Source organism: Methylobacillus methanolivorans, from assembly GCF_044751345.1.
Classification (GTDB): domain Bacteria; phylum Pseudomonadota; class Gammaproteobacteria; order Burkholderiales; family Methylophilaceae; genus Methylobacillus; species Methylobacillus methanolivorans.
This window is the reverse complement of record NZ_JBIWXY010000001.1, coordinates 1036688-1093351: the sequence shown is the minus strand read 5'-3', so window position 1 is coordinate 1093351 and position 56664 is coordinate 1036688. Positions and strand designations below refer to the sequence as shown.

General features: G+C 54.5%; 55 protein-coding genes and 3 tRNA genes (2 of these 58 only partly in view). 30 read left to right on the top strand and 28 right to left on the bottom strand.

Translation table 11 applies throughout. The annotated features are described in order from the left end of the window. The 3 genes in view from ACIKP9_RS05025 to nagZ are tightly spaced (at most 27 nt apart) and all read left to right on the top strand, a layout consistent with a single transcriptional unit that may run on beyond the window. Positions 1–256, top strand: partial view of a molecular chaperone HscC gene (locus tag ACIKP9_RS05025; protein ID WP_400880099.1) — the 3' end only. The gene continues 1460 nt to the left of window position 1, outside the view; 256 of the gene's 1716 nt are visible here — the last part of the coding sequence; its start codon lies off the left edge, out of view; it ends in the stop codon at positions 254–256. Next, complete coding sequence (locus tag ACIKP9_RS05020; RefSeq protein ID WP_400880097.1) at positions 253–1779, top strand: hypothetical protein; 1527 nt, start codon at positions 253–255, stop codon at positions 1777–1779. Before ACIKP9_RS05025 ends, ACIKP9_RS05020 begins: the two co-directional genes overlap by 4 nt. 27 nt (positions 1780–1806) lie before the next feature. Next, entirely contained in the window at positions 1807–2856 is a 1050-nt protein-coding gene (gene nagZ, locus ACIKP9_RS05015; RefSeq protein ID WP_400880094.1) for a beta-N-acetylhexosaminidase, read from the top strand. Positions 2857–2918: 62 nt separating this feature from the next. Here the strand turns inward: nagZ and ACIKP9_RS05010 are convergent, their stop codons facing one another. Then, positions 2919–3437, bottom strand: coding sequence for an FxDxF family PEP-CTERM protein (locus ACIKP9_RS05010; RefSeq protein ID WP_400880091.1), 519 nt, complete (start codon positions 3435–3437; stop codon positions 2919–2921). A gap of 348 nt (positions 3438–3785) precedes the next feature. Between ACIKP9_RS05010 and ACIKP9_RS05005 the strand changes: the two genes are divergently transcribed. After that, positions 3786–4472, top strand: a complete 687-nt coding sequence (locus tag ACIKP9_RS05005) for a Bax inhibitor-1/YccA family protein (protein WP_400880089.1) — start codon at positions 3786–3788, stop codon at positions 4470–4472. Between the two features lie 79 nt (positions 4473–4551). Then, positions 4552–5625 carry a rhomboid family intramembrane serine protease gene (locus tag ACIKP9_RS05000; RefSeq protein ID WP_400880086.1) on the top strand — a complete coding sequence of 358 codons (1074 nt, stop codon included), beginning with the start codon at positions 4552–4554 and terminating at the stop codon, positions 5623–5625. A gap of 7 nt (positions 5626–5632) precedes the next feature. Here ACIKP9_RS05000 and ACIKP9_RS04995 read toward each other — a convergent pair whose 3' ends face one another. The 5 genes from ACIKP9_RS04995 to cysZ all read right to left on the bottom strand — a co-directional run bounded on the left by ACIKP9_RS04995 (position 5633) and on the right by cysZ (position 8789). After that, positions 5633–5851, bottom strand: a complete 219-nt coding sequence (locus tag ACIKP9_RS04995) for a hypothetical protein (protein ID WP_230347603.1) — start codon at positions 5849–5851, stop codon at positions 5633–5635. A gap of 52 nt (positions 5852–5903) precedes the next feature. Next, positions 5904–6404 (bottom strand): tRNA adenosine(34) deaminase TadA, encoded by a 501-nt coding sequence (tadA, locus tag ACIKP9_RS04990; protein ID WP_400880084.1) that lies wholly within the window; start codon positions 6402–6404, stop codon positions 5904–5906. 99 nt (positions 6405–6503) lie between these two features. Further along, complete coding sequence (locus ACIKP9_RS04985; RefSeq protein ID WP_400880081.1) at positions 6504–6959, bottom strand: phosphate-starvation-inducible PsiE family protein; 456 nt, start codon at positions 6957–6959, stop codon at positions 6504–6506. 118 nt (positions 6960–7077) lie between these two features. Continuing rightward, complete coding sequence (locus tag ACIKP9_RS04980) at positions 7078–7983, bottom strand: LysR family transcriptional regulator (protein ID WP_400880079.1); 906 nt, start codon at positions 7981–7983, stop codon at positions 7078–7080. Beyond that, on the bottom strand, positions 7980–8789 hold the full coding sequence (cysZ, locus tag ACIKP9_RS04975) for a sulfate transporter CysZ (protein ID WP_400880076.1): 810 nt from the start codon (positions 8787–8789) through the stop codon (positions 7980–7982). Before cysZ ends, ACIKP9_RS04980 begins: the two co-directional genes overlap by 4 nt. A gap of 90 nt (positions 8790–8879) precedes the next feature. Here cysZ and ACIKP9_RS04970 point away from each other — a divergent pair, with 90 nt between their 5' ends. The 6 genes from ACIKP9_RS04970 (at position 8880) to ACIKP9_RS04945 (ending at position 13010) form a co-directional block, all read left to right on the top strand. Next, entirely contained in the window at positions 8880–9593 is a 714-nt protein-coding gene (locus ACIKP9_RS04970; RefSeq protein WP_400880074.1) for a pirin family protein, read from the top strand. 26 nt (positions 9594–9619) lie between these two features. Beyond that, complete coding sequence (locus ACIKP9_RS04965) at positions 9620–10186, top strand: flavodoxin family protein (protein WP_400880071.1); 567 nt, start codon at positions 9620–9622, stop codon at positions 10184–10186. A 38-nt stretch (positions 10187–10224) separates the two neighbouring features. Then, positions 10225–10812: a YceI family protein gene (locus ACIKP9_RS04960; RefSeq protein WP_400880069.1), complete on the top strand. Its 588-nt coding sequence runs from the start codon at positions 10225–10227 to the stop codon at positions 10810–10812. Positions 10813–10895: 83 nt separating this feature from the next. Further along, positions 10896–11972, top strand: a complete 1077-nt coding sequence (locus tag ACIKP9_RS04955) for an alkene reductase (protein ID WP_400880066.1) — start codon at positions 10896–10898, stop codon at positions 11970–11972. 4 nt (positions 11973–11976) lie between these two features. Further along, positions 11977–12579, top strand: coding sequence for a nitroreductase family protein (locus tag ACIKP9_RS04950; protein WP_400880063.1), 603 nt, complete (start codon positions 11977–11979; stop codon positions 12577–12579). Between the two features lie 59 nt (positions 12580–12638). Continuing rightward, positions 12639–13010 (top strand): thioredoxin family protein, encoded by a 372-nt coding sequence (locus ACIKP9_RS04945; RefSeq protein WP_400880060.1) that lies wholly within the window; start codon positions 12639–12641, stop codon positions 13008–13010. 103 nt (positions 13011–13113) lie between these two features. On the opposite strand, the gene ACIKP9_RS04940 is transcribed toward ACIKP9_RS04945, so the two are convergent. The 9 genes from ACIKP9_RS04940 to purB form a co-directional block, all read right to left on the bottom strand. Beyond that, positions 13114–13455, bottom strand: a complete 342-nt coding sequence (locus ACIKP9_RS04940; protein WP_400880057.1) for a hypothetical protein — start codon at positions 13453–13455, stop codon at positions 13114–13116. Positions 13456–13484: 29 nt separating this feature from the next. After that, positions 13485–14522, bottom strand: a complete 1038-nt coding sequence (locus tag ACIKP9_RS04935) for a peptidoglycan DD-metalloendopeptidase family protein (RefSeq protein WP_400880055.1) — start codon at positions 14520–14522, stop codon at positions 13485–13487. Further along, the gene (locus ACIKP9_RS04930) at positions 14522–15193 is read right to left on the bottom strand and encodes a protein-L-isoaspartate(D-aspartate) O-methyltransferase (RefSeq protein WP_400880052.1); all 672 of its coding nucleotides are present in this window, start codon (positions 15191–15193) and stop codon (positions 14522–14524) included. The genes ACIKP9_RS04935 and ACIKP9_RS04930 overlap by 1 nt, the downstream gene beginning before the upstream one ends. A gap of 2 nt (positions 15194–15195) precedes the next feature. After that, on the bottom strand, positions 15196–15939 hold the full coding sequence (gene surE / locus ACIKP9_RS04925; RefSeq protein ID WP_230347588.1) for a 5'/3'-nucleotidase SurE: 744 nt from the start codon (positions 15937–15939) through the stop codon (positions 15196–15198). 78 nt (positions 15940–16017) lie between these two features. Beyond that, a complete protein-coding gene (gene wrbA / locus ACIKP9_RS04920; protein WP_400880049.1) occupies positions 16018–16617 on the bottom strand; it encodes an NAD(P)H:quinone oxidoreductase in 600 nt (199 codons plus the stop codon). 4 nt (positions 16618–16621) lie between these two features. Further along, complete coding sequence (locus ACIKP9_RS04915; RefSeq protein ID WP_400880046.1) at positions 16622–17071, bottom strand: cysteine peptidase family C39 domain-containing protein; 450 nt, start codon at positions 17069–17071, stop codon at positions 16622–16624. Positions 17072–17119: 48 nt separating this feature from the next. Next, positions 17120–20290: a translocation/assembly module TamB domain-containing protein gene (locus tag ACIKP9_RS04910; RefSeq protein ID WP_400880043.1), complete on the bottom strand. Its 3171-nt coding sequence runs from the start codon at positions 20288–20290 to the stop codon at positions 17120–17122. After that, positions 20290–22122 (bottom strand): autotransporter assembly complex protein TamA, encoded by a 1833-nt coding sequence (locus ACIKP9_RS04905; RefSeq protein ID WP_400880040.1) that lies wholly within the window; start codon positions 22120–22122, stop codon positions 20290–20292. Before ACIKP9_RS04905 ends, ACIKP9_RS04910 begins: the two co-directional genes overlap by 1 nt. After that, the gene (purB, locus tag ACIKP9_RS04900; protein ID WP_400881862.1) at positions 22106–23476 is read right to left on the bottom strand and encodes an adenylosuccinate lyase; all 1371 of its coding nucleotides are present in this window, start codon (positions 23474–23476) and stop codon (positions 22106–22108) included. Before purB ends, ACIKP9_RS04905 begins: the two co-directional genes overlap by 17 nt. Positions 23477–24021: 545 nt before the next feature. On the opposite strand from purB, the gene acnB reads away from it, so the two are divergent. Further along, positions 24022–26589 (top strand): bifunctional aconitate hydratase 2/2-methylisocitrate dehydratase, encoded by a 2568-nt coding sequence (gene acnB, locus ACIKP9_RS04895; protein ID WP_400880037.1) that lies wholly within the window; start codon positions 24022–24024, stop codon positions 26587–26589. Positions 26590–26652: 63 nt separating this feature from the next. Here the strand turns inward: acnB and ACIKP9_RS04890 are convergent, their stop codons facing one another. Then, complete coding sequence (locus ACIKP9_RS04890; RefSeq protein ID WP_400880035.1) at positions 26653–27012, bottom strand: VOC family protein; 360 nt, start codon at positions 27010–27012, stop codon at positions 26653–26655. A 107-nt stretch (positions 27013–27119) separates the two neighbouring features. Between ACIKP9_RS04890 and ACIKP9_RS04885 the strand changes: the two genes are divergently transcribed. Continuing rightward, the gene (locus ACIKP9_RS04885) at positions 27120–27641 is read left to right on the top strand and encodes a DUF3016 domain-containing protein (RefSeq protein WP_400880032.1); all 522 of its coding nucleotides are present in this window, start codon (positions 27120–27122) and stop codon (positions 27639–27641) included. Here the strand turns inward: ACIKP9_RS04885 and ACIKP9_RS04880 are convergent. After that, the gene (locus ACIKP9_RS04880) at positions 27638–28960 is read right to left on the bottom strand and encodes a sigma-54 interaction domain-containing protein (RefSeq protein WP_400880029.1); all 1323 of its coding nucleotides are present in this window, start codon (positions 28958–28960) and stop codon (positions 27638–27640) included. The two genes, ACIKP9_RS04885 and ACIKP9_RS04880, sit on opposite strands and share 4 nt — an antisense overlap. Positions 28961–29129: 169 nt before the next feature. Here ACIKP9_RS04880 and ACIKP9_RS04875 point away from each other — a divergent pair, with 169 nt between their 5' ends. The 6 genes from ACIKP9_RS04875 to ACIKP9_RS04850 are packed head-to-tail and all read left to right on the top strand — an operon-like array spanning position 29130 to position 33396. Further along, a complete protein-coding gene (locus ACIKP9_RS04875) occupies positions 29130–29816 on the top strand; it encodes an MBL fold metallo-hydrolase (protein ID WP_400880026.1) in 687 nt (228 codons plus the stop codon). A 43-nt stretch (positions 29817–29859) separates the two neighbouring features. After that, positions 29860–31533, top strand: coding sequence for a TIGR01244 family sulfur transferase (locus tag ACIKP9_RS04870; RefSeq protein ID WP_400880023.1), 1674 nt, complete (start codon positions 29860–29862; stop codon positions 31531–31533). A 30-nt stretch (positions 31534–31563) separates the two neighbouring features. Continuing rightward, positions 31564–31761 (top strand): YgaP family membrane protein, encoded by a 198-nt coding sequence (locus ACIKP9_RS04865; protein WP_400880020.1) that lies wholly within the window; start codon positions 31564–31566, stop codon positions 31759–31761. Then, positions 31761–32183, top strand: a complete 423-nt coding sequence (locus ACIKP9_RS04860) for a YeeE/YedE family protein (RefSeq protein ID WP_400880017.1) — start codon at positions 31761–31763, stop codon at positions 32181–32183. The genes ACIKP9_RS04865 and ACIKP9_RS04860 overlap by 1 nt, the downstream gene beginning before the upstream one ends. A gap of 10 nt (positions 32184–32193) precedes the next feature. After that, positions 32194–32610 carry a DUF6691 family protein gene (locus ACIKP9_RS04855; RefSeq protein ID WP_400880014.1) on the top strand — a complete coding sequence of 139 codons (417 nt, stop codon included), beginning with the start codon at positions 32194–32196 and terminating at the stop codon, positions 32608–32610. Positions 32611–32613: 3 nt separating this feature from the next. Beyond that, the gene (locus ACIKP9_RS04850) at positions 32614–33396 is read left to right on the top strand and encodes a sulfite exporter TauE/SafE family protein (RefSeq protein ID WP_400880011.1); all 783 of its coding nucleotides are present in this window, start codon (positions 32614–32616) and stop codon (positions 33394–33396) included. 39 nt (positions 33397–33435) lie between these two features. On the opposite strand, the gene ACIKP9_RS04845 is transcribed toward ACIKP9_RS04850, so the two are convergent. Together ACIKP9_RS04845 and ACIKP9_RS04840 are read right to left on the bottom strand one after the other, a co-directional pair. Continuing rightward, entirely contained in the window at positions 33436–33975 is a 540-nt protein-coding gene (locus tag ACIKP9_RS04845; RefSeq protein ID WP_400880008.1) for a TIGR00645 family protein, read from the bottom strand. A 44-nt stretch (positions 33976–34019) separates the two neighbouring features. Then, positions 34020–34865, bottom strand: a complete 846-nt coding sequence (locus ACIKP9_RS04840; protein WP_400880005.1) for a 23S rRNA (adenine(2030)-N(6))-methyltransferase RlmJ — start codon at positions 34863–34865, stop codon at positions 34020–34022. 215 nt (positions 34866–35080) lie between these two features. On the opposite strand from ACIKP9_RS04840, the gene ACIKP9_RS04835 reads away from it, so the two are divergent. The 7 genes from ACIKP9_RS04835 to ACIKP9_RS04805 all read left to right on the top strand — a co-directional run bounded on the left by ACIKP9_RS04835 (position 35081) and on the right by ACIKP9_RS04805 (position 39054). Beyond that, positions 35081–36025 (top strand): cation diffusion facilitator family transporter, encoded by a 945-nt coding sequence (locus ACIKP9_RS04835; RefSeq protein ID WP_400880003.1) that lies wholly within the window; start codon positions 35081–35083, stop codon positions 36023–36025. 32 nt (positions 36026–36057) lie between these two features. After that, entirely contained in the window at positions 36058–36243 is a 186-nt protein-coding gene (locus ACIKP9_RS04830) for a tautomerase family protein (RefSeq protein WP_400880000.1), read from the top strand. 56 nt (positions 36244–36299) lie between these two features. Beyond that, the gene (gene uvrC, locus ACIKP9_RS04825) at positions 36300–38099 is read left to right on the top strand and encodes an excinuclease ABC subunit UvrC (RefSeq protein ID WP_400879997.1); all 1800 of its coding nucleotides are present in this window, start codon (positions 36300–36302) and stop codon (positions 38097–38099) included. Further along, complete coding sequence (gene pgsA, locus ACIKP9_RS04820; RefSeq protein ID WP_400879995.1) at positions 38099–38665, top strand: CDP-diacylglycerol--glycerol-3-phosphate 3-phosphatidyltransferase; 567 nt, start codon at positions 38099–38101, stop codon at positions 38663–38665. Before uvrC ends, pgsA begins: the two co-directional genes overlap by 1 nt. Before the next feature lie 60 nt (positions 38666–38725). Beyond that, positions 38726–38801 (top strand) — tRNA-Gly (locus tag ACIKP9_RS04815). 77 nt (positions 38802–38878) lie between these two features. Next, positions 38879–38952 (top strand) — tRNA-Cys (locus ACIKP9_RS04810). 26 nt (positions 38953–38978) lie between these two features. After that, positions 38979–39054, top strand: a tRNA-Gly gene (locus ACIKP9_RS04805). A 138-nt stretch (positions 39055–39192) separates the two neighbouring features. Here ACIKP9_RS04805 and ACIKP9_RS04800 read toward each other — a convergent pair. Both ACIKP9_RS04800 and ACIKP9_RS04795 read right to left on the bottom strand, forming a co-directional pair. Further along, positions 39193–41139, bottom strand: coding sequence for a putative bifunctional diguanylate cyclase/phosphodiesterase (locus ACIKP9_RS04800; RefSeq protein ID WP_400879992.1), 1947 nt, complete (start codon positions 41137–41139; stop codon positions 39193–39195). Between the two features lie 301 nt (positions 41140–41440). Then, the gene (locus ACIKP9_RS04795; RefSeq protein WP_400879990.1) at positions 41441–41674 is read right to left on the bottom strand and encodes a hypothetical protein; all 234 of its coding nucleotides are present in this window, start codon (positions 41672–41674) and stop codon (positions 41441–41443) included. 226 nt (positions 41675–41900) lie between these two features. On the opposite strand from ACIKP9_RS04795, the gene ACIKP9_RS04790 reads away from it, so the two are divergent. Beyond that, complete coding sequence (locus ACIKP9_RS04790; RefSeq protein ID WP_400879987.1) at positions 41901–42254, top strand: BON domain-containing protein; 354 nt, start codon at positions 41901–41903, stop codon at positions 42252–42254. Between the two features lie 180 nt (positions 42255–42434). On the opposite strand, the gene ACIKP9_RS04785 is transcribed toward ACIKP9_RS04790, so the two are convergent. The 4 genes from ACIKP9_RS04785 to ACIKP9_RS04770 all read right to left on the bottom strand — a co-directional run bounded on the left by ACIKP9_RS04785 (position 42435) and on the right by ACIKP9_RS04770 (position 49533). Continuing rightward, positions 42435–43910: an efflux transporter outer membrane subunit gene (locus ACIKP9_RS04785; protein ID WP_400879984.1), complete on the bottom strand. Its 1476-nt coding sequence runs from the start codon at positions 43908–43910 to the stop codon at positions 42435–42437. Positions 43911–43920: 10 nt separating this feature from the next. Further along, entirely contained in the window at positions 43921–47109 is a 3189-nt protein-coding gene (locus tag ACIKP9_RS04780) for an efflux RND transporter permease subunit (RefSeq protein WP_400879982.1), read from the bottom strand. A 289-nt stretch (positions 47110–47398) separates the two neighbouring features. Then, positions 47399–48637 (bottom strand): efflux RND transporter periplasmic adaptor subunit, encoded by a 1239-nt coding sequence (locus ACIKP9_RS04775; protein ID WP_400879979.1) that lies wholly within the window; start codon positions 48635–48637, stop codon positions 47399–47401. 83 nt (positions 48638–48720) lie between these two features. Continuing rightward, complete coding sequence (locus ACIKP9_RS04770; protein WP_400879976.1) at positions 48721–49533, bottom strand: alpha/beta hydrolase; 813 nt, start codon at positions 49531–49533, stop codon at positions 48721–48723. Positions 49534–49803: 270 nt separating this feature from the next. Here ACIKP9_RS04770 and ACIKP9_RS04765 point away from each other — a divergent pair, with 270 nt between their 5' ends. Next, positions 49804–50817 carry a LysR family transcriptional regulator gene (locus ACIKP9_RS04765; RefSeq protein WP_400879973.1) on the top strand — a complete coding sequence of 338 codons (1014 nt, stop codon included), beginning with the start codon at positions 49804–49806 and terminating at the stop codon, positions 50815–50817. A gap of 3 nt (positions 50818–50820) precedes the next feature. On the opposite strand, the gene ACIKP9_RS04760 is transcribed toward ACIKP9_RS04765, so the two are convergent. Then, positions 50821–51528: a Crp/Fnr family transcriptional regulator gene (locus tag ACIKP9_RS04760; RefSeq protein ID WP_400879971.1), complete on the bottom strand. Its 708-nt coding sequence runs from the start codon at positions 51526–51528 to the stop codon at positions 50821–50823. A 229-nt stretch (positions 51529–51757) separates the two neighbouring features. Between ACIKP9_RS04760 and ACIKP9_RS04755 the strand changes: the two genes are divergently transcribed. After that, complete coding sequence (locus ACIKP9_RS04755) at positions 51758–52402, top strand: DUF642 domain-containing protein (RefSeq protein ID WP_400879968.1); 645 nt, start codon at positions 51758–51760, stop codon at positions 52400–52402. 52 nt (positions 52403–52454) lie between these two features. Here the strand turns inward: ACIKP9_RS04755 and ACIKP9_RS04750 are convergent, their stop codons facing one another. Continuing rightward, the gene (locus ACIKP9_RS04750; protein WP_400879965.1) at positions 52455–53453 is read right to left on the bottom strand and encodes an LLM class flavin-dependent oxidoreductase; all 999 of its coding nucleotides are present in this window, start codon (positions 53451–53453) and stop codon (positions 52455–52457) included. A gap of 267 nt (positions 53454–53720) precedes the next feature. Here ACIKP9_RS04750 and ACIKP9_RS04745 point away from each other — a divergent pair, with 267 nt between their 5' ends. Beyond that, positions 53721–55277, top strand: a complete 1557-nt coding sequence (locus tag ACIKP9_RS04745; protein WP_400881860.1) for a protein adenylyltransferase SelO — start codon at positions 53721–53723, stop codon at positions 55275–55277. 70 nt (positions 55278–55347) lie between these two features. Here the strand turns inward: ACIKP9_RS04745 and ACIKP9_RS04740 are convergent, their stop codons facing one another. Next, positions 55348–56664, bottom strand: the 3' portion of a protein-coding gene (locus tag ACIKP9_RS04740; protein WP_400879962.1) for a sodium:solute symporter family protein. 135 nt of this gene lie beyond the right edge of the window; only the last 1317 of its 1452 coding nucleotides appear in the window; its start codon lies beyond the right edge, outside the window; its stop codon occupies positions 55348–55350.

Sequence of the window (56664 nt, the reverse complement as noted above, 5' to 3'; positions counted from 1 at the left end):
GCAGGAAATTGCACATAGCCTGGAGAAGCTGGCAAACCTGAAGATATCCCCGCGCGAGCAGGCTGAGAACAAGGCATTACTGGCTCGTCTCGGGCGCCTGTATCAACAGATGCTTGGGCAGGAGCGGCAGATTGTCTCTGATTGGACGCGTGTTTTTGAGAATGCGCTGGAGACGCAGGAGCCTCGCGCCATTCAGCAGGTGCGTGAGCAACTGAGCGGCTATGCCGACCAACTGGAAGGCAGGCCTGTGCTATGACGGCAGGCACCTGGGAAATACTGGGGATTGAGCAGACCTCAGACCAGCATGCCATCAAACGTGCTTATGCTGCCAAGCTCAAGCAACACAAGCCGGAGGATGACCCTGTTGCTTTCCAGCGCCTGCGCATGGCTTTTGAGGAGGCGCGCAGTATGGCGCAATACCTGCATGAGGTTGAGCCGTCAGCGCAAATGTCGCAATCACTAGCATCTGCTGAGATGGCTAGCAATCTGCCTGATACGCCATCATCAGTCGTACCACAGATCAACATCTATCTGGAGCAGGAGACGCTCCAGCCGCAGCCAGATTCTCGTACTGAGCTATCTGCCGAGCCCGTCCTGCATGACGTTGTCCAGCCTTTATACGAAGAAGCGCGTACGCATGCCAGCTATATATGGGAGTGCGTGCAGGCCAAACATGCTGAACAGGAAATGGCATCTTGGCTGACACGTTATCTTGAGCAGGATTGGTTTATACACATGGATGCGCGTCAGTTCCTTGAGCATGCCTTGCTGAATATTGCCATCGAAGGTGATCAGCCTTCCATACGCTCCGATGTCATGCGTTTCGTTGGCAGTTTCTTTGATTGGAACGCCAATTCGCTCCACCGCCGTGATGAGGCATGGCTTATCAGGTGTTTCTGGTATCGCTACGAATTTTCGCTGGCCTGGGAGACGATACACGCCGTCAACCCGGACAACCCCATGTTGAAACGTGTGGTGAAGATGCTCAAGCAAGCGCCTAGGACTTGGCTGTTTCGCATGGAGGCATTGCTGCGTCCCAAGCAAATAACACTGTTTCGCCAGTTATTTGAGCATTGGGATGAATATTGTCCAGAAATTTACAAGTACCTCAATGATGGCTCGGTGAGCTGGTGGCGCCAATACACCCTGGATGAAAATCGTACCCTGTGGCCGTTGTTCGACAACACTGGCACCGTACTCGCCTTTGTTGCACTGGTACTGGCGTTGTTTACGCGGGAGCAGATTCAAGCCGAGACCATTATGTTATTGCCTCTGTGGGGCATCTTATTTGCTGCCTTGTATGGTGGCCGTATTGCTTATGGTCAATTTACTTTCATGACCGCACCTTATCGCCAAGGCTTCTGGCAAGCCTGGAGTCGGCTTTTGCAACATCCAGCTGCTGTCCCTGCTGTGATTCTGTTCAGCCTGGTGGACATTGGCTTGCTTGCCAGCCTGCCAGAGGGAGTGCCCTTGATTCTATTGGCCATGGTGTCGTATCTCTTGCCGTATTTATTTCTGCGCGATTTCAAGGAATGGTTTGGGCTTAATTTTCTTGCGCTGCCAATGTTGATGTTACTTTCCGTATTCCAGCCTTATGTTGCCAATCCTCTTCTATTGCTGCATTTTGGTGGTGTTTGTATCATCGCGGGAGGTTGGTATGGCTTATCTCGCATGGCGTTTGCCAAGCACTGGAGCCACGTCCAGCTTGCCCAGCGTATAAAATACTGGAACTATCTGGCGATGGGCTTGCCTTTTATCCTGCTGGGTTTCTTCATTTAAACACACTATTTCCCCGGATTATTATCCATGACACTTGGCCCTATCATGCTCGATGTCGTCGGCACCGAGCTTACTCCAGCAGACATTCGCCGCATCCGCCACCCTTTGGTGGGTGGCGTGATTCTGTTTGCACGCAACTTTGAGTCACCCTCTCAACTGAAGGCGTTGACCGAAAGCATTCATGCCGTGCGTCAGCCCCCCTTGCTGATCGCTGTTGATCACGAGGGCGGGCGCGTGCAGCGGTTTCGTGAGGGCTTTACACGTATCCCACCCATGCGCGAGTTTGGCAAGATTTGGGATGAGCATCCGCGCAAAGCCAGGCAGTTGGCAGAGGAGGCTGGCTGGATCATTGCGGCAGAGCTACGCGCCCATGGCATTGACTTCAGCTTTACGCCCGTGCTGGATATGGATTACGGTGAAAGCCAGGTGATCGGTGATCGCGCTTTTCACGGCGACAAGCAAGCCATTAACGAGCTGGCATTTTCCCTGATTCAAGGCCTAAAACGCGGTGGCATGGCGGCTGTCGGCAAGCATTTCCCTGGTCATGGCTATGTGGTGGCTGATTCGCATGTGGCTATCCCCGTTGATGAACGCGAGTTCGATCAGATCGCCTCAACCGATATGCAAACCTTCCGTCAATTAATTGATGACGGCATCCAGGCCATCATGCCTGCCCACGTTATCTATCCAAAGGTCGATGACAAACCCGCCGGTTTCTCCGAGCGTTGGCTGCAAAAAGTCCTGCGCCAGCGCCTGGGCTTCAATGGTGTTATTTTTAGCGATGATCTGTCGATGGAAGGAGCCGGTGTGGCAGGGGATGTGACCCAGCGTGCGCTGGCTGCACTCAATGCCGGTTGTGACATGGTGTTGCTCTGCAACCAACCTGACAAGGCCGATGAGCTATTGGCTAACCTGAAGTGGGATATTCAGGCACAAAGCCTGGCCCGGCTTGCCCGCATGCATGGGGGCCGCCACCCATCCGGCATGGTGGCCTTGCACGAGGACCCGGATTTTATGCACGCAGTGCACCGAGTTGGCTTGGTAGGCAAGGCAGATGGTGATCTGCCGTTTGCTTGAGTTGTTGAATAGACAATAAAAAACCCGCCTAAGCGGGTTTTTTATTGGTTCAATGCTAAAAATTAAGCAGAGAACTTGGAACGGCTACGCGCTGCAAAACCGATCAGACCCAGGCCCAGTGCCAGCATGCCATAGGTGCTTGGCTCTGGAACAGCTGCGATCAGGGCGATGTTGCCATTGTATGAAGGGATGCCTGTGTAGGTACCTTTGATGTTGATCCAGTATTGTGCAGGAGCAATGGAATCAACCTCAATAGCGCCGTAAGTCAGCTTTGCGGAGTACGATAAAAGATCACCAATGGTCAGTCGTGTGCCATTTTGTGCGTCATAAAGATCGAAAGCAGTAAAAATTACACTTTTGGTGCTATTGCCGTTGATGCCTGCGCTAAGAGCAGCGTAGCTATCAACAGAGAAAGAAATCCAATCATCAAAACTACCGCCAGTCAGGTTTTTGCTTTGAAATGTGTAAAGCTGTTCAGTTGCTGTTGAGTTATCAGCGTCAAATTCAACTACTGCAGCAGCTTGCGCGCTAGCAGTTGCACCGATCAGTGAAACAGCCAACAGAATTGCCTTGAGATTCATTGCCTTCATTTTGTATTGCCCCTAAAGAGATATTTAACAGCGAAATTAATATCAAGTTGATATTGTTTTAAATTGATGGGGCGAGAATATGATGGAGCAAGTAGGGCGGCAATAGCCCGAAGGAACTAACAGGACTTGTTTTTGAGGCTGGTCGCGGGTTTCAGTGATTATGACATTTTAGCTTTCAGGTGTTTAATAGCGCTGACTCGAAAAGTGCAAATAATTTAGAGCAAATATCTCGAACTACAATGGTTTCGCTGGGTTTGATTCGGTGCAAACGGTTGAAACTTTCACAGTTATTAGCTAGTCTTAGGCTTAGTTTCAGTTTTTTCCTAGGGGGTACCATAGATGCAAACGAATTATCAAGTCGCTAATACACAAACGCTGCCAGCGAGCGCACACAAGGTATTACGCAATACTTATATGTTGTTGGGCTTGACCATGATCCCAACCGTGATTGGCGCGCTGGTCGGCATGTCCATGAATTTCTCATGGATGGCGGCTAGCCCGATCATGTCTTCCTTGATTATGCTGGCCGTGATGTTTGGCCTGTTCTTCGCGATTTCCGCTAACCGCAATAACAGCTTCGGCGTGGTTTTGCTGCTGGGCCTGACTTTCTTCATGGGCCTGATGCTTGGCCCTATCTTGCAAGTAGCATTGAATCTGCGTAATGGTGGCCAGCTGGTTGGCTTGGCTGCAGGTGGTACTGGTCTGATCTTCATGACCCTGGCTGGTATTGGTGCTACCACCAAGAAGGATTTCAGCTTCATGGGCAATTTCCTCATGGTTGGCCTGATTCTGTTGATTGTTGCTTCGTTGGCTAATATGTTCTTCCAGGTGCCTGCTGCTTCGCTGGCGATTTCCGCGATTGCCGTATTGTTGTTCTCAGGCTTCATCTTGTTTGATGTGAATCGCATCGTACGTGGTGGCGAAACCAACTATGTGATGGCAACCTTGTCTTTGTACATCAATATCTACCAACTCTTTGTCAATCTGCTGCAATTGCTGATGGCATTCATGGGCGAACGTGACTAAGCTTGATTCGCTGATCAAGAACCCGTCCTTGTGGCGGGTTTTTTGTTTGAGCTTCTGTGTTACCTGTTAAATTGACTGCATGACTGATCTCACCAAAAACTGGCCTTCCCTAGGGGCTGCCATCAAACAACGTACGCCGGGTATCCCGGTGACCAAGTGCCTGATTGCAGCCAATCTGTTGGTGTTTGTGTTGATGTTGTTTAATGGGGCTGGCTTCTGGCATTCGCCCAACAATGTGCAGTTGGCCTGGGGGGCCAATTTTGGCCCTGCGACCCAAGATGGCGAATGGTGGCGTTTGTTTACTGCCTTGTTCCTGCATTTTGGCGCGGTGCACCTGACATTGAACATGATTGCATTCTGGGATGGTGGGCAGTTGGTCGAGCGCATGTATGGGCACTGGCGCTATCTCACGATCTATCTCGTCAGTGGTCTGCTAGGTAACCTGGTGTCGCTGGTATGGCAAGGCAATCAGGCGGTATCTGGCGGGGCTTCAGGGGCCATTTTTGGTATTTATGGCGCCCTGATTGTATTTCTCTGGCAGGAGCGGGCTGTGCTGGATAGGCACGAATTCCGCTGGTTGTTTGGCGGGGCTTGTGTATTTGCGATCGCGACGATTGCATTGGGCTTCATGATCCCTAGCATTGATAATGCTGCGCATATCGGCGGCTTTGTGGCTGGCTTGTTGTCTGGCTTGATGTTGATGCGAGGGTTGCAAGTGCATGCCTTGATCCCGCGTTTACCCAGGCTGGTGGCTGGCGCAGTGCTGGCAGCGGCAGTGGGGTTGATGCTGATCAAGCTGCCTGAGCCAAAGTACAACTGGGGTGAGGAGTTGTTGCTGCAAAAGCAGATAAATGCCTTTATCCAGGAAGACCAGGCGATTAATCGATCCTGGTTGAATATCATGCACGAGAGCAAGCAGGGCAACGTGACCTATTTTGAGTTGGGCGAGCAGATCGAGAACGACATTACCGACCGCTATCAGGAGCGTTACGAGGCTTTGTCGCAATTGCCTTATGACCCCAGGCTGCCATCAGCGGCGCAACTGGAAAGTATCTTGCAATATACCAAGCAGAAGCGCGATGCATCGCGTGCCATCGCCGAGGAGCTGAAGCAGGGCAAGCAGCCTAATCTTCCTGCCAAGCCCTTGCCGTAACTACTGGTCAGGCCTTGGAGCGCAGCTTGTCCAGACCGACGATCACTAACGACATCAGCCACAGCAATGCCTTGAAGGTGTTCATTACCGGGATCAGGCTCCAGAACACGTTGCCAAGGATTTGCCGGCAGAGCATGTTCTTGAAGCAGGTGGTTTTGTAGATAGTGGAAAGCAGGCACAAGCCAAGTGAGACGAAATAGATGACCAGATAGGATTCGGGGATCATGGCTGTTTTTCTCCTTGTTAGACTGCTGAAATCATATGAGTGATTAGGGCAATCAGCCTGCCTTGGCTGTTTTCTGCAAGCGGCGGCGTTCGGCAAAGAAATTGGAAAGGGTAGCGCCGCACTCTGCTGCCAGTAGGCCTGACTCTACTGTGGTGTGATGGTTGAGCTTCTCCTCGGCCATAAGATCAATGACGCTACCGCATGCGCCGGTCTTGTAGTCGTATGCGCCGAACACCAGCCTGGCGATGCGGGCATGCTGGATGGCACCCGCGCACATGGCGCAGGGTTCCAGCGTCACGTAGAGGGTGCAGCCTACCAGGCGATAGTTGCCGAGCTTGGCTGCTGCATCCCTCATGGCGCGTATTTCGGCATGGGCGCTGGGATCATGGCCTGTAATGGGTGCGTTGCTGCCGCGCCCGATAATTTCACCATCCTTGACCACTACTGCGCCTACGGGCACTTCGCCAGCATGCGCTGCTGCTTCTGCCAGTTGCAATGCAGCACGCATGAAATCTTCATCGGTGATTGGCAAAGGTGAATGCAGGCCCAACATTAAATATCCAGTGTTCTGATCAAGGCCATTATTTTGCCATGGTTCTGGCATGGGCATGTGGCCCGCGATTTTTGCTGTGATTGTGCAGGGCGCGTAAGCTTAATCCACGCGCTGTTTTTGACCCAAGCGTACCAAGACGAACGTCAATCCAAGCATCAGGCCTGCACCTACCCAGAGCAAAACTTCCATCGGGTCTGGTGTGACTTCTTGCACGGGCATGATGATGAGCTTACGCAACACCAATACCATGGCGACTTCAATAAAGGTTTCTACCTCCAGCTTGGCACCCATGAGGTAGCGGATTTCTGCTGAGATCAAGGCTGAGATCGACCAGAGCAGCATGAGTGTGCCTAGCGCATTGAGGAATCCATGCACGAGATTGTTGGCGGCAAAGGCAGTACGGACATCCAGGAAAAACAACCAGGCGAACATCATGACCGATACGGCAAGCGCAAGGCCGATAGTGATGTGCGCGAAACCATTGAGCCAGAGCATGGCGCGTATGGTGTAGCGATTAATGACGTTGAATTCTCGTGGAAAGTGATTTTGTGCCATGGTGGTATGTGGTCTCCCCTTGTGTGTTGTTATTCAACGGCACCCTTTATAGGTAATTGAGGTGTGATGCCGCTATGCAATATACCAAATTTCATATTGATCAATACGAGTTGGTTTTTCAGCCGAGAAGGAAGTCTTCCATATCGACTTTCTGCAGTTCATCCAGTAGCCATCGCTGAGCTTTGCCGCCATTGCTGCGCCAAGCGATATAGGCGATGACTCCTGGCTTGGGTTCCGCCACCTCACGTATCAGCAATTCACCTCGGGCGGCATGGTGTTCGGCAAGCTTGCGCGGCAGGTAGCCTACACCCAGTCCCTTGATTTGGGCTAGTGTCTTGCTGGGGATATCAGGCACGGAAAGCACATCCTGGCCATCAAGGATGCCGGAAGTCTTTGGGGGCAAACTGCGCGAGCTGTCGGCAGCAGAAACCGAGCGGTATTGCTGAATATCGTGATTTGATAATGGTTCAGGTGCTTGTGCCAGAGGGTGCTTGGGGGAGACTGCAAACACGAACTCCAATGGGCCAAGCAGACGGGTGGTGTAACCGCCACCTGGAGGACCTTCACCGGGTGCACCGATAGAAATATCGGCGCGGTTACTGATGATGGCATCCCAACTACCGCCATATACCTCCTTCAGCAATCGCACCCTGGTGCCGAAATTCTGTGCGTAGAAGCGCTCAAGAATGTCGTAGAGCGGCTCCATGCACAAAATGTCACTGATGGCGATGCTGATGTCGGTCTCCACGCCGGTGGCTACGCGGCGAACGCGACATTCCAGTTCGCTTGCTGCCTTGAGCAGGTGCCGGCCTTCACGCAACAGTTCCTGTCCGGCCTCGGTAAGCTTGGCCTTGTGCCCGCTGCGGTCAAATAATTGGATGTTCAGGCTGTCTTCCAGTGTGCGTATGGTATAGGTGATGGCAGACGGGACGCGATATAAGCTTTCCGCGGCTGCGGAAAAGCTGCCTTCGCGATCAATCGCATCCAGTACTTCCAGTGCCTCGATAGAAAGCTTGATGCTCATGGCTGGCTTATCTTGGCTACATCACGCTCATGTACCCAGAACAATGTGGCACCCGCAATCGCCGCAGGCATCATCAAGACATTGAGGCCGGGTATCCACAAGGCAGCATAAACGCTGGCCCCGAAGCTCAGGCTTTTCCAGCGCTTTTGTCGTAGCCAGGCCAGCATGGCCTGCCAACTTAACTTGTGGTTATCTGCTGGATAATCCAGGTATTGCACACACATCATCCAGATGCCAAACAGCAGCCATAATGGCGGGGCCAGCAGGTTGATGCCAGGAATCAATGACAATATCAGCAAGCCAAACGCACGTGGCAAGAAGTACATGAGTTTGCGCAGCTCGCGGCTTAAGGTTCTTGGCAGCATAGCCAGCAGCTCTTGCAGATTGAATGCAGGGAAATCATCCTGGCCACGCACCATCACCTCGACTTTTTCTGCCAACAGGCCATTGAAAGGTGCGGCAATCAGGTTGGCAAATAAGCTGAAGGTAAAAAAGATGATGAGGACCAGCAGGATGACAAATAGCGGCCAAGCCAGGTAATAAAGGAAATCCAGCCAACCGGGCAGGGTTGCTAATAGTCTGGTCAGCCACTGGCCGAATTGCTGCACGCTGTAATAGACCATGCCAATGAAAAGTGCGAGATTGGCGAGTAATGGCAGCAGCACGAATAGGCGCAAGCCAGGGCTGAGCACCAACCTTAAGCCTTGCATTAAATATTGTGGCCCGGAGAGCGGGCTAGGGTGAATGGCAGTGTTCATGGCGTGTATGAGCGGTGCAGTCGCAACATGTTCATAATTTTTGAACAATATATACAAAATTCTTTGCTATTCATACTGGGAGCGATTATCTACTATGCCTGCTCACGTTCAATATTCTTGAAGATGAGGAGGTATAGCATGATCAGTTTGCGCAAAGCACAGGATCGCGGCCATGCAAACCATGGCTGGCTGGATAGCTACCATTCATTTTCCTTTTCCAGTTATCAAGACCCAGAGCACATGCATTATTCCGTGCTACGGGTGATCAATGAAGATGTGATTGCCCCCAGTATGGGCTTTGGCATGCATCCGCACCGTGATATGGAAATCATCACTTATATGCTCAAGGGCGAATTGCGTCATGAAGATAGCCTGGGCAATGGTTCGGTGATCCGTGCTGGGGATGTGCAGCGCATGAGTGCAGGTACCGGCATTGTTCATAGCGAATTCAATGCGTCTGATCGTACCCAGGCACATCTCTTGCAGATATGGCTACTACCCGAAAAAAATGGGATAGCGCCTGGGTATGAAGAAAAGCATTTTGCAGCAGCGCAAAAGCAAGACCGTTGGCGCTTGATTGCATCACGTGATGGCCGGGAGGGTTCTTTACATATCCATCAAGATGTTGAATTGTATGCAACAGTGCTGACTGAGAACCAGCAGCTTGAATACAGCGTATCTCCTGGACGTAGCGTCTACTTGCAGGTGGCGCGTGGCAGCATTGCGTTGAGCGGCTTGCTGCTCGAGGCTGGTGATGCAGCCAAGGTTGATGCCCAGCAACAGATCGAGATAACGGCAGGGGAGGAAGCAGAACTCCTCTTGTTTGACTTGCCAGCACACCAATCCCATTAATCTTGTGTGATTAGAAAGGAAGCATCATGACGAAAGTTGTAGTGGTTTATCACAGTGGCTACGGTCATACCGAAGCTCAGGCAAAGGCAGTTGCACGCGGTGCAGAGAAGGTGGCAGGTACGGAGGTAACGCTCTTGAATTCCGAGCAGGCCCAGCAGGATTGGGATACGCTTAACGCAGCCGATGCCATTATCTTTGGCAGCCCAACCTATATGGGCTCTGCCTCTGCCCAGTTCAAGGCATTCATGGATGCGAGTTCCAGTATCTGGTATCAGCGTGGCTGGAAAGACAAGGTTGCTGCAGGTTTTACAACCTCTGCTAGCCAAAGCGGAGATAAACTCAACACGATTGTGCAATTGACCATTTTCGCCGCTCAGCATGGCATGATCTGGGTAGGAAATGACTTGCTGCCAGGGAACAATAGCAGCACAGGCTCGGTCAATGATTTGAACCGTCTTGGCGGTTTCCTGGGTGCGTTGGCACAGGCGAATAGTGATCAGGGTGCTGATGTGGCACCTTTGCAGAGCGACTTGCTCACTGCCGAACACTTGGGTGAGCGTGTTGCCCATATCACCAATAAGTTACGCGCTTAAAACGAATAATGAATTTTGATCATCAGAGAGGAGCTCCAATGCATCATTCCATCGCCAAACTAAGCCTGGTAGCAGGCTTATTCGCAGCTAGCAGCCTGGCATTTGCCGCAGCTGAAACTTATGAAATCGACAACAAGCATAGTTTTGCCAATTTTGCGATTCGTCATGTTGTGGCCAAGACTTCTGGTACATTCAGCGATGTGACTGGCAAGCTGGTCATCGACAAGGATAACCTCGCCAATTCCAGCGTGGATGCCAAGATCAACGTCTTGAGCGTGAACACCAGCAATGAAAAGCGTGATGAACACATCAAGAAAGAGGAATACCTGAACGCTGGCAAGTTTGGCGAGATACATTTCGTCAGCAGCAAGATCGTGCCGACAACAGCGAGCCAAGGCAATGTCACTGGCAAGCTCACCATTAATGGCGTCACCAAGGAAGTCACTTTCCCGTTTGCTGTGCTGGGTTTTGGTAAAGATCCATGGGGTGGTGTGCGTACCGGCATTGAAGCCAAGACCATCATCAAGGCTTCTGATTATGGTTATGGTTATGGTTGGGGCAAGCCTGGTTCCCCCGTAGGGGATGATGTTGAAGTGACTCTGCTGATCGAAGGCATCAGGAAATAAGGCCACATATCCACGACATCAACGCCGTCTTGCCCTGCAAGTACGGCGTTTTGTTATTGAGTTGATTGAAAGAGGAGAGTTGAATGTCTGACGATTTATTCAGCCCGGTCAAACTGGGCAGCATCGCACTCAAGAACCGTATCGTCATGGCACCCTTGACCCGTAACCGTGCGGGCAAAGGCAATGTGCCACAGCCGATCAATGCCGAATATTATGCCCAGCGTGCTTCCTCTGGGTTAATTATTACCGAGGCCACGCCGATTTCCGCCACTGCTCATGGCTACCCTGCTACGCCAGGCATTCATGCTGCTGAGCAAGTTGAAGGCTGGAAGTTGGTGACCAAAGCCGTGCATGCCAAAGGAGGCAAGATCGTGCTGCAACTCTGGCATGTTGGTCGGATTTCCCATCCCTCCCTGCAACCAGGCAATGCCTTGCCCGTAGCACCTTCTGCCATCAAGCCTGCCGGACAGGCTTTCACCTATGAAGGCTTGCAGGATTTTGTTACACCGCGCGCATTGGCGATTGAAGAGTTGCCAGGCATTGTTGCAGATTATGTCAGTGCCACTCGCAATGCATTAGCAGCTGGGTTCGACGGTGTCGAGATTCATGCTGCCAATGGTTATCTGCTTGATCAGTTCCTGCGTGATGGCACTAATCACCGCACTGATGAATACGGTGGCAGTATCGTCAACCGTACCCGTCTCTTGCTGGAAGTGACCAAGGCCGTGGTTGAAGTGGCTGGCGCTGACCGTGTGGGCGTACGCATCTCTCCGCTCAACCCGTTTAACGATATCAGTGATTCCAACCCTCAAGCCTTGTTCAATCATGTGGCAGAGTCCTTGAATCCGTTTGGCCTGGCTTATCTTCATGTTGTTGAAGGCGGCATGGGTGGTGCTGACGTACCCGCATTTGACTTTGCCGACTTGCGTCAACATTTCCAAGGCGCTTATATTGCCAACCTTGGCTACGATAAGGCCAAGGGCAATTCCGCGATTGCTTCTGGGCATGCTGATGCCATTGCCTATGGTGCTATTTATATTGCCAACCCCGATCTTGTCGAGCGTTTCCAACAGGATGCGCCGCTGAATACGCCTGACCAAGCCACCTTCTACGGTGGCGATGCCAAAGGCTACACTGATTACCCAACCCTAAAAGGATAACAATATGTCAAGAAAACCAGCCGTCACCAGTGTCGCGATTGATAACACCATTGCCGAGCGCTGGAGTGGCCGCGCCTATGATGCCAGCAAGCCAGTGACACATGAGCAAACTATCGCATTGCTCGAAGCTGCGCGCTGGGCACCTTCCTGCTATGGCGACCAACCTTGGCGCTTCATCGTCTGGGATAAGAACAAGGATGCAGCCGCCTGGCAAAAAGCCTTTGAAACCCTGGTTGAGTTCAACCAAGGCTGGGTGAAGGAATCGCCAGTATTGGTATTAATCGCTGCTGATACCAAATTCCACCACAATGGCAAGCCCAATCCTTTTGCTGCCTATGACAGCGGTGCTGCAGCTGAGAACCTTTGCCTGCAGGCCACTGCGCTAGGCTTGCAAGCACACCAGATGGCAGGCTTTGATGCGGATAAGCTACGTGCCGCCTTTACAGTGCCAGAGCAGATCCAGATTATTGCCCTGATCTCAGTGGGCTATGCTGCTGATCCTGCCACCCTGGAAGGCGAGATCAGGGAACGTGAGTTGGCACCACGTACCCGTCGCGAGCTGGGTGAGTTGTTCTTTGATAGCGCCTGGGGCAAGCCTATTGCTTGAGTGGCAGGTATACAGGTCTGTTATAATGAAAAATTCCATCCATTAGCCGGGATTTAATCATGCCTGTTTTGCAGCTCAACAAAGCCAACTTCAAGCAAACCATTGAGAGTAATGATTTTGTCATTGTCGATTTCTGGGCCCCCTGGTGCCAGCCATGTGTTGCTTTTACACCGATTTTTGAGGCTGCTGCCGAGCAAAATCCAGATATCGTCTTTGGCATGGTGAATACCGAGGAAGACCCGGAAATCAGCGAGTATTTTGAAGTGACCAAGATTCCCGGCATCCTCATCATCAGAGAGCAAGCCGGGATTCATGCTCAGGTGGGTGAGGTAGGTGCGCCTGCACTGGAGAAAATGATTGAATGGGCAAGAGCCTATGACATGACTCAGGTGCGTGAGTACTACGCCCAGCAGGCAGCTGAAACCAAGTAATGGATAAATAGCCGTTGCAAGCTAAACGGCGTTGAAAAACAAAAAAGGATAACCAAGTGGTTATCCTTTTTTATTGTCCAGGGTAAGTGAAGGTATAGCCGACTTAAAAGCTGCCTGTGGTGGCGAGCCGGAACACGAAGAATAAGCCGATGGCCATCATGGCATACATGGGAATGTCACCGCGTTTGCTCAATTCACCACGCCTGGGTGTTGTGAGCCAGCGGTTAGCAAGATAAAGCACCAATATCGCACCAGGGATCGCCAGCATTGTCCAGGTGCTGGAAAATATCCAGGTCATGGCGTGATCTAGCCAACCCTCATCATTGAACAGGTGTACTGCAAGGCCGATGATGCCGATGAGCATCAGCCCCAGCCGGAGCACTGCAAGCAATGTGGAGAGCAGGGATTCTGGCTTTGCCTCGGGGTTGGGCACAGGTTTGCTCATGACAGTGGCTCCTTGAAGCGGGTGTGTGATTAGCCTGGTGATGCGGGCAGGTATTTTGCCGGGTCTACGGATTTACCTTGTCGGCGGATCTCGAAATGCAGCTTGGTTTTGTCTGTATCCGAGTCACCCATTTCTGCGATTTTCTGGCCTCTTGTCACTTGCTGGCCTTCCTTCACTAGCACTTTGCTATTGTGGGCATAGACAGAAAGAAAGGTATTGTCGTGCTTGATGATCACTAGCTTGCCGTACCCACGTAAATCAGAACCACTATAAATCACCTTGCCGGGAGCTGCAGCGTTGACAGCCTGCCCCATGGTGCCACTGATATCCAGACCCTTGGTACTTGCCGAATCATTAAAACCTGCCGTGACCTTGCCGTTGGTTGGCCATGCCCACTGTATGCCTTCCACACTATTGGTGGCCGATGTGGCAGCAGCAGGGGCTGCGGGTGTGGCCACAGGGGTGGTGGTGTTTGTTGCGGCCGGGACTGGTGCTGCCACTACTTGCGGTTGTGGTGCAGGAACAGGCGCATTCAAGGCAGCTTCGCTGTAAGGCTGGCGCAATCCTTTGGGTTCAACGACCAACAACGGTTGGCCGGGAGCAGGCATGGAGCTTTCTGCAGGACTGGTTACTGTTGTGGGACTGCCACCATCCAGGTTGAGTGGAGTGATGATGACATCTCCATCGGCCATGCTGGCAGGTTGCCCAGGGATAGGACTGGCAGTAGCCGTGTTCGCGTCTGCTGCGCGCGCCGGCAGCTTGAGTTGTTGGCCGATATGGATGGTGTAAGCGGGAGGCTGAATATTATTCAGCTGGGCAATGTCTTTATAATAAAAGCCATATTCTAGGCCAATGCTGTAAAGGGTATCGCCTTTCTTGACGGTATGTGTATTCGGGCGCCAGTCACTGCCAGCGGTTGCGCTGGTGCTTGCCTTGCTTGGGGTGGTAGTCACCGGTTTTTTTGCAACCGGGGCTCTATCCACCACCGGTGCATGCTCGGTCGTGCTGCAACCGATGAGTAGTAGGCTGATTAGCCAGGATTTATTGACTTGCTTTGTCCATTGCATTAGTTGGTTCCACCTAGCAGCGGTACGAATTTCACCGCTTCCAGTTTACTTTGTCTGTATTCAGAGCCTGTAGCTGTCTTGATATGTTCAACCAGGTACAGGATTTGTTCTTCGGTGCCGACGGGAATCACCATGCGACCACCGACGGCAAGCTGTTCCAGCAACTCTTGCGGGATATGACGTGCAGCCGCTGTGACAATAATACCGTCAAAAGGTGCCATTTCCGGCAAACCCATGGTGCCATCGGCGTGTTTGAGCTTGATATTGGCCAGGCGCAATTCGCGCAAATGCCCGCGCGCCTTCATGAGCAAAGGGCGGATACGCTCGACGGAGTAGACTTCCTTGGCGACTTTAGATAGTACGGCGGTTTGGTAGCCGCAGCCGGTGCCGATTTCCAGCACTTTTTCTAGTGGGCCACCATTACGCAATATCTCAGTCATGCGAGCCACGATATAAGGCTGGGAAATGGTTTGCCCGAAGCCAATTGGCAATGAGCCATCTTCATAGGCGCGTGAGGATAGCGCTTCATCAACGAAGATATGGCGGGGAATGGCGCCGATGGCTGCCAGTACCACTTCGTCCTTGATGCCTTTTTCGCTCAAGCGTCCCAGCATGCGCTCGCGCGTACGCTGGGAAGTCATGCCGATGCCGCGTAATACTGGACTACTCATGTTTATAGCGCAAGCCAGTTCTTGACCTGTTCACGCTGGCTATATTGCGTGAGGTCGATTTGCAGGGGCGTGATCGAAATGCGGTTTTGGTTCACGGCATTGAAGTCAGTGCCTTCACCAGCGTCTTGTGCGCTACCTGCTGCACCTATCCAGTAAACTGTTTGTCCACGCGGTGTGGCAGATTTGATCACAGGCTCTGCCTTGTGGCGCTTGCCCAGGCGTGTGACTTCGGTGCCTTGAATCTGATCGAATGGCACGTCTGGCACATTGATGTTCAGCAGTACAGGTGGCGGAAAGCGGTCTTGTTGGTAGCGTTCAACAAGGCTCACCATAAAGCGTGCCGCAGTCTCGAAATGTTGCACGCCATGGCGTGACATCGAGACGGCAAATGACGGCACACCCAGCAAGAAACCCTCGGTGGCGGCAGCGACGGTACCCGAATAAATCGTGTCGTCACCCATATTGGCACCATCATTGATGCCAGAAATCACCATGTCCGGTAGTTCGTCGAGCAAGCCAGTGACAGCAAGGTGCACGCAGTCTGTTGGCGTGCCGTTGACATAATAAAAGCCATTGCTGGCTTTATGCACTGAGAGTGGCCGATCTAGCGTCAGTGAGTTACTGGCACCGCTACGGTCACGCTCAGGCGCAACTACCACGATATCGGCTACCTTGGATAAATGTTGGGCCAGGATATTGAGCCCAGGGGCAAAATAACCATCGTCATTGGAAAGAAGAATACGCATTTTTTTATTATAACCGAGTGACGAGGCGCTTTTCACGCCTCTTTTACTGACAATCAGGAAAAAATCTGCCGCAGTGATTTAATTGTCGTGCTTGAGCTTGATTGCCGTCTCCGCCAAGCGTTTGCCCAAGGCGATACACAGTGCTTTTTCATCGGCGCTGATGGGCTTGTCGTTCATCACCCCAGCAAGATGGCTGGCACCATAAGGTGTGCCGCCGGTGCTGGTGGCGGCTAGTGCCGGCTCGGAGTAAGGCAGGCCGAGGAGGAGCATGCCATGGTGCAGCAAGGGAAGCATCATCGAAAGCAAGGTGCTCTCCTGGCCACCATGCATGGACGACGTGGAGGTAAACACCGCAGCAGGCTTGCCAATCAAGGCACCCTTGAGCCAAAGCCCACTGGTGCCATCGAGGAAATACTTCATCGGTGCCGCCATATTGCCGAAACGGGTGGGGCTGCCCAATGCCAGGCCTGCACATTCTTCCAGGTCGGTGAGCTCGACATAAGGATCGCCACTGTCGGGAATATCAGGCTCGGTAGCTTCATGGTTGGCAGATACCTTGGGCACTGTGCGTAATCGTGGTTGTGCACCTGCAACAGAAGCCACGCCGCGTGCGATGAGTTTGGCCATCTCGCGGGTCGCGCCGCCCTGGGAGTAATAGAGGATCAGTATGTCTGCCATGTCATTAACCTTGTATATGTGATGAGTTCACTTGGCTTTCTGCCGGGTTTGAGACGGTGATGTACCATTTGGGCTGCATTGCCGTGAAATCCGTCCTGATGTTGCAGGGTAGATAGCTTGCCGAGTCCAGCACTACGTAATGATCGCTTATTCTTTTAAACACCACCCAATGCCAGAAATTTTTGCCATTTTCCTCATGGTGCTTGATGGCAAGCAATGCCAGGCTAGGCAAAGCATCCCAGGAGGTAAACGGGGTTTCATCAGCAGTGTTGACACCAGCGTGGCTCAACATGCGCCTGACATACTGGGTGTCAGACCATAGCGAGGTATCTGCTGCCTGAATCCCCATCTCATTGGCAAGCTCTCGCATTTCTGCATAACTCTTGCCGAGAATATTAGCCACTGCGGCAATGCCACAACCGGTTTCCTCTTCTTGTATGACGACTTTCATCATGAGCTTTCTTGCTAGGCCTCTGGAATATTGGCGACGACAATCACGCTGCTATTGAAAGCGGAACGTATAAAGCACATCTACCGCGCTCTCTGAGCCAGCCTGCGATACAACAGACCAACTGCGGCTGATCGTATAGGTGAGCTTGGCGACGTTAAGCAGGCCGGTCAGGCTCTTTTCGTAGCTGAGGTAGAGTTTGGACGATAGGCGCTTGCCGAAGTTGACGGTAGAGCTTTCTGCATCACTGCCGCCTATGCTGAAGCTGTCGAGCCCGGCAGCGCGCGCCATCCGGGTTTGCAATGGCACGGAATCACCCTGGGAAAGCAACACGCCAGCGGCGAGCGAAAGCATGGCGAACTCGTTCTTGCCTGCCTGGTCCAGGCCGTGACCCAATACAAGCCAGGAGAGTTTTTCACTATCCGGCACGCTGGGGTTGGACACCAGTTTGACGGTAGGCATCTGGGCATTACCGGTGATTTCGACGCCGGCCTGCACGCTCTGATTTTGGCGCATGGCAATGATATTGAGGCCTGGGTTGTCGACGGGGCCGCTGAAATTGACGATGCCCTTGGTAATATTGAGCACTTGCCCGTAGGCCATGTAGGTGCCACCAACGACGATGGAGCCTTCTGCACGCAGGCTGTTGGGTACGTTGCCCGACAGGGTGAGGATGCCCGTGAGGTAGCCATCCAGGCCAAAGCCGCGCAGCAGGAACTGCTTGCCAGGGTCTACAATGCCGATCACTTCATCGCCTAGGTTGATCCTGAGCCTGCCGATGGTGAATTGCAGTGGACTGGTGTCTTCCTCGCGCTCACGTCCAACTACGATGACGTCATTGCCTAGTTGTGGTGCGCCTTCCGGGGCTAGCTCGATCAAGCCACGCACAATGCGCAAGTCACCGTCCAGCATGAGGTGGTTGTCCTGCAAGGTGGTTTTTGCGTTGCCCTTCAATACCAAGGTGCGGTCTGTGCGTTCAGCGGCTGTGAAGTCATCCAGTAGCCAGTCGATGTCCATTTCCGGCTTGCCTTCGACGAGGCGGATGCCGCCACTGGCGTTGATGCTGCCTTTGCCACCGGTGAAGCGCAGCGTGTCGAGGGTAAGCCTGTCGCCCGAAAGCGATGCATCCAATTGACCATTGGTGAGGTTAACGCCTTCGCTAGGCAGGCTGACACTCAGGTTGCGGCCACGGATATTGCCGCCAAGGTTAGGGTTGCCTATGCTGCCATTTGCACTGATGTTGATGTTGAGCGTGCCATCTGCCTGGACATCGGGAGAGGGTAGCCAAGCAAGACTATTGATATTGGCCTCCAGGCTGGCTTGCAATGGCGCATTGCTTTCCAGGTTGAAACTGCCCGCCGAGCTGGTAACGCTGGTATGCAGCTTGCCTGTGATCGTGCCCAGTTTGTTGCCCTGGATGTTGGTGCTCAGGTCAATCTGGTTATCTCGCATAGCCAACAGCAATGTCACCTCGTTGAGGCCGAGTGGCTGTTCTGGCTGGCCTTCGCGTACAACGGTCAAATCGCCGGATTCACGCTGCAACGTGATGGTGCCATTGAGTGTTTCTGCGGCATTAATATCCCATTGCCCCGAAAATACCGGGTTACCCTTGAGGTTGGCAGGCAGCGAAAGCAGCATAGGCGGTATATCGCGCAAGGCCAATTGTTCGATGCGGCCTTGCGTTTGCAAGCCTGCAGGCCCTTGGTGCAAGGTATCAAGGCTGATACGTCCTTGCTTGAATTGCAGGGCGAGGTTCTCAATGGCCAATCCGTTGGTGTCATAGCGGATAGGCGTAGGCGCTTGCAGCTTGATCGGTGCATCTGCCTGGTAGTCAAGTTGTTCCAGGGTGCCTAGCCAGGTACCGCTGTCATCCATGCCACCACTTAGCCTGGTGTTGAGTTGTAAACCTGTGCTGCTGGCCTCAAGGTTGAGCACATGCTGCGCACGATTGCCGTTGAGGGTGAGCTTGCCATTCATGAAACTACCCTGGTTGATACGCAAGCCTTCGGCATTGAGGGCAGCGTTGAGGTCGCCCATGGTATGCAGGCTGCCATTGCCCGTGAGTTTACGTGATGTGATATTGCCTGGCAGGCGCAGGTTTTCTGCCAGTAGCTGGAATTGTGCCTTGAGGTCATCCAGCTGGCCGCTTACCGTGCCACTCGCTTCGGCCTTGCCAGCAAATGCAGGCCCCAAGGCATTGAGCGCGGGCAATGCCGCTTGCCAAGCGAGTGTGCTATCCGGCGTGCCCAGGCTGCCGTTGGCAGTGATGCGGTTACTGCCTAGCTTGGCATCCACCTGGATATTCTCCAGGAGATTGTCGAGCAAGTGTATGTCAGCCTTGGCTTGCAATGGTTGGCCGCGCCACTGGCTATCCAGGCTGTTGAGCGTCAGGTTCAGGTCGGTTGTCGGCAGGAGCTTGCCGTTGAGGCTGATGTCGGTGCTCAACCTGGCATCGGTTACCTGGCCTAGCGCCTTGGTATCCAGGTCGCGCAGGCGGATGTCCAGCTTTATCGGCAAGTCACCTTCCAGCGCTACTTCGCCGATGATGTCGAGTTTGCCGGCGGCAGGGAGTGAACTATCGATAGCGACCATGGCGGGCAGCTTGTCTTGCATGGCAAACAAGTTGTGCATCTCGAAGCGTAATGCCGTGAGGTCGCCTGAGAGTATGGTGTTGAGGTCATAAGGCATGGTGCCTTGTGTCTGGCGCGCGTGGATGTTGCCGGAAAGTGGGAAGGGCTTGCGATTTTGCAAGGCAACTTCAGCGGTGATCTCACCCCAAGGCGTTTCAGCGCGTGACAGTTGCAGGCGGATGGTTTGGCTATCCGCAGCCATGTTGAGCGTGACATGCTGCAACACTTGGCGACTGTTGCCGGAGACGATCTCGATTTCGTCGATAGAGGCTTGTTCCACTTCTAGCGGGAACGGCACCTGGATGGTCTCGGGCAATGCTGGCAGGCTACTCGCAGGTTCATCCGGCTTATCGTCTGCTGGCACCTGTTTCATGGTGATGACCAGGCGTTGAGCGTGCAGGCGGTCGACGCGCAAGCGGCCTTCGCGCGTGGGCAGTAAGCGCAGGTGGCTGTCAAACTGCAACAGGTCGATTTCCAAATTGCCGGCGTCGTAGTGCAGATCCTGCAGGCTGGAGCTGAGCTGGATCAAGGCATAGGCCGGTGCAATGCAGGGCAGGAACCATATCAGCAGAGTGAGCAGCAGGCGCTTTGCCATCAGAACACGACTCCCAGGTTGAAGTGCAAGCGATATTCGCCAGTTTCCTGGCCGCGGGCGATATCAACGCCGATCGGCCCTGCCGGGCTCTTGAAGCGCGCGCCCAGGCCATAGCCATAGACAGGCTTGAGGTCGCGGGTCGTGTTGGCGGCATTACCAAAATCGACAAATACCGCCGCGCCCCATGAGCTTGTTAGCCACTGAATGACCTCGATGCTTCCGGTGACGAGGTAGCGCCCACCAATCACCGCATCGCCATCGGCAACGCCCAGGCTCTGGTAGGCATAGCCGCGTACCGATTGATCGCCACCAGCACGGAACAGGTAAGTGGCCGGGGCATTATCGGCACCACTGACGATGCCGCCTTCGAGCCGGGTGATCAATTGCGTGCTGCGCGTGAGTGGATAATAGGCTTGGGTCTTGGCGTAGCTTTGCAGGAATTTTCCAGTCGCCATGACATCGAGCGGGGCGCTGGTGAACAAGGCATTGAACAAGTAGCCGCGTGTGGGATTGAGCTCGTTATCGATGCGGCGCAAGGTGATGCCGTAGGAGATAGTCGCGGCATAGTTGTTTTGTGATTCGCTGCCGTCAATGGCGACATGTTCGAGCAAATAGGCTGCCCCCACTGTTTGCTCGAAGCTGCGCGGCCCCCAGGAGCGCTTGACGCCGGTGCCGAGGGTAGAGGTTGTCTGGCCTTCAATATCGAGGCGGTTGAGATCGGCATTGAAGCTGTCGCGATAACCGTTCTGGTCGGTAGGCAGGCGGATCAGCGAGTTGAGCGATTGGGCCTTCTGCTCGATTTTCAAGGTGTTGGTGAAGCGCCAGCCACGATCGAACAGGTTGAGGTCCTGGTAGGTCAGCGTGGTGCGGGCGCCGGTATTGGTACTGGCACCGACACCGATGCCTATCTGTACCGATTGCAGCTCGGTGACGTTGACGACGATAGGCGCAGCTGCCGGGTCAGCATCGTCAGTACGCGATGTCACCTCGACATTGCTGAAATAGCCGCTGGCTTGCAATTCAGATTGGAAAAACAGCAAGCGTGCCTGGCTATAGGGCTCGCCGGGCTTGATCGGGTTGATGTTCTCGACCAGGCTGCGCGGGTAGCGTTGCAAGCCATTCACCTCCAGGCCGCCAAAGCGGAAAGGTGCGCCGCTATCAATTTCCACCACCAACTTGGCCTTGTTGTTGGTAGCGTCGATCTCGGCTTTGCTGTTGGTGATTTTGGCGTTAGGGTAACGTCGCAACATCAGGCCGCTAAGGAGCTTACGTTTTGCGCTGGTCCAGGCATCCTGGCTGAAGCGACTATCTTGTTTGAGCGCCCAGCTTTCTATCAGCTCGGATGTTGATGGCTGTTCGTCGCTGCCTTGGCTTGTGATCTCGCCAGTGAAGCGAATATCCACCTCTTGAATGGTGACCGGGTCGCCTGGATTGACCGTGAATTTGGCGCGGTTTCGGATGCTGTCGCCTTCTGTGCTGGTTTCCAGGTTTTGCTCAATACTGGGTGAGAAATAGCCTTCGGTGGCAAGCAAATCCTCAATGTTACGTGGGGCGGCTTGTAGCAGGCGATGCCATTCAGCATTGTTCATGCGCGGGTTATTGAGCCAGCGCATGATGTCCATGTGTTTTTCCAGCAAATCCTCGACCGAGGAAGGGGCATCAATGTTGACGCTATAGCGTGTATCGGCGCTAGCTTGGCTAGACCATACCAGTAAGCTGAACAGCAACCAGGCCTGGATGCAGTAAAGAACGCGACGCAGGCCCGGTGCTTTGATAGGGTGAGGGATGACCGCATGGGCCATCATGGTTGGCAGGCTAGATCGATTTCGCAAGTGCTGCGGCTTTTCCTGTGTAAGTAGCAGGGGTGAGCTCCAGAAGGGCTTGTTTGGCGTCAGCGGGAATCTTCAGGTCCTGAATAAAGGCATGCAGGGATTCCTTGTTGATGCCACCCTTGCCGCGCGTCAATGCCTTGAGTTGTTCGTAAGGGTTAGGCACTCCATATCGACGCATGACGGTCTGGATTGGTTCCGCGAGCACTTCCCAATTACTGTCCAGGTCTTCTTCCAGGCGTTGCAGGTTGACTTCCAGCTTGCCCAGGCCCTTGAGGCAGGAGTCGTAGCCAAGCAGGGCATAGCCCAGCGCCACGCCCATGTTGCGCAGCACGGTGGAGTCAGTGAGGTCGCGCTGCCAGCGGGAGATAGGCAGTTTTTCTGCCAGGTGGCGTAGTACGGCATTGGCTAGGCCCAGGTTGCCTTCGGAGTTCTCGAAGTCGATGGGGTTGACCTTATGTGGCATGGTGGAAGAGCCAACTTCGCCTTCCTTCACTTTTTGCTTGAAGTAACCCTGGGAAATGTAGCCCCAGATGTCGCGGTTAATGTCGATGAGGATGGTGTTGATGCGGGCGACGGCGTCATACAACTCAGCCATGTAGTCGTGCGGCTCGATCTGGATGGTGTAGGGGTTGTAGCCCAAGCCCAGGCTCTCGACGAACTTGCGTGCAAAGCTTTCCCAGTCAAATTCAGGGTATGCAGACAGGTGGGCGTTGAAGTTACCCACGGCACCGTTAATCTTGCCGAGAATGTCATTGTTTGCCAGTTGCTCGCGTTGACGGCGCAGGCGGTACACCACGTTAGCCAACTCCTTACCCAGTGTTGTGGGAGAGGCAGTCTGGCCATGGGTGCGCGACAGCATGGGCACATCGGCCAATGTGTGCGCAAGCTCGGTCAGGCGGGCAATGATCTTGTCGATGGTCGGCAAGATGACTTCGTCACGTGCGTGCTTGAGCATCAATGCATGCGAGAGGTTGTTGATGTCTTCAGAGGTGCAGGCGAAGTGGATGAATTCACTGACTTCGCGGATTTCATGGTTGCCGTCGAAGTGTTCCTTGAGCCAATATTCCAGCGCTTTCACGTCATGGTTGGTACGCGCTTCAATCGCCTTGACCTGGGCGGCATCAGCCTCACCAAAAGCCGCGATGACTTTGTCCAGCTCTGCGATGGTGCCAGCACTGAATGGCGCGATTTCCTTGAGCTCGGTTTCGGCAGAGAGTGCCTTGAGCCATTCGACCTCGATCAATGCGCGGAAGCGGATCAGTGCATATTCGCTGAAATAGGGGCGTAATGGATCAAGCTTGGATTGATAGCGACCGTCGAGGGGGGAAAGTGCGTTAAGAGGGGTAAGCTCCATCAGTAAACCTTTTTGCATGGCAAAGTGAATGCGGGCAGAGTGAGTGGCTCCCATGTAAGCAACTCAGCCAGCGTTGAAAAAACGTGATTTTACCTGACATCTGCGATTGACAAAATCATGGATTCACTCAATAGGTTTTTGCATGCGGCATAGCATGCCTGGCGTGCGCCAAACCAGTGCGTGAGTGCGAGTGCTGGTGCTGGTTCGCGTCATGAAACCAGTAGGGATGATCCGCGATGTTGGTTAAGCCAATATCACAATGGAGTCTGCAGCGTAAGCAGGCACGTTAGCGATAGGTGTGCACTCAGGTTTGTTTTGCAAACAAGATTCATTCTCGTAAAAAGGCTGTAAAAACAGGCATGTTCATTGCATGCAGCAAAAGGCTGACGTTTTATAAGCCAGTCGCAACACTGTATAATTCGCTTATTCAGGTCATGCAAACCATCCTGGTCGCCATTGGGCTACTTAACATGGATCAAAGCGGTGCGATATAGCAGCACCTACGCGGTTTGCAGGCTATTGCTATCACGACTCAATGGAAAACCATGCTAATTGCTTATCGTAAACATGTAGAAGAACGTGCCGCTGCTGGCCTTCCCCCTTTGCCACTGGATGCAGAGCAAACTGCTGCGCTGGTGGAGTTGTTGAAGAACCCTCCTGCAGGTGAAGAGCAATTCCTGCTCAATTTGCTGGAAAATCGTATTCCTGCCGGGGTTGACCAGGCTGCTTATGTGAAAGCGGCTTTTCTTGCGGATATTGCCAAGGGTGAGGCGACTTCTTCATTGCTGAGCCCTGAGCATGCCGTGAAGCTGCTGGGCACCATGCTGGGTGGTTACAACGTGCAGGCCTTGGTAGGCTTGCTGGATAGCCCGCTGGCAGATCACGTCGTCAAGGCGCTTTCTCATACTATCCTCATGTTTGATGCCTTCCACGACGTGGCTGAAAAAATGAAGGCGGGTAATACCCATGCCAAGACCTTGATCGAATCCTGGGCTGCTGGTGAATGGTTTACCAGCCGTGCCAAGTTGCCGGAAGAAATGCGCCTGGTGGTGTTCAAGGTGGATGGCGAAACCAATACCGATGACCTTTCTCCCGCGCAGGAGGCATGGTCACGCCCAGACATTCCATTGCATGCCAAGGCGATGCTCATCAACAAGATGGCCGATGGTTTGCAAACACTGGAAAAACTCAAGGCTCAAGGCTTGCCCCTGGCTTATGTCGGCGATGTCGTCGGCACTGGCTCTTCCCGCAAGTCTGCGATCAACTCCGTGCAATGGCACATGGGCAACGATATTCCCTATATCCCCAACAAGCGCACTGCCGGTGTCGTGTTGGGCGGCAAGATCGCACCTATCTTTTTCAATACCGCAGAAGACTCCGGTGCCTTGCCGATTCAATGCGATGTGAGCGCCATGAGCACCGGTGACGTGATTACTGTGCGTCCCTATGATGGCAAGGTGCTTAACGCTGCCGGCGAGCAAATCGCCAGCTTTGAGCTTGCACCCTTGACCATGCCGGATGAAGTGCGCGCGGGTGGTCGTATTCCCTTGATCGTAGGGCGTGGCCTTACCAACAATGCCCGCCAGTTGTTGGGGCTGCCACCTTCTGATTTATTCATTCAGCCGATTGCGCCGGAAGACACTGGCAAGGGCTATACCCTGGCGCAAAAGATGGTTGGGCGCGCTTGCGGCCTGCCTGAAGGCACTGGTGTTCGCCCTGGTACTTATTGCGAACCCAAGATCACAACCGTCGGCTCACAAGATACAACCGGCGCGATGACGCGCGACGAGCTAAAAGAGCTGGCTTGCCTAGGCTTCTCGGCTGATCTGGTGATGCAGAGCTTCTGCCATACCGCAGCCTACCCCAAGCCAGTCGACATCAAGCTGCAGCACAGCCTGCCAGAGTTCATCTCCAGCCGCGGTGGCGTCAGTCTGCGCCCTGGTGATGGTGTGATCCACTCCTGGCTCAATCGCCTGATCCTGCCCGATACCGTCGGCACTGGCGGCGATTCGCATACCCGTTTCCCGATTGGTATTTCCTTCCCAGCCGGTTCTGGCCTGGTGGCGTTTGCTGCTGCTATGGGCGCGATGCCGCTGGATATGCCGGAATCAGTGCTGGTGCGCTTCAAGGGCGAAATGCAGCCCGGCATTACCTTGCGCGACCTGGTGAATGCGATTCCTTATGCTGCCATCCAGAAGGGCGAACTTACTGTTGGCAAGCAGGGCAAGAAGAATGTCTTCAATGGTCGTATCCTTGAAATCGAAGGCTTGCCTGATCTTAAGGTGGAGCAGGCGTTCGAGTTTGCTGATGCCTCCGCTGAGCGCTCTGCCAATGGGTGTACCGTGCACCTAAACAAGGAGCCGGTCATTGAGTTCCTCAAGTCCAATATCGTGCTGATGCAGAACATGATAGACAACGGCTATGAAGATGCACGCACCCTGCAACGTCGTATCGAGGCCATGGAAGCCTGGCTGGCTGATCCGCAGTTGTTGCAGCCAGATGCTGACGCTGATTATGCCTATGTGCTGGAAATTGACCTCAATGAGGTCAAGGAGCCATTGGTGGCTTGCCCGAACGACCCGGACGACATCAAGCCATTGTCTGCGGTGGTGGGCGACAAGATTGACGAAGTCTTTATCGGTAGCTGCATGACCAACATTGGCCACTATCGTGCTGCGGCCAAGGTGCTCGAAGGCGCAGGCGGTATCCCAACCCGCTTGTGGATTGCGCCACCGACCCGTATGGACGAAAGCCAGTTGCGTGATGAGGGGGTTTATTCAGTCTTTGGCGTTGCGGGCGCCCGTACCGAAGTGCCCGGTTGCTCCTTGTGCATGGGTAACCAGGCGCGAGTGGCAGACAAGGCCACCGTGTTCTCGACCAGCACCCGTAACTTCGACAACCGCATGGGCAAGGATGCCCGCGTCTACCTTGGTTCAGCCGAACTGGCCGCCGTGTGTGCACGCCTGGGACGCATCCCTAACCAGCAAGAGTATCTGGATACCGTAGGTGACAAGCTCAGCAAAAATGCTGACAACATCTACAAATATTTGAATTTTGACCAGATGCCGGAATACGCCAAGAAGATTATCCCGATCGCTGAAGTGGCAAGTTAAATTGCTGTTTCTCTGACAATAAGCCGCTTTAAGCGGCTTATTTTTTGTCCATTGTTACCGCTATCAATCAATAAGCTGTGCCCATACGGCAAACTCATTGCCACTTGGCTCCATAAAATGAAAGCGCCTGCCACCGGGGAAGGAGAAGATGGGCTTGATAATGCTGCCGCCTGCATCCTGGATTTTTGCCTGGGTTGCTTCCAACGCTTCACTGTAAAACACTAATAGCGCACTGCCGTGATCAGTGCTTGCACGCAACTCTGACCTAAAAAAACCACCCTCAAGGATATCGTTCTTGAACGCAATGTAATCTGGGCCAAAATCCTCAAAGGTCCAGCCAAATACCTGCTGGAAAAAGGTCTTGGTGGCTGCTAGATCATGGGCTGGGTATTCGACATAATTGATTTTTTCATGGTTGGACATCGATGATTCCTTGGGGAGAAGTCTGGTTGGCGTTATGGTAGTGCATGTGAAACACACGCAGTTTTCAGGTAAAACTAAAGTCTGGCAATCACAACAAAGGATATCGGATGCGACATATTCGTTATATACCCGTGTTGCTTATCTTCTTGTATCCAGGGATAGGCATGCTAGCAGCGGAGTTGCCTAGGCAGCCCGTGCAAATTGATTATATCCAGCCGGAGAGATTTACCGATATTGCCAGCACGGAGCATGGGCCACCTAATCAAAGCTATCTCGACCAGTTGAGCAAGCACATCATGAAAAAAGCGGCGAGCTATCTTGCAGAAGATGAACAATTGAGTATCGCGATCACGGATATCGACATGGCAGGTGGTTTTGAGCCATGGAATACGCCGGGAAATGACATCCGCATGATCAGGCATATCTATCCCCCTAGGATATCGCTGAACTATCAATTAAAAAATGCCGAAGGCAATGTGCTTGAGCAGGGCGATGTGCGATTGACGGACCTGAACTATCAATTCAATTCCACCTTGAATAGTGCCGACACCATGCGCTATGAGAAAGCCCTGGTAGATGATTGGCTGGCAAAACTATTCGCAGGACGGCCAGCACCACGGGGAGATTAGCCAGCGTTTTTCAGCTTGCGCCATAAAGTGGTACGGCTGATACCCAAGGTCTGGGCCGCTTGCGTGAGGTTGCCATGATGGCGGGCAATCACGGCCTGGATTTCGTCTACATCCCACTGGCGACGCTTGCTGGCTGAAGTTGTGTGCTGGATATGGCTGGCTGCTTCTGTGTGCATGAATTCGCTAGGCAGGTGTTGCAGCTCTATCACGCTGTTGTTTGCCATCAGCCAGGCATAACTCAGCACATTGCGTAGCTCCCTCACATTACCCGGCCAGTCATATTGCATTAGCTGCTGCATGGCTTCGTGATTGATCTGTGGGCTGGCAGCTCCGTGGGCTTGTTCTTGCAGCAGATGCTTGGCCAGCAAAGGGATGTCATGCCGACGCTCACGCAAAGGTGGCAGGAAGATCGGGATGACACGTAGGCGGTAAAGCAGATCGTGGCGGAAGCGCCCGGATTTTGCCTCCTCGCGCAATGCCCGATGTGTCGCGGTAATAATGCGTACATCGGCAATGAGCCTGCGCTCGCCACCCAGCGGGGTGAACTCTCCTGTTTCGAGCACGCGTAACAGCTTGGCTTGCAGGTCTAGCGGGATTTCTGCAATTTCATCCAGAAAGAGTGTGCCGCCGCGGGCCTGCTCGAAGACGCCAATGTGCTGGCGTATCGCGCCGGTGAATGCGCCCTTGGCGTGCCCAAATAATTCACTTTCCAGGATGTTGGGGTTGAGCGCTGCACAGTTAATAGCAACGAAAGCCTGGCCCTTGCGTGCGCTTTCTTCGTGGATAGCGCGTGCGACCAATTCCTTGCCGGTGCCGGATTCACCGCGTACCAATACGGGCAGGTCAGTCTGCGCGACGCGGCTGATCATGGCGAAGACATTTTGCATGAGTGGATCATGGCTAATCATGCCGTGATAAGGCTTACCGGGCACAGGAAAGGCTGTTTCCACGGTTGGCATGGAAGGATAGGCGATCAGCACGGCAATGCCACCATCGAATCGCCCCTCAGTATCAAACAACGGCATGGTGTATTTCTTGACCACACGTGGCTGGCCGCCAGCAGTGTGTAAGGTAAGGATGCGGCCTTCTGGTTTGTCATTCGCCGTGACTTCATAAGCTGCCTGGCAGCTGTCGCAATGCTCGCCGTATAAGCCAGCTTGATTCATGACATCTTCTGCCGGGAAGCCCAGCAGTTTTTCGGCACCTGGGCTCCAGTATTGAACGCTGCAATCGCGGTTGACCGTAATCACTGCGGCATCTGGCATGAGTTGGGCGATTTGCGCTGCAAGTGGCGTAGACATAATAATAGGGTGTTTCAAGATAGTGTTTCATTTTTATATCATGAAACATATCTGATATGTTTCATTTTAATATTTATGAAACATTTATTTTTGGGTAAATGTTTTTATTCATTGATTATTAATAACAAATGAATATGGCACTGTTTTTGCTAAATCAATCGTATCTATTCGTTTGGAGCGGCATATCATGTTCAAGCAGTTTTTTGAGCCGGAGAGTTCAACCTATACCTATTTGCTAGGTTGCGAGAAAACCCGGCAGGCGGTGCTGATTGATCCCGTGGCATCGGAGGTGGAGACTTATATTGCCGACTTGCAAGCCAATGGCTACAAGCTGGTATACACCATGGAAACTCACGTGCATGCAGACCATGTGACTGGCGCTGATCTACTGCGGCAGCGGCTGGGCAGCAAGAGCGTGGTGCACCGGGATGCTGGCGCGATGTGTGGTGACCTGTTGGTGACGGATGGTGTGCACCTGATCGTGGGGACACTGGATATTGAGGTGCGCCATACACCAGGGCATACCAATGGCTGCGTCAGTTATGTGTGTGCTGACAAGGTGTTCACCGGAGATGCCTTGCTGATTGATGGTTGTGGCCGCACTGATTTCCAGATGGGTAATCCTGGGCAGCTTTACGACAGCATACAGCGGCAAATTTTCAGCCTGCCGGATGATACCAAGGTCTATCCCGGCCACGATTATCATGGCAGGTTGTACTCGACAGTGGGGCACGAGCGCCTGCACAATCAGCGCCTAGGAGGTGGTCGTAGCCGTGAGGACTTCATTGTCTTGATGTCCGAGCTCAAGCTGGCTTACCCCAAGAAGATTGATGTGGCCTTGCCTGCCAACCAGGCATGCGGGCGTTTATCCTGATTAACAAGGCGATTGTTGATCGATTGAACCCATTAGAGCGTGTATGAAAATAGAAAAAATAGCAGCAGGCCTCAGCGTGAGCGGGCAAATTTTCCCCCAAGATATCGAGTCGCTGGCAGCGGCGGGGTTCAAGACTATCTTGTGCCATCGGCCAGATGGCGAGGGGGCAGATCAGCCGACATTTACTGAACTGGATGCCCTGGCAAAGCAGGCAGGTATTGAGATGCGGTATTTGCCTGTCGAAAGCGGCAAGGTATCGGACGAGGATGTGCAGGCGTTTTCCCAGGCTCACTCCAGCATGGCGAAACCCGTGTTGGCGTATTGCCGTTCTGGCATGCGGGCCGTGACGTTGTGGGGCTTGAGCCAGGCTCCCATGCTGGGGCTGCAAACGGTGCTTGCCAGCGCAAAAGCTGCCGGTTATGACTTAAGCGGGTTAACTTACCGGCTGGCGGGTGGAAGCGAAATTCCAGCGAATATCAGTCATCACCAAATCGTGATCGTGGGGGCGGGGGCGGCTGGTATTGCCACGGCATCGAGCTTGCTGGCACGTGACCCTGGTCTGGATATTGCCATCATAGACCCAGCAGAGATTCACTATTATCAACCCGGCTGGACCATGGTCGGCGGTGGTGTTTTCCGCCCAGAAACCACGGTGAGGACCATGGCGTCGGTGATTCCTGCCCAGGTGAAGTGGATCAAGGCGGCAGTCGCCGCATTTGAACCGAATCATAACCGCCTCTTGCTGGAAGGCTGCAAGCCGCTGAGTTATGACGTATTGGTGGTGTGCCCTGGCATCAAGCTCAATTGGCATGGTATCGAGGGGCTGGTGGATACCTTGGGCGAAAACGGCGTGACATCCAACTATCGCTACGATCTCGCTCCCTACACTTGGCAACTGGTGAGCCAGATGCAGCGCGGCAAGGCGGTATTCACCCAGCCACCCATGCCTATTAAGTGCGCCGGTGCACCGCAAAAGGCCATGTATCTATCGGCAGATCATTGGCGACGTAGCGGGCATTTATCCAATATCCAGATCGACTTCTACAACAGCGGCCCCGTGCTGTTTGGGGTGAAAGAGTATGTGCCTGCGTTGATGGAGTATGTGCAGCGCTACGATGCACATCTGCATTTTGGCCATCGCTTGACCAAGGTCGATGGCAGAGCTAAGCGTGCCTGGTTTGCCGTGACAGAGGCCGATGGAGCTCAGCGTACTGTTGAAACGGAATTCGACATGCTGCACGTGGTGCCACCACAGCAAGCGCCAGATTTCGTCCGGGCCAGCCCCCTGGTGGATGCTGCTGGCTGGGTGGATGTGGATCAATACACCTTGCGGCACAAGCAATATGCCAACCTCTTTGCATTGGGTGATGTGACCAATGCCCCGAATGCGAAGACCGCAGCCGCGGCACGCAAGCAGGCCCCGGTAGTGGCCGAGAATGTGATCGCCGCATTGGCCGGGAAAGAGATGCAAGCTATCTATGATGGCTATGGTTCATGCCCATTGACAGTGGAGCGGGGCAAGATCGTGCTGGCGGAATTCGGCTATGGCGGCAAGTTGTTGCCCAGCTTCCCGCGCTGGTTCATCAATGGGCAGCGACCATCACGCTTGGCCTGGTGGCTGAAAGAGAGAATATTGCCGCCCGTATACTGGAAAGCCATGCTCAAGGGGCGTGAGTGGCTGGCGGGTCCTGCCAAGCCAGTCAAGTCTGATGACTAAAGCAAGCATGATATTGATTGAGGAGTATGGATGATGAAAGCCAACGTAGGTGGGGTTGATCGTGCATTACGTGTGTTGATTGGGCTGGGGTTGATTGCCTGGGCAGGATTGTTTCAGGGGCCTGTGTGGGCTTATGTTGGCGTGCTGCCTTTGCTGAGCGGCTTGCTGCGTTGGTGCCCTGCATATTCCTTATTGGGGGTATGTACTTGCAGGAGCAGTGACAAGTGATGCTGGATTGGGCAAGTGCCACGCCTGTAAGCGCATTGGCTGGTGGCGTGTTGATTGGGGCGGCAGCAGCGTTGCTATTAGTATTTAACGGCCGTATCGCTGGTATCAGTGGCATTCTTGGCGGGCTGCTCAAACCTACCGCATCAGATAGCGCCTGGCGGGTTTGTTTTTTACTTGGGCTTGTGGCTTCACCATGGATGTATTCGCAGGCGTTTGCCTTGCCTGAAGCGCAGGTTTCGCAAGATGCGAGCTTGCTGATCATCGCTGGTTTATTGGTCGGGTTTGGCACCAGATTAGGCGGGGGCTGCACCAGTGGACATGGTGTATGCGGCATTGCCCGGCTGTCAACACGCTCAGTCGTGGCCACCATGATCTTCATGGCAACGGCAATGTTGACGGTTTATTTCCGTCATTGGCTGTGAGGGGGCAAGCATGTATTTGATCACGGCATTGCTGGCTGGCCTCTTGTTTGGAGCTGGGTTGATTGTCTCTGGGATGACCAATCCACAAAAAGTGCTCGCTTTTCTCGATCTGACAGGGAAATGGGACCCATCCCTGGCGTTTGTCATGCTGGGCGCTATCCCCGTGATGGCTCTGGCTTATCGCATGATGAAGAGGCGTCGCCATACTTGCTTGGGGCAAGAGGTGCAGATCCCGACTAAGCGGCTGATTGATGTTCGCTTGGTCATGGGTGCCGTCATATTTGGCGTGGGCTGGGGCTTGGTGGGCTATTGCCCTGGCCCGGCATTGGCCAGTGTGTTGACCGGGTGGATGAGTCCTGTGATTTTCTCGGTCGCCATGGTGGTGGGGATGTGGCTGCACCGGATGTTGTCAGGCATGCGGGAGTAAGCCATGTTGACCTTGTGTCTGTTGGGCATTACGGTTGGGCTCCTGATGGGTTTGACCGGCGCAGGTGGCGGGATACTTGCGGTGCCATTGCTGGTGTTTTTTACCGGAATCCCCGTGACGACGGCTGCGCCACTTGCCCTCACTGCCGTGGCGGTTGCAGCCAGTATTGGCGCCTTGGCTGGATTGAGGCAAGGCGTGTTGCGCTATCGTGCAGCGTGTGTGATGGCAGGCATAGGGGTTGTCATGGCACCCTTGGGGTTATGGGTGGCGCATCAACTGGATAACCGCCTGCTGATGTGCGTGTTTGCACTTCTGTTGCTGGTGGTTGCTGCAGAAAATCTTGTCCAGAAAAATCGGCTGGCTAGGGTGGAGCGTCAGGCTTGCCTGCTTGACCCTGCTACTGGCAAGTTGCGCTGGACCAGTCGATGTTCGCTCTCGTTAATGGGAGCAGGTGGGTTGGCTGGATTTCTCTCTGGCCTGGTAGGGGTGGGCGGTGGCTTTGTCATTGTGCCAGCGCTGGGCAGGCTTTCCAATTTGGATATGCATTCGGTGATTCCCACTTCACTGGCGGTGATTGCGCTGGTGTCATTATCCAGCCTGGGCAGTGCATTGCTGTGGGGCAGTTTTGATGTTTGGCTGGCCTTGCCTTTTGTCGCTGGGGCCATGCTGGGAATGCTGGCAGGTCGCCGATGGACGCAATGCTTGACGGCAAGATCGTTGAAAAGAGGTTTTGCCGTTGTCGCGGCGACTGTAGCAGTCATGATGGTGGTCAGGGCAATATCATGACTAACCTCCAGGCCTTGATCAGGCCCGGAGGAAGTTGGCTTAATGCTCTTTGTGGCTATCGGGATGTGCCATGATGCGGTCTATCCAGGCAATGGAGACGGCAGAAGCGATAAAAGCCATATGGATGATGGTTTGCCAGATCAAGGTCTTGTCATCCAGGTTCTCGACGTTGATAAAGGTCTTGAGCAGGTGAATTGAGGAGATGCCGATGATGGACATCGCCAGCTTCACCTTTAGCAGGTTGGCGTTTACGTGGGAGAGCCAATCGGGTTCATCCGGGTGGCCGTTGAGGTTTAGGCGGGAAACAAAGGTTTCGTAACCTCCGACAATCACCATGATCAGCAGGTTGGAGATCATCACTACGTCGATCAGGCCTAGCACCATGAGCATGATGTCGGCTTCGTGCAGTTGCGGCAGGCGCTCGATGAGGTGGCCCAGTTCCTGCATAAAGAGGACAACGTAGACGATTTGTGCCACGATCAGGCCCAAGTAGAGCGGCAGTTGCAGCCAGCGGCTGCCAAACAGCACGGCGCTGAGCGGGCTCATCTTGAAGGAGCGTTTTGGTTCTGGGGATGACATGGGGTATTTCCTTTCGTGCTAGAGGGTATTCAAGTCGGTAATCGTTAGGGGATGTGATGATCCAGCGTATATTCAGCGCCATCATCTACTGCTAGCTTCTCCACCATATAAGGCAGGGTTTCTTGCAGGATCGCTGGCAATGTCCAGGGTGGGTTGATCACGAACATGCCGCTACCATGCATGCCAAATCCATCAGGTGAAGGCGCATGGATGCTGAGCGTGGCATGCAGCCAGCTTGGCGCGCCAAGCTTAGTTAATCTGTCGGCGAGCAATTCCACTTCCGGGCGTTGCAATAGTGGGTACCAGAGTAGATAGGTACCTGTGGCAAAGCGCTGCAGGCTATCTTTCAATGCCTCGATGACGCGCTGGTAATCACGTTTTTCTTCATAAGGCGGGTCTATCAGCACCACGGCGCGACGAGGTGGTGGTGGCAATACGGCTTTTAGCCCGGCGAATCCATCCTCTTGCTCGATCAGCACCTGGCGGCCTGCAGGCTTGAAGTGTTGCCTGAGCAGCTTGGCATCCGTGGGGTGCAGTTCAAACAGGCGTGCGCGATCACTGCTGCGCAATAGCTCAAGCGCGACCGCGGGCGAGCCGGGGTAGCGCTTGAGCGTGGCACCGGGGTTGATCTGCTTGAGCAGGTCAACGAAGGATTGCAGTGGGGCAGGGAGATCATCAGCTTGCCATAATTGTGCAATGCCTTGCTCGAACTCTGCATTTTGCGTGGCATAGCCATGATCAAGCGCATACATTCCTGCACCGGCATGCGTGTCGATATACCAGTAGGGTTTATCCTTCTGGTTTGCATATGCAAGTACCTGATGCAGGACAAAGTGCTTGAGGACATCGGCATGATTGCCGGCATGGAAAGCGTGGCGATAACTGAGCATGGGCAGGGACTAAAGAAAAGTGGCGACATTATAAAGGACGGGGTGGATATTGTGTTTATTCATGCACTTCCCGAACCGCTGCTATCTCTAGCCTGAGAGGCAGATATTTATAGCCGCAGCTTTTTAATTGCAGCCATGCCTGCTAGCATTACATCCTTATGGGCGCTCATCATCATCACGGACATTCACACTCGCACGGAGGCGGTCAGCCCTCCTTGTTATTACCATTGCTGCTGATTGCCGGGTTTGCAGTCGTTGAGGCCATTGGCGGCTGGTGGACAGGTTCACTGGCATTGCTCAGTGATGCGGGCCATATGGTGTCAGATGCCTTTGCCCTGGGGTTGGCCTGGCTAGGTAGCTGGATTGCGCGCAAGCCAGCAACGCGCAAGCATAATTTTGGCTTGGTACGTGCCGAGGTCATCGTCGCCTTGGTCAATGCGTTGCTGATGCTGGCGGTGATTGTGGGTATTGTCTATGAGGCCGTGCAGCGTATTGCCGACCCACAGCCAGTACAGGGCGCTGAAGTCATGCTGATCGCGTTTATCGGCATGCTGGTGAACATTCTGGTGGCCTGGATACTGCACAGTGGGCATAGCAGCCTCAATAGTCGTGCTGCCTTGCTGCATGTGTTGGGCGATCTGCTCGGTTCGGTGGTGGCGATTGTTGCCGGGGCCGTGATTTACTTCACTGGCTGGATGCCGATCGATCCTATCTTGTCCATCTTCATTTCTGTATTGATCCTGGTGTCTACATTGCGCCTGTTGGGCGAAGTGCTGCACGTGCTGATGGAAGGTGTGCCCTTGCATCTGGATGCCCAGGCGGTTGAGCATGCCATGACCGTGAGTGACAAGGTGCGTGGCGTACATCATCTACATATCTGGTCGCTATCGTCTGAAAAAACCGCGCTGTCTGCGCATGTGGTGTTGGAAAATATGCATGATTGGCATGAGGTATTGAATAACCTCAGCCATATGCTGCACGAACGCTTCAATATTGAACATGTGACCTTGCAGCCAGAGATCGGCACGGCGCATAGCGATGCCAACTGCTGGCTGACAAGCAATAACGAGCATGTGCATGACCACAGCCATGAGTGCGATGGGCATCATGATGACCACGATCATGAGCACACCCACGCACATGGCCATCAGGCGCACTGACATCCCGACTACCCAAGCAGGAGAACGAGCAAATGCCCTATGTTGATATTAAAGTGGCGGGTACATTGACCCGCGAGCAAAAAGCCAAGATCGCTGAAGAAATCACCGATACCTTGGAGCGTATTGCCAAGAAGCCCAAGTCTTACACCTATATTACGTTCACCGAAGTGGCTGGTGAAAACTGGGCTGTAGCTGGCGATTTGCTGGACAGTGATTAACTCAATGACCTTGCTTTGCTGCGTGGCTGCCAGCCGCCTGATAGCTACGATTGCTTATGTTTGACCCCAAACCGGTACTAAAAAACCTGCCCAACCTGCCTGGCGTGTATCGCATGATCAATGCCCAGGATGAAGTGATCTACGTGGGCAAGGCGCGTGACCTCAAGAAGCGAGTTTCCTCTTATTTCCAGAAAAACCTGCCCTCTGCGCGCACACGCTTGATGGTGTCCAATATTGCGCGCATTGAAACCACGGTGACGCGCTCCGAGGCTGAAGCGCTGCTCCTTGAAAATAATCTCATCAAGGGCTTCATGCCGCGCTACAACGTGCTGTTCCGCGATGACAAGTCCTACCCCTATATCGCCCTGACCGGGGATGCCTTTCCGCGCCTGGCTTTCCACCGTGGCGCACAACGTAAGGGCAATAGCTATTTTGGCCCGTTCCCTAATGCCGTGGCGGTGCGTGAGAGCATTCAGCTTTTGCAGAAGGTGTTTCGCTTGCGTACTTGCGAGAACACCGTGTTCGCCAACCGTTCCAGACCATGCCTGTTGCACCAGATTGAGCGCTGCACCGCGCCTTGCGTCGGTTTCATTACGGAAGATGATTACCGCCGTGACGTGATGCACGCAAGCCTGTTCCTGCAAGGCAAGGAACAGCAGGTGATGGACGAGCTTGGCGATAAGATGAACGAGGCTGCCGAGCAAATGGAATACGAGCTTGCCGCTGTCTACCGTGATCGCATCCAGAGCTTGCGTCAGGTACAGGCCAAGCAGTTCGTCAGTGATTTCAATGTCAGTGATGCGGATGTGATCGCCTGTGCTGAACTACAAGGCCAATGGTGCGTGAACTTGGTCATGATCCGCGGCGGCCATCATTTGGGTGATAAGAGCTTCTTTCCCAAGAATGCGGATGGCGCTGATCTGGAAACCACCATGGAAGCGTTTCTTGAGCAGCATTACATGGCAGGCGCAATACCGCCGTTATTGATCGTGGGCGCAGCCCTGGAAACCGCGGCGATGGAAGAAGTGTTCAGTGAGCATGTCGGGCGCAAGGTCAAGATCAATACCAATCCCATTGGCGATAAACGCGTATGGCTCAAGATGGCACAAACCAATGCAGAGTTGGCCCTCAGTCAGCGTGTCGCCCAACAGGCCAATCAGCAGGCCAGGCTGATCGCATTGCGTGAGGCACTGGATTTGCCGGAAGGCACAGAGCGCATTGAATGCTTCGATATCAGTCATACCATGGGGGAGGCCACGGTGGCTTCCTGTGTGGTCTTCGACAAGGGCAATATGCAGAATTCCGAGTATCGCCGTTACAATATCACCGGTATCACGCCCGGCGATGATTATGCAGCGATGCGCGACGCCCTGACCCGGCGCTACCGCAAAGTTGCTGTGGGTGAGGGTAAACGCCCTGACCTAGTGTTTATTGATGGTGGCAAGGGGCAGTTGGGCGTGGCGGTTGAAGTGATGAACGAGGTCGGGCTGCTGGACATCCAGTTGGTCGGGATTGCCAAGGGCGAAGAGCGCAAACCGGGGTTGGAACAGATGTTCTTCCCCGAGCGTGAAGAGCCGGTAGGCCTGAAAAAAGACCACCCAGGCTTGCACTTATTGCAGCAGATTCGCGATGAGGCGCACCGCTTTGCCATTACTGGACACCGTGCCAAGCGAGGCAAGGCACGCATGCATTCCAGCCTGGAAGATATCAGCGGCATAGGCGCCAAGCGCCGCAAAAGCCTGTTGACCAGGTTTGGTGGCCTGGATGGCGTGAAGAATGCCAGCGTGGATGAAATTGCGCAGGTGGATGGTATCAGTCATGCACTGGCGCAGAAAATTTATGAGGAGTTGCACTGATGTTCTGGAATGTCCCCAATAGCCTGACAGTAATGCGTATTTTATGTATACCGCTTTTTGTCGGGATATTCTATTTCCCGGAAACTACCTTGCCTATGCATGACAAGAACGTGCTGGCTACTTTCATCTTTGCCTTTGCGGCAATTACTGATTGGTTTGACGGCTATCTTGCGCGCGTACTTAACCAGACTTCTGCATTTGGGGCCTTCCTCGACCCTGTGGCCGACAAATTGATGGTGGCCGCTGCCTTGGTGTTACTGATTGAGCTTGATCGTGTTGGTGCAGTCGTTGCCTTGATCATTATTGGACGTGAAATCGCGATCAGTGCCTTACGTGAGTGGATGGCAGGCATGGGCGAGCGTAGCAGTGTGGCAGTGGCATTTATAGGCAAGATCAAGACAGCAGTGCAGATGGCAGCTATCCTTTTTCTGTTGTATTACGATCCATTAGGGCCGCTGGATATTAGTTTTTACGGCGAAGTGTTAATTTATATCGCGGCGATTTTGACATTGGTGTCAATGGCTTACTATTTGAAGGCTGCCTGGCCACGCATGAAGGCTGGATAATCAGCCTGAAATACGCTTGACACAGTGCTGAAAATCCTTAGAATAGCGCCTTCTTTCGATGCGGGAATAGCTCAGTTGGTAGAGCGCAACCTTGCCAAGGTTGAGGTCGCGAGTTCGAGACTCGTTTCCCGCTCCAGGATTTAAAGGGGAAAGTGGCAGCAAGCACTTTCCTTTTTTATCAGATGTCCGAAAGGCTAGTCTGATACTGTTTATGGCGCGATAGCAAAGCGGTTATGCCGCGGCCTGCAAAGCCGTTTAGGCCGGTTCGACTCCGGCTCGCGCCTCCAGGTAAATGATTTTGCTGTCAAGCAATGCGGGAATAGCTCAGTTGGTAGAGCGCAACCTTGCCAAGGTTGAGGTCGCGAGTTCGAGACTCGTTTCCCGCTCCAAATTAAAAAGGGAAAGCTCATGCTTTCCCTTTTTTCATCTCTAGATATCTATCTATACCTTTTCCTATCCCAATCATTTTGCTTGAGCGTCTTGTGGTACATGAGTTCGGTAGCAATATATCAAATCACTCCGCAGTCTTATGCCGTCACCATGGCGTTTTTGTGCAGCCATTGTTCAGTACCTGATGCTGGCATGGGCTTGGAATATAGATAGCCTTGCACCATGGAGCCGCCAATTTCTTTGATAACGGCCATTTCCTCGGTGGTTTCAACACCTTCGATAATACAATCCAGTTCCATGTCCCGGCTGAGGGCTAGCAGGGATTTGACGATTTTGAGGCTGGCTGGATTTTTCTCAATATTGGTGACAAAGCTGCGATCTATCTTGATCTTGCTCAAAGATAAAGCGTGCAGTTGGCTCAGGCTGGAATGCCCAGTGCCAAAATCATCCAGTGTAATGCCACAGCCTAGTTTCCTGATCTGTTCTGTCGCCCATTTTGCTTGTTCTATGTCGTGCATCACGGCGGTTTCCGTGATTTCCATATCCAGTTGCCGTGGGTTAAATTTGGATTGATCGATGATTTGCACGATGCGCTGCACGATATCCGGAGAACTCAGGTCGTGCGCTGATAAATTAAATGATAGCCGGATATGTGCGGGCCATTTGGCGGCTGCTGTGAGCGCTTTTTCCAGCAGGATGCGAGTTTGTTGATTAATGATGCCAGTGCGCTCTGCTACCGGGATGAACTGTGCGGGGGAGATTGGTCCTAATACGGGGTTGACCCAGCGCGCCAGAGCCTCAAAGGCAACGATTTTTTCTGTCGTGATGTCGACAATGGGCTGGAAGTAGACTTCCAGTTCCTCGGAAAAATCTGCTTTCCTTAGTGCCTGCTCAATACTGGCATCCAGGTGGATCATGTTTCTGTGGCTGGTGGAAAATACCGTGACCATGCTGCGATGATTGCGCTTGCCGTGGTAAAGCGCATAGTCGGCATGTTCAAATAGATCAGTCGCATTCCCTGCCATATCGGGGTAGGTGACCAAGCCCATGGAGGCCGCAATCTGTATCAGGGTATCTGCAATCATGAAAGGGCGACGCAAGGACTCGCACAATTGGGTGCCAAAGAGTAGTAGCGCCTGATCGTCCATTTCTCGCGTAATGATGATGGCAAATTCATCTCCGCCCAGCCGGGCCAAATGAGTGTCTTCATCGCAAAGCTTGAGCAAGCGCTGGCCAACGGCAAATAGCAGTTTATCTCCTACGCTGTGACCATACAGGTCATTGACGGGTTTGAAGCCATCCAGATCGAGGATGCCCACGGCAAAGCGGCTGCCATCTTGTTCTGCCTGCATGCAACAGGCATAGAGCTCGCTGAAGAATTTGCGACGGTTGGGCAACATGGTCAGGCTATCGATATTGGCCAAGCGCAGGTTTTCATTACTCAATGCCTCAGCCTGGGCTTGGGCGTCCGCTAGCCTGGTGAAGTCGCGATAATACACATGCAGGATCATCAGCATGATGCCGGATACCAAACCTACATTAACGGCTGTTGCGATGAATGTAGGCTTGCCGGTGGAGGCGAAAAAGATGATGAAGCTGATATTGACTACCGCTGCGGTAATAAGCGCAGCTGGGCGTAAGTGCATTAGGCAGAAGATGCAGCCAATTACGGTGATCCCCATATAAAAGGCAACATGGGATTGCGCATAGGCATCACCATAAGGAAACAGCATGATGGCCCAGATGGTGAAACTTAATGAGATAGGGCCTGCAATCAGGGTAGTGCGATTGAGTGCATGCATAGTCGATGCCAAGCTAGGCTCATGCTTGCGGGTGCGAAACCAGAAGGAGAATCGAATGATGCATATCACCGTCAATACAATCGGGTAGTCCAGGGTCAGCCATCTGGGGGCGCTGGACATGTGTGTGGCGCTTAGTATCCAGCTATTGATGAGCAAGATGACATACATCAACGGCAGTTGCTTGGAGAATGCCTTGAATTGGGCCGTGAGTAACTGGGGTTTGTCTTTTTCAATGGAAAAGCCTTTTCTCAGGCAATTCCATAAGTCAGTAGGCCATGTCATGTTACCCCTCCAAAATGATGCGCTTGATGCGTTTTATTTATAGGGAGTGCCTTGAATAGCCTCTTTGTAGGGTTTACGTATCTTCGAAAAGACAGTGAATAGGCTTTCAAGACATTATTGATCAATACGTCAGGGGCGTAAATATTGATCTTATGTCATAGCTAACGGTGTAATTTCGAGGAAATGAATAGCCTGCATTTTTTATTTGTGTAGCAGGCAGATGAAGGCGTTTCGAGGGTGTCTGGCCTGCTTCGCTGACGGAGGCAGGCCTATATGGGAAACTAGGTATTTACGATCATGGTTAAGTCTCTGACAGAGGCTTGATCACGATGTGCGGCAGTCGCATGATCTTGTCTATCGCCAGCCGGGCCAGCGCCCAGGCTTTTTCCTCTCGCATGAGGGCTTTTTCTGATTCTGTGTAAGGCAGGAACTGGCCGCCAAATGTCAGGGAGTGGCGCACTGTGTTTTGTTCGTTCATGTAGGCCTTGACCACATCTTGTACGCGCTCTTCACGGCTCTTGTATAACGAGGACATTGCTGTGTTCCTTCCACTGGGATATTGCTGTATCTCTATTCATGTTACATGGCGTTGTTCAGGCGGCGCCAGTGCTTTTCTCAATTTTTGTTGCCTACGCGATCTCCTGAGGAGGAGCGGTGAGATTCGAACTCACCAACCTCATCAATGATTAAAGAATTCCTACATATCAGTCAGAAGTGAGCCACTGGCGGCAATGGTCGTGGCTGCATAAACTAGATGAGATATGTCACATGAATATCTTGAGGAGGTACGCATGCGCGTGATGAATACACTTTATTTGATACTGGTGCTTGGGTTGCCGCTTCCTGTGTTGGCAGAAAATATAGGCCCATTAACTGGCGATACCGAGGATACCGCGACGACGGGCAAGGTGAAGGCTGCACTAGCCAAGGATGTGATGCTGAGTGCCCTGGATATCCAGGTAAAGTCTGATGACCTGGGGGCTGTCCATTTGAGTGGCACTGCGAAGTCGCAGGCAGAGGTAAGCCAAGCGGCGATCGTGGCAAGGAATGTCAGCGGGGTGGTATCGGTGCAGAACGATATCGTGATTGATGCGCCGGACACGAAAATGAAGTGATGATGAAAGGTGATGTATCAAAGCCCATAGGCTTTAATCGCCTATGGGCTTTGAGATGTTAACGTGGGTTAGTGCGCCCAATCTATATCGGCAGAGTCACACTGGGTCAATGACAGCTCATCGGCCTGCGAGCAGGCTTACTACCTTATTCCCTGCACTAACTGGAGCATTATATACCGCTTAGGGTTGATGCCATGCCAAGGGCGTGCCTTGTTCCACCTGTTGCCAGCTACCACCCAGCGCGCGGATCAGGTTGACCGTGGCGCGGGCGCGTTCGCCGTCGAGCTGCAGGGTGACGCGCTTTTGCTGAAGCAAGGTGCGGTCGGCATCGATCACTTCGAGATAGCTGACCAGGCCTTCGCGGTAGCGGCTCTGGGCGAGGTGGCTGGCGCGTTGCGACGAGGCGACGGCCGTGTCCTGCACTTCGGACTGGTTGTCGAGGATGCGCAGGCTGGCCAGGTTGTCCTCGACCTCGCCAAAGGCGTTGAGCACGGTCTGGCGGTATTTGGCGACGTCTTCCTCGTAGACGGCGCGTGCGCGTTCCAGCCCGGCTTCGCGGCGGCCGCCGTCAAAGATCGGCATCGAGAGCATGGTGCCGATCAAAGGGCCGAGCAGGAAGGTGCGGTTGGACCACTCGAATAGGCTGCCCAGCTCGGAGGATTCGTAACCGAGCGCGCCGGTGATGTTGAGACGCGGGAAATAGGCCGCCTTGGCGACGCCGATGCGCGCATTCGCCGCCGCCATCGCGCGCTCGGCGGCTGCGATGTCAGGCCGGCGCTCCAGCAACGAGGACGGCAAGCCGGCCGGCACGTTGATGCTGATGCGTTGCAACGGAATCACTGCCAGGCTGAACTCCGCCGGGGATTTGCCCAGCAGGATGGCGAGGGCATGCTCGGCAATCGCGCGGCGGCGCGTCACGCCCAGCTCCTCAGAGCGTGCGGCCGCGAGTTCGGTCTTGGCGCGCGCCAGTTCGAGCTCGCTGATGTCGCCAGCATCGTAGCGATGCTGCGTCAGCTGCACGGTCTGCTCGCGCAACTTGACGGTGTGCTGGTAAATGTCACGCTCGGCATCCAGCTCGCGGATGGTGAAGTATTGCTGCGCCACGTCTGCCTGCAGGGAGAGCAGGATTGAGCGCAGCAGGGCGGCGCTCTGTTCCGCATCGGCCTGGGCGGCGTTGACCAGCGAGGATACGCGGCCGAACAGGTCTGCCTCATAGGCGAACTGCGCCTGCGCGCGCCACAATGTCTGTTCGCTGCCGTTCTCTGTACGCTGGGCATCTGGCGATACGCGTTGATGCCCAGGGCTGATGCCGCCGCTCAGTTGCGGGTAGCGGTTGGAACGCTCGTCCTTGAACAAGGCACGGGATTGCGCCAGCCTGGCGGTGGCGGCCTGCAGGTTCTGGTTAGCGGCCAGGGCCTCGTCCTCCAGGTTGTCCAGTGTGAGGTCGTTGAAGACCTGCCACCACTGGCCGCGGTGGTTCAGTTCCGTCGGCTCGGCAGTCTTCCACTGGCTGGACTGCTCTCCGGTTGCATGAGTGGAGGCTTCCTTGAATTGCGCCGGCGTTTCCACCTGGGGCTTCTCATAGACCGGGGCCACTGAGCATGCCGCCAGCAGCAGCGTCGCGGTCAATAGCGATAATGTCTTGGTCGGTTTCATGGTGTGCTTCCTATATCAAATGGCTGGCGGCTGGGCCGGCAACATGGGGTTTGTGCTCAGTGGCCGAGTGCAACTGGCGGCCGCCGCTCAGCTTGCGCAGCAGCACATAGAACACGGGCGTGAGGAACAGGCCGAACAGGGTCACGCCGAGCATGCCGAAGAACACGGCGATGCCCATGGCGTAGCGCATTTCCGAGCCCGCGCCGCTGGAAGTCACCAGCGGCACCACGCCCATGATGAAGGCGATAGAGGTCATGAGGATGGGGCGCAGACGCAAACGGCTGGCCTCGATCGCAGCCTTGACGATGCTGCTGCCTTGTAACTCCAGCTCGCGCGCGAACTCGACGATGAGGATGGCGTTTTTCGCAGATAGTCCCACCAGCACCATCAGCCCGATCTGGGTAAAGATGTTGTTATCGCCCTTGGTCAGCCAGACGCCCGTGAGCGCAGCCAGGATGCTCATCGGCACGATGAGGATTACCGCGAGCGGTAAGGCCAGGCTCTCGTACAGCGCCGCTAGCACCAGGAACACCAGCAGCACGCTGATCGGGAACACCCAGATGCCGGCATTGCCCGCGAGGATCTGCTGGTAGGTCAGGTCGGTCCACTCGAACTTGATGCCGGGTGGCAGGGTCTGTGCGGCTATCCTTTCCACTGCCGCCTGGGCCTGCCCGGTGGAATAGCCGGGCGCTGGTCCGCCGTTGATGTCGGCGGCGGTATAGCCGTTGTAGCGCACCACCATTTCCGGGCCATAGGTGGGCGTCACCTTGACCAGCGAGGACAACGGCACCATGTCGCCCGCCATGTTGCGGGTTTTCAGTTGCAGGATGTCCTCGGCCTTGGCGCGGTAGGGCGCATCGGCTTGCGCGCGCACCTGGAACACCCTGCCGAAGCGGTTGAAGTCGTTGATGTAGAGCGAGCCGAGGTAGATCTGCATGGTGTCGAACACCTCGGTCACCGGTACGCCCAATTGCTTGGCCTTGGCGCGGTCCAGGTCCACGTTCAGCTGCGGCACGTTGATCTGGTAGTTGGTAAACATGGGCCCCAGTTCCGGCGCCTTGGAAGCCTCGGCGACGAAGGCGTTCACCGCCTTATCCAGCTCGGCATAGCCCAGCGCGCCCCTGTCCTCGATTTGTAGCTTGAAGCCACCGATGGTGCCCAGGCCCATGACCGGGGGCGGCGGGAACACGGCGATATAGGCGTCCTGGATCTGGCCGAATTTCTCGTTCAGCGCTTGCGCAATCGCGGCGGCCGATAACTCCTTGCCTTTGCGTTCGTTGAACGGCTTCAGCGGCGTAAAGACGATGCCGGCGCTGGAACTGTTGGTGAAGCCGTTGATCGAGAGGCCGGGAAAGGCGACCGCGTTTTCCACGCCGGGCTGCTGCAATGCGATCTCGCTCATGCGGCGGATGACTTCCTCCGTGCGTTCCAGCGAGGCGCCGCTGGGCAGCTGGGCGAAGCCCACCAGGTATTGCTTGTCCTGCGCCGGCACGAAGCCGCCGGGCACAATCAGGGAAACGCCCACGGTCAGGCCGAGCAGCACGGCATAGACGCCCATGGCTGCGCCCTTATGGTTGATGATGCCCTTGACGCCTTTGCCGTAGTTGTCGGAAGCGCGGCTGAACAGGTTGTTGAATCTGGCAAAGAAGCCGCCCAGCCAGCGGTCCATCAAGCGCGTGAGCCAGTCCTTCTTGTCGCCGTGGCCCTTGAGCAGCATGGCGGACAGGGCAGGGGACAAGGTCAGGGAGTTGAACGCCGAGATCACGGTGGAAATGGCGATGGTCATGGCGAACTGCTTGTAGAACTGTCCGGTGAGGCCGGTCATGAACGCCAACGGCACGAACACCGCGATCAGGGTCAGCGCGATGGCGATGATGGGCCCGCTCACCTCACGCATGGCCTGGTAGGTGGCGTCGCGCGGGCTCAGGCCCGATGCGATGTTGCGCTCGACGTTTTCCACCACGACGATGGCGTCATCTACCACGATGCCGATCGCCAGCACCATGCCAAACAGCGACAGGGCGTTGATGGAATAGCCGAACGCCAGCATCAGCGAGAAAGTACCGATGATGGAGACCGGGACCGCCAGCAAGGGGATGATGGACGCGCGCCAGGTCTGCAGGAACAGGATCACCACCAGCACCACCAGCGCGATCGCTTCCAGCAGCGTGGTCACCACGGCGCGGATGCTGGAGCGCACGAACTGCGTCGGGTCGTAGACGATATGGTATTCCACGGATTCGGGGAAATCGGCGGCCAGCTCCTTCATGGTGGCGCGCACGGCATCGGAAATCGCCAGCGCGTTGGCGCCGGGTGCTTGGAAGATCGGGATGGCGACCGCGGGCTTGTTGTCGAGCAAGGAACGCAGGCCGTACTCGGAGGCGGCCAGTTCGATACGTGCTACGTCGGAAAGGCGTGTGATGCCGCCCTCGGCGGAAGTCTTGAGAATAATCGCCGCAAACTCTTCCTCAGTCTTGAGGCGGCCCTGCGCATTGACCGACAGTTGCAGCGGCACATTATTGGGAGAGGCGCCGATCACGCCAGCCGCCACCTGCACATTTTGCTCGCGGATCGCCTGCACCACATCGGAAGCGGTCATGCCACGCTGGGCGACTTTCTGCGGGTCGAGCCAGACGCGCATGGCGTAGTTGCCGGAACCGAACAAGCCGACTTCGCCCACGCCCTGGATGCGCGCCAGTCTATCCTTGACGTTGATCACGGCATAGTTGCGCAGGTAAGTCATATCATAGCGGTTGTCCGGCGAGGCCAGGTGCACCACCATGGTGAGGGTGGGCGAGCTTTTCAGCGTGGTGAGGCCCAGCCGCTGCACATCGGGCGGTAACCTGGGCAACGCCTGGTTGACGCGGTTCTGCACCAGTTGCTGCGCCTTGTCCGGGTCCACGCCGAGCTTGAAGTTGACGGTGATGGTGAGGTTGCCGTCGCTGTTGGCTTGAGACTGCATGTAGATCATGTCTTCCACGCCGTTGATGGATTCCTCCAGCGGCGAAGCCACCGTCTCGGCGATCACCTTGGGGTTGGCACCAGGGTATTGCGCGCGCACCACCACGGAAGGCGGCACGACTTCGGGATATTCAGAGATGGGTAGCTGGAACATGGCCAACGCCCCGCCCAGCAAGATGAGCATCGACAGCACGCCCGCAAAGATCGGGCGGTCGATGAAGAATTTTGAGATATTCATATTGGATTCTCCCTAAGATTTAGAGCCTGTTCATCCTCTTTTTATAGGGGACGCATGGTTTCAAAGCGTGCCCGATCAAGGCGCAGGCCGCAGGCGATGCTTATTGCCTCGCCAAGGTCTGGAACGCAGAGCGGGTGCGCTTTGAAGCCATGCCCTGCGGGTTGTCCGGTCAGCATAGTCGCTGCAGCGTTGCAAATCCTCGCCGGGTAATGGCCCGACTGTGGTTTGCGCCTTGCATCGCCGACCCTGGCAGGACAACGTACCCTATGAAAAGAGGATGAATAGGCTCTCATGCGTTGACGGCCTTTTGCTGTTTATTGGGTAGGCTGCGGATCGTGTGGACCGCTTCCTCTGCCCGAACCTGGGCCAATGGCGACTCGCTGCCGGGCATGGCGATCAGATGCGGGCTGACCTGGCTGCCGGGACGCACCCGTTGCAGGCCATTGACCACGATGCGTTCGCCAGGCTGCAGGCCGCTTTCCACCACGCGCAGCTCGCCATGGGCCGCGCCTAGCCGTATCTCGCGGTAATTGGCCTGGTTCTGCGCATCGACCACCAGCACGTAGCGCTTGTCCTGGTCGGTGCCCACGGCTTTCTCGTCTATCAGTAACGCCGGGTGGGTGCTGCCGCTGCCCAGCCTGACGCGCGCATACAGCCCCGGCAGCAAGTCGCCCTTGCGGTTGTCGAACACGGCGCGCACGCGGATGGTGCCCGATGCAGTGTCGAGGCGGTTATCGACCGAGCCGATGCGTCCTTCGCGGCTATAGCCGTCCTCGTTCGCCAGACCCAGCAATACCTTGAGCTGGCTGGTGTGCCCGGGCTGGATGAATTTCAGGTAGCTTTGCTCGTCCACCTCGAGCGCCGCGTAGATGTTGTCGGTAGACACCAGCGTGGTGAGCGGTGTGGAGCTCGCACCCGCGGAGACGATATTGCCCAGCGTCACCTCGGCGCGCGAAATCCGGCCGGATACCGGTGCCGTGATGCGGCTGTATTCCAGGTTGAGGCGGGCGGTCTGCAATGCGGCCTGCGCTGCCAGCAATGCGGCCTTCGCCTCCAGCGCCGCGTTGCGCTTTTCCTCGAAGTCGCGGCGGGCAATGGCGTTGTCGCCGATCAGGCGCTCCGCGCGTTCCAGGTCGTGGCTGGTGTAGTCTAGCCGCGCCTCGGCGCCGCTCAGCTGGGCCTGGGCGCGTGCGACTTCCGCCTCGAACGGCCGCGGGTCTATGGTGAACAGCACGTCGCCTTTCTTCACCAGGTCGCCGTCCTTGAAATGGATCTTGGTCAGCGTGCCGGAAACCAGGGGACGGATTTCAACGCGCTCGACCGCCTCCAGGCGGCCTGAATAATCCTGCCAGTCGGTGATGTCCTGCTGCGCGACAACCGCAACGTCCACGGTAGCGGCATTTGTTGCGGCAGCGGTGTCGGCCTGGGCCTCGTGGCTCGCGGGCGACCACAAGATGACGCCGCCCGAGATTGCCAGGGCCGCCGCCAGCAGGGCGGCGAATTTCTTTTGTTGGAGTGGTTTAGACATGATGTTCCTCATCTTCAATGTTGAAATCAAAATTTAGCGCGGCTGACAAAACGCTCCTGTCAGGAGCGCTTCGCTGAGTTCTGTTAGCCGCTGTTAATAGGTAAACCAGCTTGTCCCGCCTGGCGGCGCAGGAACTCCACCACCTCATGCAGCATGGGCTGGTGGGCGGGCAATTCGGCGTGCTGGACGCCGGCAAAACGCGACACCTGGGTAGGGATGCCGGCCTTGATCAAGGCGCTGGCGTATTTTTCCGCCTCGATATGCAGCACGTCGCATTCGGCAGTGGCGATCATGGCGGCGGGCAGGCCGGCAAGGCGCAGCGATTCCAGCGGCGCGACATAGGGGTGCATGCGTTGCGTGCACTTGGGCAGATATTGCCGGTAGCGCTGCGCGCATTGCGCCGCGGTGAGCTCGGACTTGAGCCTGGCGGCGTCGCCCAGCAGGGTCATGCTGGGGTCCAGCATCGGCGCGATCAGCACTTGCGCGGCAATGCTGAATTCTTTCCGGTCACGTGCCATCATGCTCAGGCCCGCTGCGATACTGCCGCCCGCATCGTCCCCTGCGACCACGAGCAGCTTGGCGGCCGCGTTCAGGCGGCGCGCGTTGCGCGCGGCCCATTGCGCCGCGGCATATGCATCTTCCGGCGCAGCGGGAAACGGATGCTGCGGTGCCAGGGCATAGCCGACGGAAAGGACGACGGCAGGGCAATGGTGCGCGATGAAGCTGGCGGGAAAGTCCGCATCGTCGAGGCAGCCCGTGTTAAATCCGCCGCCGTGGAAATACAGCACCAATGGAACGTTGCCTTCCGCCTGCGCGTGACGGTACAGCCGGACGGGGATCACTCCCTCGGGTCCGGGGATGATGAAGTCTTCACGGGAAACGTGCGGTTCGTTCACAATCGGTCTGCATTCGCTGATACTGGATGCGACACATTGTGATCGGTTTGGCTAATTTAATAATCTTCTTAGGCGTGGAAACACTGTTCGTAATTTACAAACAATGGTGTCGGGTGAGTCATCATTATGGGGGTATGAAGTGAGAATTACAGAGCAAATAATCGCATGTATGGCAGTGGACGCCACTATTTATTTTTGAATAATTCCTTAATTTATATATTGATTGTTAGTAGAATGGATAATAATCAACATGTAAATTAAGAAATCTCTATGGACAGGTTCCAGGCAATGCAGGTATTCACCCGGGTGGTGGATGCCAATAGTTTTACCCGTGCAGCGGATAGCCTTGGTTTGCCGCGTACGACGGTGACGACCACCATCCAGGCGCTGGAAGGCCTGCTCAAAGTGCGCCTGCTCAACCGCACCACGCGGCGCCTGAGCCTGACGCCGGATGGAGCTGCCTATTATGAGCGCTGCATGCGTATTTTGGCCGAGGTGGACGAAACCGAGGCATTGTTCCGCGACGTCACACGCGGACCAAGTGGACGGCTACGTATTGATGTGCCTGCCTCGATTGGGCGTCTGATTATTATTCCCAAACTCTGTGATTTTTATACGCGCTACCCTGATGTCGAGCTGGTGCTTGGCATGAGCGACCGCCCGGTGGATATGGTGCAGGAGGCGGTTGATTGCGTGGTGCGTGTCGGTGAACTGCAAGATTCGAGCATGGTGGCCCGACGTATCGGTGCTTTTCACCTCGTGACCTGTGCTGCTCCGCGTTACCTGGAGCAGCATGGTGTGCCACAGACCTTGGAGGATTTGCAGCATCATCATGCGGTGCATTATTTCTCCAGCCGCACCGGGCGGAACATGGATTGGGATTTTGTCGTCGATGGTCATGTGACCGAGGTGAAAATGACGGGTAAGGTAGCCGTCAACGATGGTGAAGCGTATGTTGCCTGTGCACAGCAAGGTTTTGGCTTGATTCAGGTGCCGCGCTACATGGTGTTACCACAACTTGAATCTGGTGAACTGATAGAGGTCTTGCCGCAGTGGCAGCCCTCCAGCCATCCGATTTCAGTGGTGTATTTGCATAACCGGCATTTGTCACCCAAAGTCAGGGCCTTTGTGGACTGGATCGCTGAATTGTTCGGTAATTGCCCGTTGTTGAGCGGTTGCCCTGACAACATGCTGGACAAGGAATGTCACTTCGCGCAATGCGAGCAGGGCAACACCATCCGCGAGATCATTGATCGTAACAACACTGCCGAGGCCGTATTCTAGGCCTCATGCATTCAGCAGCGCAGCGTATTCCTGGCGGACGACCTGATAGCACTCGCATGCCATGCGCTCCAAGCCGGAGCGGTTCAATACGTGGATATGCCCCCGGCTGTAACTGATCAAGCCTTGCCGCTGTAACTTGCCAGCGGCCTCTGTGACGCCTTCACGCCTGACGCCCAGCATATTGGCGATCAGCTCCTGCGTCATGATCAATTCGGTTTTCGGTAGCCTATCGAGGCTGAGCAATAGCCAGCGGCAAAGTTGTTGCTCCAGCACGCAATGACGGTTGCAGACGGCGGTCTGGGTGATTTGCGTGATCAATGCTTGGGTGTATCGCAGGAGTAAATGCGCAACGGCATGGCTATGATCAAAAAGATGCTTGAGCGTGCTGGCACGGATGCGATAGCCATACCCTGCACTTTGCACCACGGCACGGCAGGATGAGGTGTTGCTGCCCATGATCACAGGCGTGCCCACCATGCCTTCACCACCGACGACGGCAATTTCTGCTGATGCGCCGTTTTCCATCACGTAGAGCAATGACACGATAGCATCGGCCGGGAAATACACATATTTCAATACCTGCGCCGATTCGTACAACACATCACCCAACTGCATGGAGTATGGCTCCAGGCTTGCTATGAGTTGCTCCTGATCTACCAGTGGTAGTGCATTGATCAAGGTGTTGTGATGTGGGGTGAGCGGTATATCCATATGGCCTCCAGCCAAGGTGCTGCAATTCAGTATATGCCGATCAATTTAACCTTGAGCGCTCAATTTCCCTGTATTAGTCCGATTGGGCTAATTTTCCTATAAATCATTGAGTTATGTTCGGTATCGCACAGTGGCGAGTGTAGCTGCCATGCATGCTCATTCAACCTGGCGCTCATAGCTGGGCTTATGTAATTTTCTTAAGCATGTCTAATGTGAGAAGGAAGAGAAAATGAATAAATTGACGATGGTAGCTTGTGGAGCACTACTAGCTGCAAGTAGCGGGGTAAATGCAGCGAATATCGTGGTGAATGGTAGTTTTGAGGCCGATACTATTTCGGGGGCCTATGAGCAACTGGCTAATGTGACTGGCTGGGAATCTACTGGGCAGTTTGAGATACAGCGAGGCAGTGATCATGGTGGTTGGTCAGCTTTCAATACTGCATACGATGGTGAGCAATATCTGGAGCTCAACTCCACTGCATTGACATCGGTGTGGCAGGATTTGTCGACAACCACAGGGCAGCTTTATAACTTGAGCTTTGCCTATTCAGGCCGTTCTGATACTCCGGGGGGACTGAATAGTGCACTGGAAGTGTATTGGGGTGGGAGCCAGGTGGTAGCAACCTCAGTCACCTCTCACAGCGGGTGGGTGGTCTATAATTTCAGCAATCTGGTAGCGTCCAATGCGCTTACCACGCTCAAGTTCACTTCGATTGAACCACAGAATGCACCTTCCTATGGTTCTTTCCTCGACGGTGTGGTGGTCACCGCAGTACCAGAGCCTAGCACCTATGGCATGCTGGCATTGGGGTTAGGCGTGATGGGCTTGATCAGCAGGCGCAAACGCCAGCAGGATCAACATCACCTGTATTAACATTAACATCTAGTGGTATACATGCCCCTGGCCAGGCTTTTGCCTGGCTTTTTTATTCTGCGGACAGTTGTTCGTGAATGGTGGCAACGGCACGATATGATTGCAAGCGTACTGCGTGGTCAAACACATGGCCGGTCACCATTAATTCGTCAGGCATGAGGTCTTTCAGTAGTTTCCTCAACCCGGCCTTTACCGTGGTAGCAGAGCCCACCAGCGAGCAAGCCAGCATGCGTTCGACGCTTAATTTCTCGGCAGGTGTCCAGTATTGCTCAATATCATCTACAGGCGGTGGCAGTTGGCCAGGCGTGCCACGATGCAGGTTGGTAAAGCCTTGTTGTTGCGAATTGAACCAATAGCGTGCTTCCTCATCGGTATCGGCCACTAGGATATTGGCCGTGACCATGAAGTAAGGCTTATTCAACGAGGCTGATGGCTGGAAATTGCGGCGATAGGTATCAAGTGCCTGTAGCAGGAACGTGGGTGCAAAATGCGACGCAAAGGCAAACGGCAGGCCGTGTGCTGCGGCAAATTGAGCGCCATATAAGCTAGAACCCAATATCCATAGGGGGATGTTTAATCCTGCTCCAGGGACTGCACGGATGCTTTGACCCGCTTCAGGCTGGGCAAAGTAATGCTGGAGTTCTGCGATTAAGTCTGGAAAATCCTCCCCGTGGGCATGTAGGTTGCGTCGCAAAGCGCGTGCAGTGGTCATATCGCTACCAGGGGCGCGACCCAGCCCAAGGTCGATGCGCCCAGGGTATAGGGATTCCAGCGTGCCGAATTGCTCGGCAATCGCCAGTGGTGCATGGTTGGGTAACATGATGCCGCCAGCGCCGATGCGTATCGCCTTGGTGTGGCTGGCAACGTGACCCATCACGACAGAAGTGGCTGCACTGGCAATGCCCGGCATATTATGATGCTCTGCCAGCCAGAAGCGCCGATAGCCTAGCTGCTCTGCCAGCTGGGCCAACGCGACGGAGTTGCTGAAGGCCTGTGATGGCGTGCTACCTTGCACAATGGGGCAGAGATCAAGAATGGAAAATGGAATCATCGCTTTTCAATATCCAGGTGGATGTTACAGAGACATTGCCATATTCCCATGGTTCTGATGAAAGTAATGCTAGCTCAACAATTTCTGTGGGTAACTTTGTGGGCAGCATGCGCATGAGCTAGCTAAACGGTTGTTATGTCATATGGAATTTGCTATTGCCTATTTATTGTGCAATGCCTACCAACTTAATTTATCTCAGCAGAGAACATACAATAGGCAACGCTGTCATTCTGTATGACCTTTGATAATGAAATCCCCATTGTGATGATGCCTACTTTTGATAACCGTTTCCTGCGGGATTTGCCGGGTGACCCGGATACTACTAACCAGTTGCGCCAAGTGTATGGTGCCTGTTGGTCACGTGTGATGCCCACCTCGGTATCGGCTCCCAAGCTGCTGGCTTATTCATCCGAGATGTTGCAGGCGCTGGGCTTGAGTGATGAAGACATCAACTCACCAGCCTGGGTGAATGCCTTAGGCGGCAATGGCCTTATCCCCGGTATGGAGCCTTATGCCATGTGCTATGGCGGACACCAGTTCGGGAACTGGGCCGGGCAGTTGGGCGATGGTCGTGCGATCAGCCTGGGCGAGGTAGTAAACAGCCAGGGCCAGCGCTGGGAGCTACAACTCAAGGGCGCGGGTGTGACACCCTATTCACGCATGGCGGATGGCCGTGCTGTATTGCGCTCATCGGTACGCGAATTTCTTTGCAGCGAGGCGATGCACCATCTTGGCATCCCGACGACGCGTGCCCTGAGCCTGGTGCAGACCGGCGATGTCGTGATTCGCGATATGTTTTATAACGGCAACCCGCAGGCGGAGAAGGGGGCGATCGTGTGCCGTGTATCGCCCTCATTTATCCGCTTTGGCAATTTCGAGATTTTTGCCATGCGCCAGGATAAGCAAACGCTGAAAACGCTGGTGGATTTCACCATCAACCGTGATTTTCCTGAGTTGGCTGATTTCCCCGAAGACGAGCGTTTAGCCGAGTGGTTTGCCATTGTCTGTGTACGCACTGCGCGCCTGGTTGCACACTGGATGCGCGTGGGCTTTGTCCATGGCGTGATGAACACCGACAATATGTCTATCCTTGGCCTCACTATTGATTATGGCCCTTACGGCTGGGTAGATAACTTCGACCCCGGCTGGACGCCCAACACCACTGATGCCGCAGGCCGTCGTTATTGCTTTGGTCGCCAGCCCGAGATTGCGCGCTGGAACCTGGAGCGACTGGCGCAAGCATTGTATGCCTTGAAGCCGGAGCGGGAAATTTACGACGAAGGCCTGATGCTATTCGACCAGGCTTACAACAAAGAGTGGGGTGCCGTGTTGGCCGCCAAATTTGGCTTTAGCCAGTGGCGCGATGAATATGAGCCTTTGTTCACTGAAGTGTTCGATCTCATGACCCAGGCCGAGATCGACATGACCGAATTTTTCCGCAAGCTGGCCTTGGTTGAAGCGACCCAGCCGGACTTGGGCATTTTGCAAAGCGCGTCCTACAGCGATGCACTATGGGAAACCTTCAAGCCCAGGTTCAGTGATTGGCTCAAGCAATATAGCCAGGCGACGGTTGCAGATGGACGTGACCCAATAGCCAGGAAGGACGCCATGAACCGTGTCAACCCGCGTTATGTCTTGCGCAACTACCTAGCGCAACAGGCCATCGATCTAGCAGATGCTGGTGATAACAGTTTGATAGAAGAATTGTTGGAAGTGCTGCGCCACCCTTACGATGAGCAGCTAGGCAAGGAGCGCTTTGCTGCCTTGCGCCCAGATTGGGCCAAGCACAAGGCCGGATGCTCGATGCTGTCTTGTAGTTCCTGATTCAATAACTCAACACAATATCAAGGGCGAGCTCAGCGATGTTCAATCGTTGCGTTCGCCCTTTGCGTTATTAGAGTTGCTCTTGATCCAGCCTGCGGCTTGCATGTGTCAACGAAGCAAGCTCGAAGTGTTCCTTGCGACGTTTGAGCAGGCGGGTGAGAGTAATGATTGCTACGGGGGTCAAGGCCGCCAGCAGGAAGGATTCCAGCAAGTGGGTCGCTGGTTCATTGGGCATGGGGAACATGGACAATCCTGCGATCAATCCTGCGATCGTGCCCATCACCGCTTCTCGCCCGGTATGCGAGCGGCTGAACAGGCCGAAAAAGACCGGGAATGCCGCAGCCGAGCATAACAGGTCGGCGAGCAGGAAGAGATAGAGCACGCTGTAGCCCTGTGCAGCAACGATTAACACCGGGATAGCGACCAGCAGCACCAGCCAGCGCGACAAGCGCATCAAGCTCGGAGCGCTACGCTTGGGCATCACTCGCCCGATATCCACAGCCACAATGCTTGAAATTGCGCTGATCGCGCTATCTGCACTGCACATTACCAGCGATATGCCGAGTGGAATGAGGGCAATGGCCAGCCAGAGCGGGATATTGGGCATGACCACGCTGAATAGCGCGACCGAGCTATCGCCTTGTGGTGTCATCGCCATGAAGGCCAGGCCAAACAAGCCCATGATGAAGATGAATGGCACGACTAGCAGCCCACCCAGCAGAAAGCCGTTGCGCATGGCGGGGATGTCTTTGGCAGAGTAAATGCGTTGCCAGTTGCCTTGATGGAAGATGCCGGTGAGCAGGATGGCGACGAAGAAGGTCAGCCCGGCCTTGATGCCGCCAATATCGTGCAGGTCGATGAGCTGCGGTGCGGTTTCGCGTAGCTTGTCCATGACAGGCATGACGCCACCGGTAGCTTTCCAGCCAATGAATACCAGCGCTGCCAGCAGCGGGATGATGATGACGATCTGCACCTTGTCGGTGAAGATAGAGGCACGCAAGCCACCATAAGTGGTGTAGAGCAACGTAAAGCCGAGCACGATGGCCGCCGTGGCCCATAGTGGCACTGGCGCAAGGATGGTCACCATTTTGGCGATAGCTGTGATCTCTGCACTCATGGCGATAAACAGGTAAAACAGCATGATGCTGAGTGCGAGCAGATACATTGGCTTGCCATAACGCGCGATGAGAAACTCGGTCAGGGAGTGACCATTGGGCATGAGCTCGCGCATGCGTTTGCCGAGCGGGATCATGGCGATGCGCGGTGACATCGCACCAAGGGCATAGCCGATGACCGCGGTAAGGCCGCCCCAGGTAGCCGCTTGGGCGGGCGAGAACAGTATCCATGCACCGAGGGAAGAGGCGAGTAGCACCATGACACTGGCAAC

Bases quoted from the DNA above. Each gene is read 5' to 3' on its own strand.
- ACIKP9_RS04855 (WP_400880014.1), top strand. From the start codon at position 32,194: ATGTATTTGATCACGGCATTGCTGGCTGGCCTCTTGTTTGGAGCTGGG.
- ACIKP9_RS04860 (WP_400880017.1), top strand. From the start codon at position 31,761: ATGCTGGATTGGGCAAGTGCCACGCCTGTAAGCGCATTGGCTGGTGGC.
- acnB (WP_400880037.1), top strand. From the start codon at position 24,022: ATGCTAATTGCTTATCGTAAACATGTAGAAGAACGTGCCGCTGCTGGC.
- ACIKP9_RS04955 (WP_400880066.1), top strand. From the start codon at position 10,896: ATGTCTGACGATTTATTCAGCCCGGTCAAACTGGGCAGCATCGCACTC.
- ACIKP9_RS04795 (WP_400879990.1), bottom strand. From the start codon at position 41,674: ATGTCCTCGTTATACAAGAGCCGTGAAGAGCGCGTACAAGATGTGGTC.
- ACIKP9_RS04980 (WP_400880079.1), bottom strand. From the start codon at position 7,983: ATGAGCATCAAGCTTTCTATCGAGGCACTGGAAGTACTGGATGCGATT.
- ACIKP9_RS04845 (WP_400880008.1), bottom strand. From the start codon at position 33,975: ATGTCATCCCCAGAACCAAAACGCTCCTTCAAGATGAGCCCGCTCAGC.
- ACIKP9_RS04840 (WP_400880005.1), bottom strand. From the start codon at position 34,865: ATGCTCAGTTATCGCCACGCTTTCCATGCCGGCAATCATGCCGATGTC.
- ACIKP9_RS04760 (WP_400879971.1), bottom strand. From the start codon at position 51,528: ATGGATATACCGCTCACCCCACATCACAACACCTTGATCAATGCACTA.
- ACIKP9_RS04985 (WP_400880081.1), bottom strand. From the start codon at position 6,959: ATGGCACAAAATCACTTTCCACGAGAATTCAACGTCATTAATCGCTAC.
- ACIKP9_RS04935 (WP_400880055.1), bottom strand. From the start codon at position 14,522: ATGCAATGGACAAAGCAAGTCAATAAATCCTGGCTAATCAGCCTACTA.
- ACIKP9_RS04865 (WP_400880020.1), top strand. From the start codon at position 31,564: ATGATGAAAGCCAACGTAGGTGGGGTTGATCGTGCATTACGTGTGTTG.
- ACIKP9_RS04870 (WP_400880023.1), top strand. From the start codon at position 29,860: ATGAAAATAGAAAAAATAGCAGCAGGCCTCAGCGTGAGCGGGCAAATT.
- ACIKP9_RS04950 (WP_400880063.1), top strand. From the start codon at position 11,977: ATGTCAAGAAAACCAGCCGTCACCAGTGTCGCGATTGATAACACCATT.
- ACIKP9_RS04765 (WP_400879973.1), top strand. From the start codon at position 49,804: ATGGACAGGTTCCAGGCAATGCAGGTATTCACCCGGGTGGTGGATGCC.
- ACIKP9_RS04890 (WP_400880035.1), bottom strand. From the start codon at position 27,012: ATGTCCAACCATGAAAAAATCAATTATGTCGAATACCCAGCCCATGAT.
- uvrC (WP_400879997.1), top strand. From the start codon at position 36,300: ATGTTTGACCCCAAACCGGTACTAAAAAACCTGCCCAACCTGCCTGGC.
- ACIKP9_RS04930 (WP_400880052.1), bottom strand. From the start codon at position 15,193: ATGAGTAGTCCAGTATTACGCGGCATCGGCATGACTTCCCAGCGTACG.
- tadA (WP_400880084.1), bottom strand. From the start codon at position 6,404: ATGTTGGGCCTGCATTCACCTTTGCCAATCACCGATGAAGATTTCATG.
- ACIKP9_RS04960 (WP_400880069.1), top strand. From the start codon at position 10,225: ATGCATCATTCCATCGCCAAACTAAGCCTGGTAGCAGGCTTATTCGCA.
- ACIKP9_RS04965 (WP_400880071.1), top strand. From the start codon at position 9,620: ATGACGAAAGTTGTAGTGGTTTATCACAGTGGCTACGGTCATACCGAA.
- pgsA (WP_400879995.1), top strand. From the start codon at position 38,099: ATGTTCTGGAATGTCCCCAATAGCCTGACAGTAATGCGTATTTTATGT.
- ACIKP9_RS04850 (WP_400880011.1), top strand. From the start codon at position 32,614: ATGTTGACCTTGTGTCTGTTGGGCATTACGGTTGGGCTCCTGATGGGT.
- ACIKP9_RS04940 (WP_400880057.1), bottom strand. From the start codon at position 13,455: ATGAGCAAACCTGTGCCCAACCCCGAGGCAAAGCCAGAATCCCTGCTC.
- ACIKP9_RS04750 (WP_400879965.1), bottom strand. From the start codon at position 53,453: ATGATTCCATTTTCCATTCTTGATCTCTGCCCCATTGTGCAAGGTAGC.
- ACIKP9_RS04830 (WP_400880000.1), top strand. From the start codon at position 36,058: ATGCCCTATGTTGATATTAAAGTGGCGGGTACATTGACCCGCGAGCAA.
- ACIKP9_RS05000 (WP_400880086.1), top strand. From the start codon at position 4,552: ATGACTGATCTCACCAAAAACTGGCCTTCCCTAGGGGCTGCCATCAAA.
- surE (WP_230347588.1), bottom strand. From the start codon at position 15,939: ATGCGTATTCTTCTTTCCAATGACGATGGTTATTTTGCCCCTGGGCTC.
- ACIKP9_RS04995 (WP_230347603.1), bottom strand. From the start codon at position 5,851: ATGATCCCCGAATCCTATCTGGTCATCTATTTCGTCTCACTTGGCTTG.
- ACIKP9_RS04970 (WP_400880074.1), top strand. From the start codon at position 8,880: ATGATCAGTTTGCGCAAAGCACAGGATCGCGGCCATGCAAACCATGGC.
- ACIKP9_RS04780 (WP_400879982.1), bottom strand. From the start codon at position 47,109: ATGAATATCTCAAAATTCTTCATCGACCGCCCGATCTTTGCGGGCGTG.
- ACIKP9_RS04875 (WP_400880026.1), top strand. From the start codon at position 29,130: ATGTTCAAGCAGTTTTTTGAGCCGGAGAGTTCAACCTATACCTATTTG.
- ACIKP9_RS04785 (WP_400879984.1), bottom strand. From the start codon at position 43,910: ATGAAACCGACCAAGACATTATCGCTATTGACCGCGACGCTGCTGCTG.
- nagZ (WP_400880094.1), top strand. From the start codon at position 1,807: ATGACACTTGGCCCTATCATGCTCGATGTCGTCGGCACCGAGCTTACT.
- ACIKP9_RS04885 (WP_400880032.1), top strand. From the start codon at position 27,120: ATGCGACATATTCGTTATATACCCGTGTTGCTTATCTTCTTGTATCCA.
- ACIKP9_RS04910 (WP_400880043.1), bottom strand. From the start codon at position 20,290: ATGGCAAAGCGCCTGCTGCTCACTCTGCTGATATGGTTCCTGCCCTGC.
- ACIKP9_RS04800 (WP_400879992.1), bottom strand. From the start codon at position 41,139: ATGACATGGCCTACTGACTTATGGAATTGCCTGAGAAAAGGCTTTTCC.
- ACIKP9_RS05020 (WP_400880097.1), top strand. From the start codon at position 253: ATGACGGCAGGCACCTGGGAAATACTGGGGATTGAGCAGACCTCAGAC.
- ACIKP9_RS04745 (WP_400881860.1), top strand. From the start codon at position 53,721: ATGCCTACTTTTGATAACCGTTTCCTGCGGGATTTGCCGGGTGACCCG.
- ACIKP9_RS04775 (WP_400879979.1), bottom strand. From the start codon at position 48,637: ATGTCTAAACCACTCCAACAAAAGAAATTCGCCGCCCTGCTGGCGGCG.
- ACIKP9_RS04755 (WP_400879968.1), top strand. From the start codon at position 51,758: ATGAATAAATTGACGATGGTAGCTTGTGGAGCACTACTAGCTGCAAGT.
- purB (WP_400881862.1), bottom strand. From the start codon at position 23,476: ATGGAGCTTACCCCTCTTAACGCACTTTCCCCCCTCGACGGTCGCTAT.
- ACIKP9_RS04945 (WP_400880060.1), top strand. From the start codon at position 12,639: ATGCCTGTTTTGCAGCTCAACAAAGCCAACTTCAAGCAAACCATTGAG.
- ACIKP9_RS04915 (WP_400880046.1), bottom strand. From the start codon at position 17,071: ATGATGAAAGTCGTCATACAAGAAGAGGAAACCGGTTGTGGCATTGCC.
- ACIKP9_RS05005 (WP_400880089.1), top strand. From the start codon at position 3,786: ATGCAAACGAATTATCAAGTCGCTAATACACAAACGCTGCCAGCGAGC.
- ACIKP9_RS04790 (WP_400879987.1), top strand. From the start codon at position 41,901: ATGTCACATGAATATCTTGAGGAGGTACGCATGCGCGTGATGAATACA.
- wrbA (WP_400880049.1), bottom strand. From the start codon at position 16,617: ATGGCAGACATACTGATCCTCTATTACTCCCAGGGCGGCGCGACCCGC.
- ACIKP9_RS05010 (WP_400880091.1), bottom strand. From the start codon at position 3,437: ATGAATCTCAAGGCAATTCTGTTGGCTGTTTCACTGATCGGTGCAACT.